Source organism: Tahibacter aquaticus, assembly GCF_004363655.1.
Classification (GTDB): domain Bacteria; phylum Pseudomonadota; class Gammaproteobacteria; order Xanthomonadales; family Rhodanobacteraceae; genus Tahibacter; species Tahibacter aquaticus.
In genome coordinates this window covers 1-57671 of record NZ_SNZH01000020.1, presented here as the reverse complement: position 1 = coordinate 57671, position 57671 = coordinate 1, and the positions used below count along the sequence as shown (strand labels likewise).

General features: G+C 64.0%; 33 protein-coding genes (1 of these 33 running past the window's edge). 8 read left to right on the top strand and 25 right to left on the bottom strand.

Going from position 1 to position 57671, the window contains the following annotated elements; all coding sequences use genetic code 11:
• The 7 genes from DFR29_RS24865 to hemN all read right to left on the bottom strand — a co-directional run.
• Positions 1–551: the 5' portion of an SCO family protein gene (locus tag DFR29_RS24865; RefSeq protein ID WP_133821351.1), read on the bottom strand. Its footprint begins 43 nt before the window's first position; only the first 551 of its 594 coding nucleotides appear in the window; the start codon lies at positions 549–551; its stop codon lies beyond the left edge, outside the window.
• Positions 548–1327 (bottom strand): formylglycine-generating enzyme family protein, encoded by a 780-nt coding sequence (locus tag DFR29_RS24860; RefSeq protein WP_133821350.1) that lies wholly within the window; start codon positions 1325–1327, stop codon positions 548–550. The genes DFR29_RS24865 and DFR29_RS24860 overlap by 4 nt, the downstream gene beginning before the upstream one ends.
• Before the next feature lie 4 nt (positions 1328–1331).
• Positions 1332–2867: a copper-containing nitrite reductase gene (gene nirK / locus DFR29_RS24855; protein WP_243746173.1), complete on the bottom strand. Its 1536-nt coding sequence runs from the start codon at positions 2865–2867 to the stop codon at positions 1332–1334.
• 241 nt (positions 2868–3108) lie between these two features.
• Positions 3109–4335 (bottom strand): NnrS family protein, encoded by a 1227-nt coding sequence (locus DFR29_RS24850; RefSeq protein WP_341829867.1) that lies wholly within the window; start codon positions 4333–4335, stop codon positions 3109–3111.
• A gap of 69 nt (positions 4336–4404) precedes the next feature.
• Positions 4405–4809 (bottom strand): SirB2 family protein, encoded by a 405-nt coding sequence (locus tag DFR29_RS24845; RefSeq protein WP_133821349.1) that lies wholly within the window; start codon positions 4807–4809, stop codon positions 4405–4407.
• A gap of 26 nt (positions 4810–4835) precedes the next feature.
• Positions 4836–7157: a nitric-oxide reductase large subunit gene (locus tag DFR29_RS24840; protein ID WP_133821348.1), complete on the bottom strand. Its 2322-nt coding sequence runs from the start codon at positions 7155–7157 to the stop codon at positions 4836–4838.
• A 428-nt stretch (positions 7158–7585) separates the two neighbouring features.
• Positions 7586–8980, bottom strand: a complete 1395-nt coding sequence (gene hemN / locus DFR29_RS24835; RefSeq protein ID WP_133821347.1) for an oxygen-independent coproporphyrinogen III oxidase — start codon at positions 8978–8980, stop codon at positions 7586–7588.
• Positions 8981–9120: 140 nt separating this feature from the next.
• Between hemN and azu the strand changes: the two genes are divergently transcribed.
• The gene (gene azu / locus DFR29_RS24830) at positions 9121–9558 is read left to right on the top strand and encodes an azurin (protein WP_133821346.1); all 438 of its coding nucleotides are present in this window, start codon (positions 9121–9123) and stop codon (positions 9556–9558) included.
• Between the two features lie 603 nt (positions 9559–10161).
• The gene (locus DFR29_RS24825) at positions 10162–10854 is read left to right on the top strand and encodes a hypothetical protein (RefSeq protein WP_133821345.1); all 693 of its coding nucleotides are present in this window, start codon (positions 10162–10164) and stop codon (positions 10852–10854) included.
• Positions 10855–11221: 367 nt separating this feature from the next.
• On the opposite strand, the gene DFR29_RS24820 is transcribed toward DFR29_RS24825, so the two are convergent.
• From DFR29_RS24820 to DFR29_RS24810, 3 genes are all read right to left on the bottom strand, one after another.
• The gene (locus DFR29_RS24820) at positions 11222–12640 is read right to left on the bottom strand and encodes an argonaute/piwi family protein (protein ID WP_208113712.1); all 1419 of its coding nucleotides are present in this window, start codon (positions 12638–12640) and stop codon (positions 11222–11224) included.
• A complete protein-coding gene (locus tag DFR29_RS24815) occupies positions 12627–14042 on the bottom strand; it encodes an SMEK domain-containing protein (protein ID WP_133821344.1) in 1416 nt (471 codons plus the stop codon). Before DFR29_RS24815 ends, DFR29_RS24820 begins: the two co-directional genes overlap by 14 nt.
• A gap of 238 nt (positions 14043–14280) precedes the next feature.
• Positions 14281–15363, bottom strand: coding sequence for a site-specific integrase (locus tag DFR29_RS24810; RefSeq protein ID WP_133821343.1), 1083 nt, complete (start codon positions 15361–15363; stop codon positions 14281–14283).
• A gap of 103 nt (positions 15364–15466) precedes the next feature.
• Here DFR29_RS24810 and DFR29_RS24805 point away from each other — a divergent pair, with 103 nt between their 5' ends.
• Positions 15467–16378: a DNA-binding protein gene (locus DFR29_RS24805; protein ID WP_133821342.1), complete on the top strand. Its 912-nt coding sequence runs from the start codon at positions 15467–15469 to the stop codon at positions 16376–16378.
• Between the two features lie 995 nt (positions 16379–17373).
• On the top strand, positions 17374–18192 hold the full coding sequence (locus DFR29_RS24800) for a hypothetical protein (RefSeq protein WP_133821341.1): 819 nt from the start codon (positions 17374–17376) through the stop codon (positions 18190–18192).
• Positions 18193–18261: 69 nt separating this feature from the next.
• On the opposite strand, the gene DFR29_RS24795 is transcribed toward DFR29_RS24800, so the two are convergent.
• The gene (locus DFR29_RS24795; protein WP_133821340.1) at positions 18262–18702 is read right to left on the bottom strand and encodes a hypothetical protein; all 441 of its coding nucleotides are present in this window, start codon (positions 18700–18702) and stop codon (positions 18262–18264) included.
• A gap of 491 nt (positions 18703–19193) precedes the next feature.
• On the opposite strand from DFR29_RS24795, the gene DFR29_RS24790 reads away from it, so the two are divergent.
• Complete coding sequence (locus DFR29_RS24790; protein ID WP_133821339.1) at positions 19194–20126, top strand: diacylglycerol/lipid kinase family protein; 933 nt, start codon at positions 19194–19196, stop codon at positions 20124–20126.
• On the top strand, positions 20123–20953 hold the full coding sequence (locus tag DFR29_RS24785) for a metallophosphoesterase family protein (protein ID WP_133821338.1): 831 nt from the start codon (positions 20123–20125) through the stop codon (positions 20951–20953). Before DFR29_RS24790 ends, DFR29_RS24785 begins: the two co-directional genes overlap by 4 nt.
• Before the next feature lie 42 nt (positions 20954–20995).
• Here DFR29_RS24785 and DFR29_RS24780 read toward each other — a convergent pair whose 3' ends face one another.
• Positions 20996–22393: a hypothetical protein gene (locus DFR29_RS24780; RefSeq protein WP_243746172.1), complete on the bottom strand. Its 1398-nt coding sequence runs from the start codon at positions 22391–22393 to the stop codon at positions 20996–20998.
• Positions 22394–22868: 475 nt separating this feature from the next.
• On the bottom strand, positions 22869–23714 hold the full coding sequence (locus DFR29_RS24770; protein ID WP_133821336.1) for a class I SAM-dependent methyltransferase: 846 nt from the start codon (positions 23712–23714) through the stop codon (positions 22869–22871).
• 181 nt (positions 23715–23895) lie between these two features.
• On the opposite strand from DFR29_RS24770, the gene DFR29_RS24765 reads away from it, so the two are divergent.
• A complete protein-coding gene (locus DFR29_RS24765; protein ID WP_133821335.1) occupies positions 23896–24837 on the top strand; it encodes a M14 family metallopeptidase in 942 nt (313 codons plus the stop codon).
• Positions 24838–24939: 102 nt separating this feature from the next.
• Here the strand turns inward: DFR29_RS24765 and DFR29_RS24760 are convergent, their stop codons facing one another.
• From DFR29_RS24760 to DFR29_RS24740, 5 genes are all read right to left on the bottom strand, one after another.
• Positions 24940–29778 carry a non-ribosomal peptide synthetase gene (locus DFR29_RS24760; protein ID WP_133821334.1) on the bottom strand — a complete coding sequence of 1613 codons (4839 nt, stop codon included), beginning with the start codon at positions 29776–29778 and terminating at the stop codon, positions 24940–24942.
• Between the two features lie 97 nt (positions 29779–29875).
• Positions 29876–30598 (bottom strand): ABC transporter ATP-binding protein, encoded by a 723-nt coding sequence (locus DFR29_RS24755; protein WP_133821333.1) that lies wholly within the window; start codon positions 30596–30598, stop codon positions 29876–29878.
• Positions 30599–30719: 121 nt separating this feature from the next.
• Positions 30720–33149, bottom strand: coding sequence for an ABC transporter permease (locus DFR29_RS24750; protein WP_133821332.1), 2430 nt, complete (start codon positions 33147–33149; stop codon positions 30720–30722).
• A gap of 106 nt (positions 33150–33255) precedes the next feature.
• The gene (locus tag DFR29_RS24745) at positions 33256–34506 is read right to left on the bottom strand and encodes an efflux RND transporter periplasmic adaptor subunit (RefSeq protein ID WP_133821331.1); all 1251 of its coding nucleotides are present in this window, start codon (positions 34504–34506) and stop codon (positions 33256–33258) included.
• Positions 34507–34717: 211 nt separating this feature from the next.
• Positions 34718–38932, bottom strand: a complete 4215-nt coding sequence (locus DFR29_RS24740; protein ID WP_166654320.1) for a non-ribosomal peptide synthetase — start codon at positions 38930–38932, stop codon at positions 34718–34720.
• Positions 38933–39775: 843 nt separating this feature from the next.
• Between DFR29_RS24740 and DFR29_RS24735 the strand changes: the two genes are divergently transcribed.
• Positions 39776–40996: an ATP-grasp domain-containing protein gene (locus DFR29_RS24735; protein ID WP_166654319.1), complete on the top strand. Its 1221-nt coding sequence runs from the start codon at positions 39776–39778 to the stop codon at positions 40994–40996.
• Positions 40997–41099: 103 nt separating this feature from the next.
• Here the strand turns inward: DFR29_RS24735 and DFR29_RS24730 are convergent, their stop codons facing one another.
• The 7 genes from DFR29_RS24730 to DFR29_RS24700 form a co-directional block, all read right to left on the bottom strand.
• Positions 41100–41837, bottom strand: coding sequence for an SRPBCC family protein (locus tag DFR29_RS24730; RefSeq protein WP_133821328.1), 738 nt, complete (start codon positions 41835–41837; stop codon positions 41100–41102).
• Between the two features lie 97 nt (positions 41838–41934).
• Positions 41935–43077: an ACP S-malonyltransferase gene (fabD, locus tag DFR29_RS24725; protein WP_133821327.1), complete on the bottom strand. Its 1143-nt coding sequence runs from the start codon at positions 43075–43077 to the stop codon at positions 41935–41937.
• A 119-nt stretch (positions 43078–43196) separates the two neighbouring features.
• Complete coding sequence (locus DFR29_RS24720; protein ID WP_133821326.1) at positions 43197–43451, bottom strand: acyl carrier protein; 255 nt, start codon at positions 43449–43451, stop codon at positions 43197–43199.
• Positions 43452–43519: 68 nt separating this feature from the next.
• Positions 43520–44779: a hydroxymethylglutaryl-CoA synthase family protein gene (locus DFR29_RS24715; protein WP_133821325.1), complete on the bottom strand. Its 1260-nt coding sequence runs from the start codon at positions 44777–44779 to the stop codon at positions 43520–43522.
• Positions 44780–44852: 73 nt separating this feature from the next.
• A complete protein-coding gene (locus DFR29_RS24710; RefSeq protein WP_133821324.1) occupies positions 44853–45560 on the bottom strand; it encodes an MBL fold metallo-hydrolase in 708 nt (235 codons plus the stop codon).
• Between the two features lie 243 nt (positions 45561–45803).
• Positions 45804–47651, bottom strand: a complete 1848-nt coding sequence (gene asnB / locus DFR29_RS24705; protein ID WP_133821323.1) for an asparagine synthase (glutamine-hydrolyzing) — start codon at positions 47649–47651, stop codon at positions 45804–45806.
• Positions 47652–47703: 52 nt separating this feature from the next.
• Positions 47704–57648, bottom strand: a complete 9945-nt coding sequence (locus DFR29_RS24700) for an SDR family NAD(P)-dependent oxidoreductase (protein WP_208113711.1) — start codon at positions 57646–57648, stop codon at positions 47704–47706.
• Positions 57649–57671 lie beyond the last annotated feature (23 nt).

Sequence of the window (57671 nt, the reverse complement as noted above, 5' to 3'; positions counted from 1 at the left end):
AATTTGGGATCCGGTGTCGCCCCCAGTGCCTCGCTGCTGGCTATCCGGCGACCTTCGCGGTCGAGCAGGACGAGTGCGCTGGTGTGGTTGAATTCGCCGTCCGCCAAGGCGCGATAACGCACGCCCAACAGGGCCGCGAGCGTGCGCACGTTACTTTCGCTGGTGCGTGCCAGGGTCCAGTGGGCGGCATCGAGTTTGCGTTTGTCGAACACGGACTTCAGCGCCGCCGTGTCGTCGCGGGCAGGGTCCAGACTGATAAGCAGAAATCTCAGATGGGCAGGTTCGGTTTCGTTCAGCGCATGCTCCACGCCTTTAACGCTGTCGATGATCAAGGGGCACACGTAGCGGCATGAGGTATAGAACATGGCGACCAGGAGCGGTCGGCCGCGGCGCTCGCCAAGATGAAACTCGGTTCCCGACTGGTCGGACAAGGTGGCGTCGAATCGATACACCGAATCGCCGGGAATGGCGCGCAGGTCGGCGGCAGTCAGTGTTCCGGTGCATGCGCAGGCCAGCGCGACAAAAATGAGAAAAAGCGTTCGTCTTTTCATTGCACGTCTCCCGAAGCACCACGGGCGCAGCGAAAGCCGAGACTGCCCGTGGTGTTGTGTGCTTCCAGCGCCGACAGCATCGCGATACGCATCAGCACGGCGTAGTTTTCCCGGTCGTCGGTAGCGAGTGCGCCGGCGCCACAGAACGTGAGCACGTCGGGATCAGCCTGGTTGCGGTTGTCGGCCGAAACCAGCATGGCGGCGTAGTCGTCCACCCATTCCCAGACCAGGCCATGCAGATCGTGCACGCCGTGCAGATCCGGCGAGCCCTGCCCAACGCGGGCCAGCGGGACGTTGGCCGGTTTCGCGTACCAGCCGAGGATGCGATCGCGCCAGGCTGGGTCCTTGCGCGCGTCGGCGCGGGTCGCGTCGGCCGCGGCGGCGTACTCCCATTCCGACCAGGTGGGCAAGCGCGCATTGTTGGCTTCGCAATAGGCGCGCGCGGCAAACCAGCTCACGTGCGTCACCGGTTGCGCAGCCTCCGCCGCAGCGCCCAGCGACAACGGGCCACCCCAATGCGACAGGTAGCGGGCTTCAGCGAAAACGCTCGGGGCCGTGCCGCGGCGCCATTCAGGATGCGTGACAACGAAGGCGAGGAACTGCGCGTTGGTGACCGGCGTGGTCATCAGTTCGAACGGCGCAATGGGTACTTTTCCGTCGCTGTCGGTGTATTTGAGAATCGACGTGAACGCGGCTTGCCCCGGCAAACGCACAAAGTCACCCGCAGCCGCGCTGGGAAGAAGTACCGTCATGAGCAAGGCAGCGAGTCGCATCATCGTCTCAATGCGCCGCGCCTTCGGCGCGTGGCGTGGCAGCGCGGACGGCGGTGACGTCTTCCTTGCGGACGCGCTCGCCGCTGTTTCCCCAGCTTGTCTGTACGAAGCTAAGGATGTTGGCGATTTCGTCGTCCCTGAGCTGACTCATGGGCGGCATCACGGAGTTGTAGTCCTGCCCGTTGACCTTGACGGCGCCGCTCAGGCCGTTGAGCACGACGCGCACGATCTGCTCCTTCGGCTGCGTCGCGAGATAGTCGGATTTCGCCAGCGGCGGGAATACGCCCGGAAGCCCGGCGCCGTTGTCCTGGTGACAGACCGAGCAGGTCCCCGAATACAGCGACTTGCCGGCGGCGACCTGTTCCTCGAGCGACAGCGTTCCTGCTGCGTTGGAGGTCGCGGCGGTACTCACCGACGCCAGGCTGGCTGCCTTGTCGCCGAGATACACGGAATCGACTTCCTTGCCGGAATAGATGCTGAGGTTCTCGGGTCCGTCGATCTTGAGTATGCCCAGCGCACCCTTGTTGAAGGCGCGGAAAATCGAATGGTCGACCAACACGTAGCTTCCGGGAACTTCGAGATGAAAGTCGGCGATTATCGCGCCACCCGCGGGTACCAGCGTTGTCTGCACGTTCTCCTGGTAGCGTGTGCCGCCCTCGTACCAGACCTTGTCGAAGATCTCGCCGATCACATGGAAGCTCGACACCAGGTTCGGGCCGCCGTTGCCAACATACAGACGCACATTCTGTCCCACGGACGCCTTCAGCGCGTTATCGCCGGTGAGCGCCGTCTCCGAGCCGTTGAACAGCACATAGGTGGCGTTCTCGTCGATCGCCTTCTGCATGTCGAACGCCTGGAATCCCTTCTCGCGGAATTTGCCCACGGTATAGAAATCGCCCTGCATCACGTAGAACTCCTTGTCCACCGGCGGCAGGCCCTGTGGTGGTTCGACCAGGATGAGTCCGTACATGCCGTTGGCTACGTGCATGCCCACCGGTGCGGTCGCGCAGTGATAGACGAACAATCCCTGATTCAGTGCCTTGAACGTGAACTGCGAGCTATGGCCCGGTGCGGTGAAACTCGACGCTGCGCCGCCGCCGGGTCCGGTAACTCCGTGCAGGTCGATGTTGTGCGGCATCTTGGAATCAGGATGATTGTTCAGATGGAACTCGACCGTGTCACCCTGGCGCACGCGGATGAAACTGCCGGGAACGGTGCCGCCGAATGTCCAGAATGTATACGTGGTTCCCTCGGCGATCGGCAGTTCCTTTTCGATGACTTCCAGTTCCACGATGACCTTGGCCGGCGCGGAGCGGCCCGTCGGCGGCGGTACGTTGGGCGGGGAAGTCAGGACGGCTTTGATCGGCTCTCCTTGCGGTGGGCCGAAATCACCTTTGCGGGACCCGCCGGTATCCGCAGCGGCACCCGCCACAGCGGATGCGTTGCCCGGCGTGGGCGGCTCAGCAGAGGTTCCGCGGGAACATCCGGCCAGCGTGAACATTCCGCACAGCAGGAGCGTGAAGACGGGAAAGATCGCGTTCATGACATTTTCCTCTATCTGCAACAGATGACGTTTGGTACAGCTTCGGCACAGGTGCGGAAATCTGCCTTGATCCAGCTCAAGCGGTGCGCAGTTGCTGCGGAAGAAAAATTTGGGCCGAGGTCGGCGCGGAGCACAGGTCGCTGCGCCGTATTGTCGAATTCGAACCGATCGGCAGTGCGCATGGATAGAACGGCCCACGCCGGTCGCGCAGGTCGCTGGCGGGGTTGCTGGATTGGCGTGCTCAACCGGCCCGCCCGTCGGAGCGCGGTGTCAGGTAGATCCAGGCGGAGCGTAACACCCATGGCAGGAACGCGATCACCCAACCGGCGGCCGCGAGTGCCTGCCATAAGGGCGCATCGGGTAGGACTTCGGCGGCGACGCGCACCGCAGCAACCACCTGGATGAGGACGAAAGCGAACGCGGCCACACGCCCCAGCTCGAGAGGTCGTCCTGAATGCCCTTGCGTGACGCGGGTCACCATGGCGACGAGCAGGCTGCCGAAGAAGCCGATGAACAGCGCGTGCGCGGGTCCGCGGCCCAGGATGAAATGGCCGTCCAGCAGGTATCCGATGCTCTGCAACGCGTAGAGCGCCAGCGCCAGCGGCAGCCACGCGTAGCCCAGGAACAATACGCGCAAGAGTGGAGGAATATTGCCGCGTGGCCATGTGCGCCACAGCCACAGGCTGCACAGCGCCAGCAAGGGAACATCGGCGAGCCACAGCCAGGCATACGCATGACGCAGTTCCAGCGCCAGATGCGCCAAGGCCAGTGCCCAGAACGCGCCCAAAAACCACAACGGACGCCAGGCCACGTATCCCACGCACAGGTTGCCGGCGAAGAACGGAAACATGCGGTGCGCGACAGTGACGTAGATCGGCAGCAGCAGGCCGAAGCTGCCGATCTTGATCGAAGCGAACAGCAGGCGTGCATCACCGCTGTGCAGGAAGGCGAAGAACAGGGTGAGACCCACCAGGCCCAGTACCAATGCGGCGGCACACGATACAGCGTGCCAAGTCATTCCAGCGTCCTGCCACAGCAGGCGTAGCAAGATCACCAGCGCCGCAATCCATCCAGCTAGCGTGTTGATGACGCCTACATGGATGAGCACAGGAATCCCAGCCAAGCCGACGAGAAACAGCACCTGCCCGCTAAGCAGCGCCAATCCCACCGGCAGATAGTGCCATCGTGTGAGCTCGGCCTGTCCCATCCAGCGCGGAAACACGGTCAACAGGAAACCGAAGATGAAAGGCGGCAGTACTTGGTACTGCATGACGAAGGCATGCGCCCACCCAGCAGGGACGGGAGGCGCTGCGATGCCGAACACGTGCCAGCGCGCATCGATCAGACAGGCGGTCCACCACGCCATAGCGGCGAGGACGTTCAGCGCGCCGATGAAGAACATCAGTCGGTGAGGGGCTGCGGCAAGTTGCGCTGCGGAGGGCAGATAGGCGTTGGATGTGCGTGCCATGTCCATCCCGGTAGCATCGCGCAGACGCGCTCGTAACACCCTGATCCAGGTCAGGCGCGCGTGCATCGATCATGTGAACCACGGTGCAAACAGGCCCAGCGGATGATGGGTTCTCGCGATAGACACGATCAGGCCAAAGACGACGAGCGCGGAGGCGAAGCACAGCGCACGACGGCGGGGTGACCCGCCGTCGCGCAATGCCACGACTCCGAGAGCGATGTACACGACCAATAGCGCGAGCTTCACACCCAACCAGCCATTACTGAATAGCGCCGACGGCAACATTGTGGCGAGCATCAGCGCTGCGGTAAGCAGCACACTGTCGATGGTGTAACTCAGATAGCGGACGGTAGTGCGGCGCACCCACGCGCCGCGTCCGCCCAGCATCAGTAATCCGCGAACTAGGAACAACATCCCACTGCATACCACCGCGGAGACATGCACCCATTTGATCTGCGAATAGAACTCGATCATGAGAACACGTCAGCGATTGATACGGCTCACGCCTGGTCGGTCTCGGCGTCCGGGAGTGCTACTTGACGCGGCGCCACCCAAAGCCGGAACACGAACCACGCGAGCGCGACGGCACCGATGCTGAAGATCGTGTCCCCCGGCACCCGCATCCACACCAGCAGATCGATGATAGGACGCTGCATGAACTCAGCCGAACGCGCGTACGCGTAGCCGTGCTCAATGGCAGCCAGCAGCTGCATCGTACCGATGGGCAAGAGCGTCAGCAGTGCCATCAGCGCCAAGCCGATGTTGAGAGCCCAGAACGCGAGTTTCAACGCACGCGTATCCCATCGCATCTGCCCGCGCAGTCCGCGCATGCAGAACAGCACCAGGGCGATGCCCAGCATGCCGTAGACACCGAAGAGTGCGGTGTGGCCATGCAGCGGTGTGAGGTTCAGACCCTGCATGTAGTACAGCGACAGCGGCGGATTGATCAGGAAACCAAACAATCCCGCACCCACCAGATTCCAAAACGATACCGAGATGAAGAACAGGATCGGCCAGCGATAGCGTTGCATCCACGGAGTGGCGCGGCCGAGCTTCCACGTGTGATACGCCTCGAAGCCGATATAGGCCAGCGGCACGACCTCCAGCGCACTGAAACTCGCACCCAGGGCGACGACAGCCGTGGGCGTGCCGACGAAATACAAGTGGTGCAGCGTGCCCAGTACGCCGCCGGACATGAATATGATCGTCGCGAACAACACCGCCACGGTCGCACTCGATGCCTTGACCAAGCCTAGACGTGTGAATATCAACGCCATCACCGCGGTCGCGAATACCTCGAAGAAGCCCTCCACCCACAGGTGAACGAGCCACCAACGCCAGTACTCAACCTCTGAGATATGCGTGTGCTCGCCCCACATTAACGCGGACGCGAAGAACAGGCCGATGCAGACGGTCGACAGGAACATCAAGCCGACGATCGACTTGGTATCGGTAGTGGGGCCACGCAGGACGGGCCACAGAGCACGGCCGACTAGGCTCAGCCACAGCAACAAACCGATGAAGAGGTATATCTGCCAGAAGCGCCCCATATCGGCGTACTCCCAGCCCTGATGGCCGAACCAGAAATTGTGCTTGAGCCCTAGCTTTTGCATGACCGCAAACCATTGGCCGGTGAACGAACCGACCACGATGATCAGCAGGCTCACGAACAGGAAGTTGACGCCGAAGCGCTGAAACTTCGGCTCATGTCCCGACAGGGCTGGTGCAATGTATAGGCCCGTGCCGAGCCACGCGACGGCGATCCACAGGACAGAAAGCTGCGTATGCCAGGTTCGCGAGAGTGAGTAGGGCAGATATTCGGAGAGTGCAAAGCCGTAGGCTTGCTGCCCTTCAACCTGGTAATGCGCGGTGATGGCGCCGAGCCCGATCTGCACCAGGAACAAGACGAGGACCAACCAAAAAAACTTAGCGGTCGCACGCATCGAGGGCGTCAATCGCAGTGCCGCGAACGGATCGGTCGCCGGGAGGACGTGGGCTTCCTCGCCGCGTGCATGTGTCACGGCATGATGCCAGCCCAAAGCGGCGATGCCGGCCAGTAGGAACAGCACGCTAAAGGCCGACCAGACCCACAGCGCTGGTGGCGGTGTGTTATCGATCAGCGGTTCGGCCGGCCAGTTGTTCGTGTATGTCACCAACTTCGGCGTGACGCCCCCGCGCTCGGGTGCGAAGGTGTGGCCTTCGGTACCGGGACGTTCTGTGCCCGCGGCCCACGCAGTCCACCAGAAGAAGCCGGTAAGCGCACGTCGGTGCTCAAGGGTGTCGACCGTGTTGTTGCGCATCGCGTAGGCTTCGCGCAGTTCGGCGGTCGCTGGGTCATTGCCGAACAGGCTGACGTAATGTGCGGCGACGTTGGCCATCGCCTCGGCGCGTTCCGTCGAGACCGTGATCGTCTTCGAGGTGGGGTCGTACGTGTTAGTGCGCATCTGCTTGCGCAAACGGCCTTTCAAGGTAGCCTGCTTTTCCTCGCCCAGCTCCGCGTACGTTGCCGCTCCTTCATCGCGCGCCCAGCGATCGAGCAGCGTCATCGCTTCCCGGTGCAACCAGTCCGCACTCCAATCGGGCGCGACATACCCGCCATGGCCCCAGATGGAACCGAGCTGCATGCCGCCGATCGACTGCCAGACTTGGCGTCCGGTCTCGATGTCCTGCCGGCTATATATGACTCGGCCGTCACTGGACACCACTTGCTCGGGCATCGGGGGAGCCGCGCGAAAAATTTCGCCGCCAGCCCATAGCAATACGGCGAACGAGGCGATCAGGAGTGTGGCCAGCCCCAACCACAGCTTGCGGGTGTTGCTCATGAGGGTCTCCAGTTTTGTCGTAGCCACTTTCTACGGTCGGGTGAAAGTCCGCCATGACCTAGGTCAAGGGCACCAGGACCCTCAGCAAAAGGCTCGGAAACGACGCCGCATTGTGACATTGGGGCGGGCCAACTCTAGCTGCGCGGCATACCGCTAGCAAGCTGATAGCAGGCTGATCGAGGCGCTCGCGACTCCCGCGACCGACTTCGCGAAACAGCTGCGCGCCCGGCGCGAACGAACCGACATGCTTGACCACCACGTGCAGATCGGGCGCTTGGACTTGGTCGAGCCCTTTAGCCATGCACGCGCTCGATAATGCGCAGATGCTGCAGAAGGTCAGAGCATCGCCATTATCGGAGATACAGGACGACAGAGACGGCTCCCGAGCCGACGTCAGGCCACACCGGTCCAGCGCAGCTGCGGCGACATCAGATCACGCGCGAATAGCGTGGGGGCTCGCTTGCAGCGGCAGGGCGGTGGAGGAAAGCATCGAAGCACATGGCGATGATGCGCAACACCAGTCGACCTCGGGAGGTGGCCTGGATGGCCTTTGGGGACACCTCGACCAGTCCATCGGCTTGCAAAGGAGCCAAGCGCGCGAGATCGGCCTCGAAATAGTGAGAAAAGTGGATCTTGTGCCGCGTTTCGGTTTGCGCGACATCGACCTCGCCGTGGCACATCAGCTGCTGGATGACGTCTTCGCGCAGAAGATCGTCTGTGCTGAGCGTCAGTCCTCGCCAGACTGGCAGATGGCCCGCGTCGACGGCGGCGTCCCAGCCCACGATGTCGCGATAGTTTTGCCAGTAGCTGTCGCCGACGCGACTGATCGCGCTCACGCCCATACCGACCAGATCGGTATGCGCGTGCGTGGTGTAGCCCATGAAGTTGCGGTGCAGGGTGCCCTGCGCTTGCGCTCGAGCCAGCTCATCTTCGGGGCGCGCGAAGTGATCCATGCCGATGTAGAGATAGCCAGCCGCGCCCAGCTTCGCGGTAGCAAGCTGCAGCAAAGCGAGCTTGTCCTCGGACGTGGGAAGATCGGCCGTTTCGATCTGACGCTGCGCGCGGAACAACTCGGGCAAGTGCGCGTACCCGTAGATCGCCAAGCGCTCCGGCGCGACCGCGATTACGGTATCGAGCGTCTTGCCAAAGCCCTTGAGCGTCTGCTTGGGCAGGCCGTAGATCAGATCGACATTCACTGATCGCATGCCCTGGTCGCGGCAGGCGTCGATGATCGTCAGCGTCTGCTCGATACTCTGGATGCGGTTGACGGCCTGCTGTACGGCGGGGTCGAAATCCTGCACGCCGAGGCTCGCGCGATTGAATCCGAGCTCCGCGAGGTCGGCGATCTCCTGCGGCGTCACGAAGCGCGGGTCGAGTTCGATCGAAAAGTCCCGGACGCGACGCGATGCGAAATGAAACTGGCGGCCCAGGCTATCCATCAACGTGCCGAGCTGGGCAGGTGTCAGGAAATTCGGTGTACCTCCACCCAGGTGAAGTTGCACCACCTCGCGGCCGCGATCGAGCAGGGGCGCGGTGAGGTCGATCTCGCGCAGCAGGCGCGACAGGTACGCTTCGCCCTTGCCCTTATCGCGCGTGATAATGCGATTACAGCCGCAGTAGAAGCAGGGGCTCGCGCAGTAGGGAATATGTAGATACAGCGAGAGATCCCGCGGAATGGGATCCTCATTGCTGCGCCCGATCTGCGCTCGCATCTCCGCGGCCTTGAAGGAACTGCCGAACTGGGGCGCCGTCGGATACGACGTATAGCGCGGGCCGGGCCGATCGTAGCGGCGGAGGAGATCGGGGTCGAAGGGAATGGTCATGGGACATCACCTTGCCATCACAAATCCCGGCTCACATTGACGCGGATCAAGCCATTGATTCAAACCTCGCCTTGATTTACGTCAAGGCATCGCAGTCGTTACTACCGTCTACTTTTGATAATCACAACGGGAGAAAGCTAATGCGCATTTTACTTTTGGCGGGATTGCTGTTGACCGGAACCGTTCACGCGGAGAACTGCGTCATCGACCTCAAGGGCGACGACGCGATGAAGTTCGACAAAGCTGAGGTGACGGTCTCGGCCTCGTGCAAGACCATCACCATCAACCTGACACACATTGGCAAGCTGCCGGCCGCCTCCATGGGCCACAACGTGGTAATTGCGGCCACCGGCGACGTGCAAGCGATAGGCACAGCTGGGACAACGGCGGGTGCCGCCGCAAACTATGTGCCGGCCGGCGACGCGCGCGTGCTGGGGCATACCTCGGTGGTCGGCGGCGGTGCTTCGACCGCGGCCACATTCCCCGGTTCGGCGTTAAAGGTCGGCGGAGACTATTCGTTCTTCTGCTCGTTCCCGGGCCACTGGGCGATCATGAAGGGCAAGCTCATCGTAAAGTAAGGCAATCTCTTCGCGCGCTTGGTTCTGCACCAAGCGCCGCGGCCTGGCAGCGGGGCGTTCCACTGGCGACTGACATATTGGCGCGGTCCTCACGCAAGCCCGCTTCGGGCGCAATGCTGCCATCGTGGTTCGAGGAGCATGTGAGTCCAACGTTCCGGAGCATGTGAGTCCACTCGCCATCGCCGCTGTTCTGATCCATGGTCCCCGTGCGGACGCTCGGTTGGCGCTTGGTCACCTAGTGGTTTTGCCGCGAGGTTCCCATGGCTCAAGCGAGGCTTCCGTGCGACAGATTCGTGAGTTGTTGCGGTTACATCTTGAGGAAGGGCTCAGCCAGCGCGCGCGTTGGGCGTTGTACGTTCGACAGTGGTGCGCGTGCTCCAGCGTTTCGCGGCCTCTAGCCGACCTGGCCGCCAGATCCGGCGCTCACTGACGCGGAACTGGAGCGGCAGACCTACCTGCGCGCGCCAGAACCCGTGGCCGCCGCTTTCATCCTGGTCGGTGCTGCGCAGGGACCGGCGGTCGTTCGCCCCCATTGGCGTCCTGACGCATTCGGGTGCGTCCGCGGCGAAGATTTCTGCGGCGCTGAACACTGAACCCAAGCCTGTGCGTCACAAGCTCGCGTTCGACGAAGCCGAGGCGATGCTGACGGCGCGATTCGCGGCGTTTCTGCTGGAGCCGAAGTCAGAGGCCACGCGCAAAGAAGACATCGCGCTTGGACTTGAACTCCTCGCCGCAACTTCGAAGGCGGCGGCCGGCCTTGCGGCAGCCGCTCAGTGGCGGCTGTGGGCCGCGCGCGCTCGGGAAGGGCGTGAACCTCGCGCCGGATTCGTTCAGGCGGTGGCGGGCGTAATCGATGCGGTGCGAGAGTCGCCGTTAACGGGTGATCCAGCGAGGGACTGGTCCTTTGTGAAGCGCCTTCTTCGAGACTCAGGGGACCAGGAACTGCTCACTGCCGCGAAGAACTTGGATTACCTGGTCGCTTTCAATCGTGGCAGGCGGATCAATGCGGAGCTTGGGGCGATCTGGGGGCGGGATGGCTGCTACACAGACGCGCGAGAGACGCTCGACATGGCTCTGGCGCAAGACCAGATTCTCGGCGGCGTCGACGACCCGCCAGGCGTGCAGGTGATGACCATTCACAAGTCAAAGGGCAAGCAGTTCGACGGCGTGTTCGTGATCCGCGAGGGCAGGCACAACGGACAGCGTTGCGTGTCGTCATTCGTTTGGTGGGATGATGAGCCACCGTACTGGCCGGCGGAGCAGGAAGATTCTGCGCGTCGGCATCACAAGGGCTAAGGTTCACACGCTAATTCTGCAGCATGTCTTTCCGACATGTCCCAATATGGAAGGCCACAACCTGTAGTCCGCGGAATTTCGTGCTTCCCCGCATCTTGCTCAACTCGCAATGGATGAGATTCCACGACACAAGCAAGATGGCCTAGGCAATGCTCCGCCAAGACGCCGCGTGGCGTGACTGGCGAAAATGCGGCGGGAAGATGCCTACCTGCCCGACGCGAGCGCGCGGCCGGCGGTTCGGCTCGGAGCGACTGCCGACCAAGGGGCATGATGGCCGGGGTGCGCACCTCTCGACTTGCTCACGAAGCGCAATCACTGTAACCAAAATTATCCTTAGAGGTCAGAGATCCTCGCGACCAAAAGTGTGCTACATATAAAAACTAAAACTGACCTGTGGTTTTTGTGACGCGTCTACATACTTCATTATGTCGCCAACCTTATTGGCACACTCCAATGTAATTGGCAGTCGACCGTCTAGCTGAGTATTGTTCCAATTCATTTTCGTTAACCCCAGGATCTCTTTTGCTATGTCCTCCAACGAGGAGTCGCTGTCGAACATCTCTATACGCAGGGGAGAAGGGATATACATCCCTGGATACGTTTTATAGAATTCGACGATCCCTTTGGTATACAGCACGCCTTCGCGCTCTGTCAGGCTAAGGAGTGTTCCTCGAGCAGGCGGATACTCCTTAGCACTGAAGAGCCGAATATCTGTCGAGGTAATCGAAACGAAATCTCGTGTGGCGATGCCCTTTGCGTCTAGCACTTGGCTGAATCCTGCAATCTCGGTGTCTCTGAACCGACTGGACTTATGGATGACGACACGCGCAGGTTTCTGCATAAGCGCATTCTCGTACTCTGCCAAGGCGCTATGGAGCAGATCGTGAGCTTGGCCTTCCTCCATGTAGGGATGCCGGTCATTTTTGTCTATAGACACAGGGGCGCCGCGCAGGATCACGCCGTGCCCGAACTCATCGAATACCTGCGCCAAGCTCGTAGAGATCGTCTCTCCGTCACGACTTTTGTAGAAACCAATACCGATGTAGCAGGTCCTTGGCTTGAACTTATCTTCCACCAGGCGCCACGGGACCGTCCGATTTCCTTTGTAGTACAACGCGGTGCAGAAGTTCCAGGCTTTCGTGGCCAAGTCTTGCTGGTCGATCGACGGCTTAACCGACAGGATCGTCTTCTCGCGAACCAGCTGCAGCGGAATGCCCAAGTGCATGCATCGCGCTTTCAGCAAGCGGCGGAAATTGTGTTCCATATAGCGGTCCACCAGCTCAGTATCCTCGGCACCACTGGACTTGGTCAGCGAATCGAACAGGTCATTGGGAACTACACAGATGATCACATCGACCGACCGATTCTCCGAAATGAACCTGGCCTGCTCGTAATAGAGATCTACACATTTTACGACCCGGTCTTCGCGCGAGGTAATCTTGGCAATCTTGTTGATCTCGGATTTCTGCAGCGTTCGGGTGTACTGAGGCGACGAGAGCAAGCGGGTAAAAAATCCATAATGCTCGCTGATTCCGCCAAAGCCTTTGAACAAGTTGGGAAACTTGTTGTCAACCTTGGACGGGATCCCCCGCTTGCAGTGATCTAGCCATTCATCAAGAAGGTCGACGCCTTCGCCCCGACCCACGATCCCAATGCGCAGCTCGCTTCGCCGCAGCTCATCGCGCTTGTCGTACACCCCCAACGTCTCGATGCCCGTCCTGGGACAGATGTGCGTTCCGTTGCCGAACTCGAGCAGCGGCTCCTTGAGCACCTTAACCTTCATCATCGTTGCCCTCCTGGCTGTCAACGCCGAGTGCTTGACCTTCGACTAGCGCATCATCGCAGGTGAGCTCGATCAGCTCGCCGAACAATCGCCCATCCTGGCCGGGCGTGTCAGTCGAGCTGAGGAAGTAGGCGAGGAACCTGACGATGTTGCGAACGGTTTGATTGAATTCCAATCGTTTCTGCTTAGAAAGCAGCTTGTCGTGGAAGCGTGATTTACGATGACCATCGTAGGTGTAGAGCCAACTGGGCACCACCATGGCATACCAGACCCCCGCAATGGGGATATAGGAGAGCTCGAAGGCGAGGTGGACGTGGTGGGCTGTTTTAGTAGGATCCTTTTGTGAGATCAGCCGTTCGTAAACCCGTCGGGTGGACTTTTTTTTCCCACGCCATATTTCCTTGCGCTGGGTGTCATCAGGGTCATGCGGCTTGAAAAAGAAGCTTCGGTCTTCGCGATAAAAGAACACGCTATGCGACTTCAAGGCCTGTTTCACATAGGCGGCGAGCAACTGTTTGGCAAGGTTTACGTTGTCTTCTACGCCAGAGGCCAGCAGGTCCTCAAGGTTCAGTGTCTCGATCGACCCGACATCTACCACCGCGACCAGTCCGCTGCAGGTGATGTCGTCGAAGGCGAAGATCCGGTCCTCAAACCGGACCCAGGCATCGTCATCACACCCGTTCAACAGGAGGGCCAACTTCACCGAGAGCGATTTTCCGGCGCTATGTTTCTTAAAGCCTAGCCTCTGCCGCGCCTCGTGAATAACATGCTTGTCGTCCAGTGCCAACTCCGCCACGTACAGCGTTGTGGGCGGTCGTAGTTGAATCAAATTCGTGGTCAGCGCGTGGGAGGAGGGCGTGTCGCTGGAGGTAAAATCCAGATAGGCCTTCACGTCGCCCAAGATGATCTTGAAATCGTTCAGCACCCTCTCTTGGGCAGGGATGCGAAGACCGGCCACCTTAGCAAGCACATCGCCCAGATCGATGACATGCTTCTGGGCGATAAATCCAAGCCGGCCGTGTGTGATCTGATCCAGTGAGGCTTGACTGTAGGAGGACTGCTTCTTGGTCAGCGTCAACACAAACAGCTCGTCAAATGTGTTGAAGAACTGATTGTCCATGAAAGTAGTCAAGGTCTTCTTGATCTTCTCCAGGGAGGTGGTCGAGGTGACTTGGAACGCCACGCGATCATGGTCATCGCCCAGATCAATGCCGGGGAAGTTTTTCTGCCGTCGATTTAGATTCACAAGCTGTGGCAGGTTGTAGGCCGCCCGCAGGATCGGAATCAGGGCATCCTCCAGGGAAAGATTGACGTCTAGCCTGCCTTGCTTGGTCGATAGCTCCACCTGCGTGACGATGCGACTGACCACATCTCTGAGCTCGTTCTCAATTTCCAGTTGTCTCACGGCCAGGCTCTTCCTGAGTAAGCTGCGGATTAAGGTGGAACGGAGTGGGCGTCTGCACCCGCAGCTCGTGCTGGATGGTGCCCGACGAATCTAGCACCTGTTAATTTGTAAGGCGCGCGTCGGCGCGGGAGAGTGGCCCTCAGAACCGTTTACGCGCCGCCGCAATGCTGATTGCATCAGGAGTCGATCTCAGCGGCTGCGACAGCATCCATCTCTGGCACAGGCGGGTGCCGACCGGCTATTCCTCCAGCAAGCGGGCGGCCGGATTGGCTGAAGCAGTGCCTGTGTGGAAGTAGCCGAGGACGCTGCTGACAGAGCGGTGCTCGGTCATCTGCATAATCGCCGGCAGCGCCACGCCTCGGCGACTAGCTTCGGTCACGAACCCCGAGCGCAGGCTGTGCCCCCCAAAATCCCCCTCCAGCCCGGCCAAGCGCGCCCTCCGCTGCACGATCTCGCCGACCGCAGCGGGAGAGAGGGCAGGGCCGACCCGCTGTTTCCACAGCCGCCGGAAAATCGCCCCCTCCGTGATCCCAGACGCATCCAGCCACTCCTCGAGCGCCAAAGCGGCCCGATCGAGTACCGGCTTATCCGGGGTCGAAGTGGCCGTCACTCCGGCCTGTTGGGTCTTGCTGTGCTCCAGCCGGTAGATGTAGGCCTTCTCGCCAATCCGGCGCAGGTCGCGCACATCGGCTGCCGCGATCTCACTGCGCCGGCGTCCGCCGCTGGCGAAACCAAAGCAGAGCAGGGCGCGATCACGCCGCCCTTCAAGAGAGTCCTCACAGGTCGCGAGCATGGCCTCGAGTTCGGTCTTGGTGATCGCCGTCTTCTTGGCCGGACGTTCGCCGCGCTTGACAGAAGCTCGGCGGGCTCGGCCCAGCACGGTGCGCACCGCCGGTTCCTCACACGGGTTGGGCAGCCGCCTCAGCCGATGCGCCGTCGACAGGACGGCAACGCGGTGCACGACACTGGTGAGCTTCCAGGGGCCCGGCTTGGCCTTGAGGCCGGCGGCCACTAGGGCCTGGTCGACCGCCGTTGGCAGTTCCCAGGCCAGCCCGTACTTGCCGCGGCGAGCGACATGGTCGATGACGAACTGCATGACGACGGCTTCGGCGACGGGCAGGTTGAGTTCGATGCCGAAGCGTGCCCGGTGCCAGCCGGCCCAGTAGCGCAGGGCGCTGGCGTAACTGCGTGTCGTGTTGGCGGCCGCGGCTTCAGCCAGAAGTTCGCGTACGGCGTTCGCGGCCTGTTCGGCCAGCTGCGTGGGCAGCAGCAGTTGAGCGGCCGGCGAGGCGAGGGCAGGGAGGGCTTTTTTCTGCTTCATACGATGTATTATTTACTACGAATTGGACCATATAGCCACGATAATCATCACTTATCGTGGGTACACGGACAGCAGAGTAGGGCGCGGACATCGGAGGCGTCAAATGGCACGCGGCATCACCCAAGACCAGGTCAATATGGCCGCGGACTCGCTACTGCGCGCCGGTGAGCGTCCGACCATCGAGCGCGTTCGCGCGGCCCTGGGAACGGGCTCACCCAATACACTGATCCGGCTGTTAGACGTGTGGTGGGCGGCCTTGGGGGAACGGCTCGTTCAGCAGGAACGCCGACTCGCGGTGCCGGAGGCGCCCGCGGCTTTCGGCGAAGCGGCCGGGGCGTTGTGGCGTCTGGCGATCGAACATGCCGATAAAGTCGCTACAGCGGCCTATGCCAGTGCTCAGGAGGAGTTGGAGCGGTCGCGCCAGGCCAACGATATTGCCGTCCGGAACGCTCAGGCTCGAGAGCAAGGTGCGGTCGATCGAGCGCAAAGCGCGGAAATACAACGGGACGCCACACTGGCTCGCATGGACGACCTCGATCGCCTGGTCGAAGCCCAAGCGACTCAGTTGGAAGAAATTGCGGGCCAACGCCGGGACGCGCTGGCGCGCGGCGAAGTGCTCCAGACCTCGATCAGCCACTTGACGGCAGAGCTGCGCCAGCTGACGCACGATGTGGCGGCAGAACGGGAACGGCGAGACGCGCATTCCCGCGCGCAGGAAGATCGATGGCTGCAGGAGGTGGATCGTGCTCGCCAGGAGACCGCGCGCCACCTAGCTGCATTGCAGCGCCGCGAAGAGCAACTTCGCAACACGACGGGTGAGCTGGAGCGAATTCGTCGAGCCTACATGGACGCTGAGCGTCAACTGGCCGGAATGATAGCGTCGCACCAGGCCGCCGGTGCGGAGAATGCTCGTCTCCATCAGCTCCTTACGACCAATACGCGCCCACCGTCCTCTCAAGCGCCGAAAACCCGCAAGCCGGTAATCCGCGCACGTTCACCGAAGCAATCCCGGTAACCCGGCCCACCTATCGTGGTTTGCACATACCGGTGGTGCTTTCCGCCTAGGAACAAAGCCGAGTGGGGTGTCAGTTGTGCAAACTCGGCGCTATTCGGAGCACGGACACCATCCCGGCAACGCCCCTTAGACTCCACGCGACAAGGAACGATGACATCCGGCAATATGCTTCGGGCACCTCGTTCGGCCGCGAGGGAATAGTCTTGAGAGAGCTGTGAATCTTCAGCCAGACTCGACGCGAGAATTTCGTGACGCATTGCTCGTCAATGAACGGTGGTTCACAGCTGCCGAGGTCGCTGTACGGTTAGGTGGCTGCGACGAAGCGCAAGGGAGCATTGAACAGCATCGACGTGAACGGACTCTTTTCGCAGTCAGGCTAGGCAACGAGTTCCTTTATCCAGCATTCCAGTTCACGTCGGTCCCTGGAGGAGTCCATCCGGCAATGTCGGATCTATTGGCTTCCTTGCCTGACGAAGAGCATGGATGGGCAGCCGCGTTCTGGTGCTTTTCACCGACGCAGAGACTTGACGGAGCGAGACCGGCTGATTTGCTGCAGTCGAAACCAGGGGAGGTCATTGCTGCAGCGCGAAAAGACTTCGGTGGAGACGATGCTGATTGGTGATGCATGATCGCAGCGCCGCGCTGAATGAGCTGACTCACGTAGCGCAAGATCTCGGCGTTCGAAGCGGACCTTCGGCACCGAAGGCGCTCTCGCGTCTTGCGGACGGGGCGCAGCTCATCCGCCAGCTGCGCCAGCAGATCGACCTGCAAATGCAACGCGACCGGGCGCAGCGCAGGCCACTGCGCTCAGCGTCGACCTGCAGGCGGCGCATGCCGCGCTGCAATCCCAGGTCGAGCTGCATGAGCGCACGCTGCGCGCCAAGGATGCCGACCTCGAGACCCTGCGGGGCCAGTCGGCGCCAGCCAATGCCCCTATCCCGTATAAAAGGGAACAAACGGAAACGTTCCGCCCCCTAAGTCCGGAGGAAAATCGCATGTTGACGTACTGGCGCTCCCGCTTACGTGAGAAACCGCTCTGGTGGCATTGCTATGTAATCGGGTTCGTGATCGTGGTGGCCGGCGCCCTGGCCAGCTACTTCGACCGCTACTCTCTGATCGCCACCAGCCTCCTCAGCCTGGGAATGGCGGTGGGGGCGGCCGGCTTCCTGGCGGCGATCGCCCCTGCACTGGTTGTGATTTGGCGCAGCCCGATCGGGTTGGCGCTGCTCGCGTTCGCTCACCTGCTCGTCGGGTTCGTCGCGGCCATCAAGGCCCGTCACCTCGTCGCCAACGCGTTGCAACTGCCGCCGCACGATTTTGACCTTACCGTCGCGATCCTTGCGCTGCTGTTCTACCCACCGCTGTGGCTGGCCTTTGCCGCCGTTATCGCCACGGTGGTAGGGTTCCTCGGCCTAGCGATGGCGTTGTTGCTGCACGTGCCGACTCAACTGCTCAAACCCTTGATCACCCCACCGAACGAATGGGAAGCCCGGGGTCTGCGCCTGCTGATGCACGGTGCTGCGGCTATGGCGCTAGGCATGGTCTGTGTCCTGCTCACCCAGTTAGTTGAGATCGACGAAGCGGACTTGCGCCCGGCAGCCCGGTTGATCGCCTATGCCGTGGACTACCATACCGTCGGCGCGTATCCCGGCGTTCCTGCGGATCAGAAAATCCGGCTGCACGAAAATGGCGTGGTATCGATCGCCCGACTCACGGGACTGACGGTGACCATTGAGGTCACGTCCGTCAAGCTGCCCGACGAACCTCGATCCGAGCCCCCGGGTGAACGCTCCAGCCCGTGGCTCGCTCGCTGAACCCGCGCGTCGCCTCAGTGAGGGCGGCACGAAAACGAGGGCGGGATCCCGCGCACCAGACTCCCTTACTTACTGATCGCCTTCCCTGTACCGTTTTTCTCGTTGTGTCGCTTCGGGTAGAAACGAGTCGCGGGCAGGCAGTGCCACGCGCAGGGCCGCGATCTCGGCCTGCAGCTGCTCCACGCGGAGGACCAGCTGCCCAAGCACGTCCACGACCGCCGCGCCCAGATCGCCGTCCTGAGCCAACGTCTGCCGCAAATCGCGTATGGTTCTCCCACGCACAGCGGCGACCATTCGCGAAATGTCGCGCAACGAGCCGCCCCCCAGTGAACTGCGGATTTCCCGTAGGCTTGCGGAAGGGTTCTTGGCCAGAACACCCGTAACAGAATGGGCGGTGACGTATGGGATCTTCCTGCGGATTGACGCCGTTAGCATCGCCGCGACTACCTGGAAAAACTGTGTTGCACGGATGGCTATCGGCGCTACGAGGGATTTGCCATCGTGCTGCATACTTTTCTCGGCCAAATCCACGCTGCTGCATAGTTATCTCGGCGAATGCAGCACGATTTCCCGCCGAATGCAGCAAACCTCAGTCAGGACGACAGACAGAGTTACCGCGCTAGTGCCAACCTTAACGAGCAACGACACACTTGGATCGAAAGCCCAGGATAGATGTGATCGCATATATATATTATGTCAAATATATCAACTGAATAACTGCATCAGGCTTGCAAGCATGTCGGTTCTCGCTGAATCTGTCCGATTCTCGGTAAAGCTGACCGATTCGCTAAATGTGTCCGAACCTGCCATCCCTGTCGGCATAACAACAGCAAAAACAGGCGCATAGCGAAAGCCTGGAATCTGTTTGTCGACACCAGGAACACGCTCGCCATTTCCGAAACAACCGGAACCATCGAGACGCTTCTTCCGGCGCCTGTAGTAGCGCGGTAGTAACCCTCTGAGTGCGTTGTTGGTGAAGCACCGATGCCAAGGAACTAGCAATGTCGGAGTCAGGAACAGTGTTCGTGGTGCTCAACGCAGGTTCCGGCCACGGCGACAAGAACCAGGCCGAGGCCGATATCCGCCGCGTGCTTTCGGAAGCAGGCCGCCCGTATCACGTATTTCGCGTCGAAAAGCCCGACGACTTACCGCGAGTCGCCGCAGCCGCCGTTGCGCAGGCGCAATCGTCCGACGGAATTGTCGTCGCTGCAGGTGGCGACGGTACGCTGAATGCAGTAGCACAGCAGGTATTGCCCAGCGGTCTGCGTTTCGGTGTCGTGCCGCAAGGCACCTTCAACTATTTCGGCCGCGCCCACGGTATTCCCGCCGATGCCGAGGCGGCCACGCGGGCTCTGCTAGAGGCAGTACCCCAACCGGCTCAGGTCGGGCTGGTCAACGATCGCGTTTTCCTGGTCAACGCCAGCTTCGGTCTCTATCCGAAAGTGCTCGAGGAGCGTGAAGCGTACAAGCAACAGTTCGGCCGCAATCGTTTGGTGGCTCTGTGGTCAAGCGCCATGGCATTGCTGCGTGATCATCGCCGCTGGGTCGTGCAGATCGAGCATGACGGCCAGACGCGGGTGTTGCGCACGCCGACCTTGTTCATCGGCAACAATCCGCTGCAGTTGGATCAGGTGGGGATTGCGGAGGCGGAAGACGTCCGCCACGGACAGCTCGCCGCGATCGCGTTGCGGCCAATGAGCCGTACGGCAATGTTCGGTTTGCTGCTGCGCGGTGCCGTTGGACGCCTTGGTGAAGCAGAGAATGTCGTGACGTTTCCGTTCCAGCGCATGACCGTGTCCATGCGCCTGCCGCGCGGGCGCCGCGTCAAGGTCGCGATGGATGGCGAGGTTACGCAGTTGCGGCTGCCACTGGAATTTCGCATCGCACCGCAACGGTTGCGCCTGCTGATTCCACGCCAGACGTCTGCACCGTGAGTCTGCTGGTGCACGTGTCGGACCCGCATTTCGGTACGGAACGTCCCGCCTGCGTTGCCGCCGTCCATGCGCTCATTGCGGAATGCAGGCCCGATGCCGTAGTGCTCTCGGGCGATATCACCCAGCGCGCGCGCCGCGACCAGTTCGACGCAGCCCGCGTGTTCGTCGAAACCTGGCGTCCGCTGCCGGTTCTGGTTGTACCCGGTAATCACGATATTCCGCTGTTCAATCTCGTGGCACGACTGTTTTACCCGTACGGCAATTATCGCGCCGCCTTCGGTGAAGAGCTGGAGCCGGTATTGGATGTCGGCTCCCTGCTGTTGATCGGAGTCAACACGACGCGCCCTACGCGGCACAAGAACGGTGTCGTCGGGACAGAACAGATCGCACGCGTCGCCGCAAGGCTGCGACAGGCACGACCGGATCAGCTTCGTGTTGTAGTCACGCACCAGCCAGCATGGGTGATCCTGCCGGAGGATGAAGAAAACCGTCTGCATAACGCCGATGCTGCGCTGTCGCAGTGGACTGACGCGGGCATGGATCTGATCCTCGGCGGTCATATCCACCTGCCCTATGTGCAGGCCTTGAGTGATCGCGGTGCAGAATCGAGCAGGAATGCCTGGGCCGTCCAGGCGGGCACCGCCGTGTCCACGCGCATACGTCGCGGCGCCCCGAATTCCGTCAACCTGATCCGTTACGACGCCGCTGCCCGACCACGCGCCTGCCAGGTGGAGCGCTGGGACTACGATGAGCAGCTGGCACGGTTTCAGATAGCGAAGGTCACGCCGGCGGGACTCGACCGGCACGCGCCCCACCACGCTGTATAGCAGAGCTTGTTTTGAGCCGGTGCCGAGAGGGCTGTTGCCAGATCAGCGTTGAGTACGAAAAGGATTCCGGTCCAGCGCAGCAAGGGCTGCCCACGCGGTGGCGCCAAGATGTGGCCGGCGATAGTAATAGGCGTCCGCCGATGTGCTGGTTGGGCCAATTGCCAGCCCGGTGGTGATCCTTGGCTCGCGCGTCGCAAACACATACCCGCCAGCGCTGAACTGAGTGGCTATTTCGACGAGGCAGCGACGCGCTGCAGCCTCCTGGCCGACGACGCGATACGCAAGCGCCGCCTGAGCCGTGCCTTCAAGCCATTCGCCGTCGCGATCGTCGTTGAAATCGAATCCCGCGCCGACCGCGTGTACGCGCTCGGCATAGAGAATCGCATGACGCCAGCGGCTCGGCGCGTCCGGCAGCAGTTGCGACCACCACTGCACGTCGAGTGCAGAGGTCGCGCGGTTCGGCGTGCGTCCGTCAGGCAAGGTTCCGATCAGGAAATGCCCGCTGCTGTCGTCCCATTGGCTATCGAGAAAGCGACGCGCATGTGCCGCCTGTTCGCGCCAGTCGCCCGCCGCTTTCGAATCGGCAAGCCGTCCGAACAAGGCAATGAGGTCAATGGCATGTTCGCTGGATTTCCAGCCGAGCTTTACCGGCGCGGCGTCGAAACCATCGACGCCTCCACTGAAACCACTTTCAACGCCCGGAGCACGTGTATTGACGACCACCCAGGTTGCGAGCTTAACGGCTGCATCCTGCCAGCGGGCGTCGGCGGTCGCATCGTGTAACGCCAGCATGGCAAGCGCAGTCCAGGCGACGTTGCCTGTGGCTGTGCCGGACTGGTACGCATCTTCGACCCAGCGGTTCTGCGCTGTATCCCACCAGCCATTGGCCAGCACCTTCTCGCCTATGGCTCCCGCGCGATAGGTGTTGCGCAGACGGGTGTCGTGCAGCGCTGCGCGCTCCAGTGCCGCACCAATGCGCAAGGCTTCAGCGCGATGTCCGCAGGCCAGCAATGCCATGACGGCAAGCGCATTGTCATAGGTGAACGCCGCGGTGCGCAGCGCCGGCATGTCGATCTCTCCCCTGCCCTCCGCGCCATCGTAGCTGCGCAGGAACACAGGGGCATTGCCGGGAAAGGCACTAACCCGATTTTTCATTGCCTTGCAGGCCGGCGATGCCACTTCACGCGCGATTGCGTCGAGCGGCGCGCCCGGCTTGGCCGGCGCAGCGGCTACCGCGGTCGAAACTGCACTCAGACACAGCAACGCGAGCAATGCAGTGAACCTCAAGCGGAAACCGTCGCGCTCATTGCATTGATGTTCCCGCGCCACTGACGGGCTACGGCAGGCTCTGCGCGTGGGAGTCATCCTGCCGAGCCGCTCTCGCCAGGTTTCCGCGTGAGCAACGCGCTGCCTGATCCGGCTGGTCGAAGGGTCATCCATGGTGCGCTCCGAAGTCGGGCCGGTATCACACCGTAGTCGCTGTCGAAGCACAAGCCTCAGCCGTGCAAGCAGATCAGGGTGCATCTGTTTCGTTTCGTCAGGACGCGAGCGATGCGCACATATCCGCTCGTGCCACTGGTGACACCAGGGCGGCGATACGCCGCCCCGCTCCGCCGAGTTTCCACAAAAATTCTTGTGGAAATATTTCTGGCGAACCCGAAGGTCTCGCAGACATTCGCCCGCAGACCCCATCAGCACGGTTACTGCGGTGCAAACGCCTTCGCCGCCTTCTTGCCCTTCTTTTCGTCTTTCTTTTCCTTCATTGTCTTGGCCGGCTTCTTTTTCAGCGATTTTTTCTGGTCCATGCCCTTGCTCATGTCTGCTCCTCAGTGCGTGTCGTGGTCGTCTGCTGCAGTCGCAGCAAGCCGCTCGCAGTATGCGCCAGCCGGGGCGGTATAGGGCGCGAGGACGGAATTCAGCGCCGTGTCGCCAGCACGCCGTCCAGGGCGAGCTGTGCCTTGAAGCCGGCCTTCTCCAGCCGTTTCTCCACCTCGCGCGGCACATCGCGGCCGCTGGTGAGCTTGTTCGGACTGCCGGTGTAGTGGAACAGGCGGCCTCCCCGGCGCAGCACGCGCGCCAGCTGGCCGTAGAACGCCTGCGAATACAGCTCGCCGGCAATACCGAAGCGCGGCGGATCGTGCAGCAAGGCATCCACCGAGGCATCGGCAATCTGTGCAATCGCCTGCGACACGTCGGCATGCACAAGCTGCAGCCGGCTGCCGATGGCGGGCACTGCGGGATCGGGCGACCACGGGTTAAGCGTGCGCAGCCAGAGTACGTCGGCGTTTTTCTCGAACGAATGAACGCGTGCAACACCCGCTTCGACACAACAGGCGGCGAAGTAGCCCAGGCCGCCGCAGGTATCGAGTACTACCTTGCCGTGTGGCTCGATCAGCGCCACCTTGCGACGCGCATCCTCGAAGGGCGATTCCTTGGCGGTGGGAAGCATCTTGATGCCGTCGATCTCGAACGTCGGCGCGCCCCATTCGCTGGGCACCAGCTTGATCAGCGAGGCGGAGAAGCGCGACACCGACGCAAAGCCGGTGCCGTCCCAGTAATAGATGGTGCGGTCTTTCAGGCGCTGCGGATAGGGATAGTGCTGGCCGCGCCATTGCCAGGCGTCGGTCTCCAGTACGGCGTCGCCGTGCGAGCGCTGCAAGTCCAGCGAGCCGGTCCAGCTGCCTGCCCGTGCATCGCGAGCGGCCAGGAGTGCCTCGGCCGCTGCCAGGGTAAGCAAAGGACCGGAATAGTGCGGCTCGATAGGAAATCTCCTGGGGCGCCATCAGAGACGGCGGCGAAAAGGGCAAAGAGGCATTGTCCCAGCAACCCGGCAGAAGCGATTGCTCTGTCCGGCCCGGCATCTCATTGGGCAAGCCGCTGGCATTTCGCCCCGATGCTACAGTGTGCGGCCCTGCCGCAACACGGCTCCAGCGAGCAACGCGATGACTGACCAAGCTCCCTACCCCATCGGCACGCCCGGCCAGGCCTGGGGCGACGCGGAGAAAGCCGAATGGCTGTCGCGGCAGACCCGCCAGCGCAGTTACGCGGCGGATGTACTGAGTACGATCGAACGGCTGCGCTCGCACTTCGACGTAGTGGAATATGGCCGCCTCGACTACGCACCCGACACCTTTCCGCTTTTTGCCATCAAGAGTCGCGACTGGCGCGACGACTTGCCCTGGGTGCTGGTGACCGGCGGCGTGCACGGCTACGAAACCAGCGGCGTACACGGCGCTCTGCAGTTCGTCGAGCAGCACGCGGCAGACTATGCGGGTCGGCTCAATCTGCTCGTTGCCCCCTGTATCAGTCCCTGGGCTTACGAGCGGATTCACCGCTGGAATCGCGATGCCATCGACCCCAACCGCTCGTTCCGCGACGGCAGTCCGGCAGAGGAAGCCGCGGCGCTGATGCGCCTGGTCGCGCCGATTCGCGATCGCGTGCTGGTCCATATCGATCTGCATGAAACCACGGACACGGACGAGTCCGAGTTCCGGCCGGCGAAGGCCGCCCGTGATGGCGAAGAGTCCAGCCCTGGCGAAATCCCCGATGGCTTCTACCTGGTCGGCGACAGCGAGAACCCGCAGGCCGAGTTCCAGCAGGCGATCATTGCTGCCGTAGCACGCGTCACCCATATCGCACCGGCCGATCGAAACGGCGAGATCATCGGTTCGCCTGTCGTCTCGCCGGGCGTCATCAACTACCCGGTGCGGCAGCTCGGCCTGTGTGCCGGCATCACCGCGGCGCCCTACAAGACGACGACCGAGGTCTACCCCGACAGTCCCCGGGCCACGGCCGAGCAATGCAATACCGCGCAGGCGGTGGCCGTGACTGCGGCTATTCATTTCGCGTTGGCCAACCCCCGCAGTTTCGTGCCCGCCACCTAGCTGCGCTGCCCGGCCAGCCTGCGACATGCGCCGGCGCAACTACGCGGCAGCCTGGCTGGGGCCCGGTCCACCACCTGAATTGCGCGCCATGCGCAACCCCATCTACCATCGAGCGCCATGCCCTTTTACCGCGTGCCGCCAGCAATGATTCGCCCGCAGCGCCATGCGCTGGCGGGACGGCTGGTGTTCTGGTCGCTGCTGCTGGGTTTCCTGCTGCTGGGAACCGCAGCCCAGGCACATGATCACAGTCACCGGCATGCGGCACCGGCTCGCGCGGAAGCGATGCCAAGCCCGCCTGACGATGCAACGGCGTCGGGCCAGCACACGCCGGCCGACGACGAACACGGGCATCAGCACAGCGGCGATGCGCTCAAGGATCTGCTGACGCTGGGTCATAACCACGTTGGCGGCACGTGTCCGGGCCTGCCTCCGACGCTGTGGATCCTGATCGACGCCCCGCACGTCTCGCAACCGGTCGTGCCCTGGCCCGAGCGCACTCTGGGCGACAGCCGGCCCGACACACCGTTCCGACCTCCGATCGCCTGATTCCCGGACGCTCCGGCCGCGCCTGACGCGGCCTCGTTCCTGTGCGCGTCCTGCGCACGGTCGTCTGTCGATCAGAGGATTTCCTCGTGTTCCGTTCAGGCCTTCGGTCTCGGCTTGCCGGCGATTCGCCACCGGCGTGCCAATGCACAGGTCTTCCTGCGCCGTATAGCGGTACAGCAGGGTTTTCACCAGCGCGAGCAGCAGCATGAACAGGGTGCAGTTGTGTTGCGCGGCCAGCCGTTTCAACGCCGCGGCCAGGGCCGCATCGATGACGAATTCCTGCGTCGCGCCGGCGGAACTCTGCACGGCAGGGCGCGGATAGTCCGTCGCCAGATCCAGCAGATCCGGCGCGCCGGCAAGCTGGTCGCGCCAATAGCCGAGCTGGCCCTGCAACACGCCGTCGCGCTGCAGCCACTCGCGCTGGCCAATCGCATAGTCGACGTACTGGACGGGCAACGGCGCCAATGCAGGTGCCCTGCCCGCGCGCAATGCATCGAGCATTTGGCCCAGTTCGCTGACGAGCACGCCGATGGACCAGCCGTCGCTGACGATGTGATGCAGGTTCAGCATCAGCACGTGGTCGTCGGCGGCCAGCCGGATCACCTGGCCGCGGATCAGCGGGCCGCTTGCCAGATCGAACGGCGTTGCGGCTTCGGCTTCGCACAGCGCACGTGCCCGTGCTTCCCGCGCGCCGGCCGCCTGCGCGGTCAGGTCGATGCGGCCGAGGCGGAAATCCACCGTGTCCAGCACCTGCTGGCAGGGCTGGCCCTGCTCGCTGCGGAACACCGTACGCAGGCTTTCGTGGCGCTGGACGATCAGTCCGAACGCCTGCTGCAGCTGCTCGATATCCAGCTCGCCGGCAATGCGCACGGCACCGGGAACGTTGTAGCCGCTGCCGTCGGGGTCGAGCTGATGAATGAACCAGAGCCGTTCCTGCGCATAGCTCAGCGGCAGCCGTGGCCAGGCCTGGCGGTCGACCGGCACCAGCATTCGCCGCGCACCGCCGCCCGTCGCACCGAGCCAGTCCGCGATGGCGGCAATGTCGGCACCGTCGAACAAGGTCCGCAGCGGCAGGTCCCTGCCGAACTGTTCGCGGATCCGCGCCAGCAGCTGCGTCGCGAGCAGGGAATGTCCGCCGAGGTCGAAGAAACTGTCGTGCACGCCGATGGATGCAGTGGTCAGTTTCAGCACCTGCGCCCAGATGTCCACCAGCTGCCGCTCGATCGGCGTGCGAGCAGCCACCTGCTGCCGGTTCGATTCCAGCACCACGTCCAGCCGTTCCAGAGCACGCCGGTCGACCTTGCCGGCTGGCGTATGTGGAATCATGGACAGATGCACAAAGCCCTGAGGAATCAGGTAGCCGGGCAAGGTCTGCTGCAGATAGGCGCGCAGTTCGTCCGCGGGCGGCTGGGCGCCGTCGCGGCCGCGGTAGAACGCGACCAGCTGCCGGTTCGCACCTTCGCCACGCGCGACAACGACGGCAATATCGATCTGCGCATGGGTATGCAGGCGTGCTTCGATCTCGCCGGGTTCGATGCGAAAGCCGCGCAGCTTCAGCTGCGCGTCGATGCGGCCCAGGTATTCCAGCGTACCGTCGTCGAGCCAGCGCGCCAGGTCGCCGCTGCGGTACAGGCGCGTGCCGCGCACGAAGGGATTGGCGACGAAGCGCTCGCGGGTAAGCTCGGGCTTGCCCCAGTAGCCGCGCGAGACGCCGTCGCCGGCGATGCACAACTCGCCCGCCACGCCGGGCGGCTGCGGATTGCCATAGCGATCGAGCAAGTAAATCTGGGTATTCGCGATAGGCCGCCCGATCGGCACGCTGTCGCGGCCCTGCAGCGAGGCCGCCGTCACTTCTATCGCCGTGCTGATGATGGTGGTTTCGGTCGGGCCGTAGGTGTTGTGCAGGGCGATGCGGGGAAAGCGCTCGACGAACTCGCACGCCTTGGCATAGTCGAGTTTCTCGCCGCCGACGATGACGCAGCGGATGCCGGCCAGGTCCATGCCTGCACCCAGCAGCTCATGCAGGAACGCCGTCGGCAGATTCAGCACGCTGACCTTCTGCGCAGCGATCAGTGCCTGCAGCCGCTGCAGCGACAGCAGATCTTCCTTCGGCGCCAGTACCAGTTTCGCGCCGCTGTTGAGAATGCAGAACACCTCTTCCAGGAACAGATCGAAGCTCAGGCTGGAAAACAGGATCTGCGTGTCGTCCGCGCCGATGACGTACTGCGCGCGCGCGAACACGTTGTGGTTGACCAGGCTGCGGTGTTCGACCAGTACGCCTTTGGGCAAGCCGGTGGAACCCGAGGTATAGATCAGGTACGCCGGATCGCCCGCTCCAGCCGTGTGCTGCAGTTCGGCACCGCTCGCCTTGAGCGCCGCGATGTCCTGCTCGCGCGCCATTGCGGCATCGTCCCAGCACAGCAGGCGCACGGTGGGCGGCAGGCCTGGCTGCAGTCGCGCCAAGAACTGGCGCTGGGTCAGCAGCAGGGCCGCACCGCTGTCCTGCAGCAGGTAGGCGAGGCGCTCCTGCGGATAGTCCGGATCCAGCGGCACCGCAACGGCGCCGGCGCGCAGGATGCCGAGCAGGCCGACCAGCAGCGGCGGCGAACGATCCAGGCACAGCCCTACCCTGCTGCCAGCACCTACGCCCTTTGCCTGCAGGTAGATGGCGAGATCGCGGCTGGTCGCTTCCAGCCCCGCATAGGTCAGCGTATCGCTGCCGTGTACCAGCGCGATGCGCTGCGGCTGCGCCAGCGCCTGCTGCACGAACAGATCGTGAATGCACGCCTGCTTCGGATACGCGGCATGCGTATCGTTGAACACGTGCAGCACGCGCTGCTCTTCCGTCTCCGACAGGAAGGCGAAGGTACCGATCTCGCTCAGGGGATCGGCACGGATCGACTGCAGCAGGCGGCAGTAGTGCGCCAGCAGCCGGACCACGCTGGCGCGCGCGTAGCGCTGCACACCGTACTTCAGCTGCAGCACCAGCGACGTGCCCGCATCGAATACTTCCAGGGCGAGATCGGAATCGCCTTCCTGCACGATGCTGCCGAGGTATTCGATATCGGGCCCCGGCTCGTCCGCTGCACGGGCGAATTCGGCCGGATGCAGGAAATCCTGCAGCGCGTAGGAGACCTGGAAGATGCCGTTCTCGCCGGCAACGCGATGGCGCGGACCGTCGCGCATCAGCGCGAACGGATACGTGCTGTGGTACAGCGCTTCCAGCATCGTCGCCTGCGTGTCGTGCAGGAAATCCACAAAGCGGCGCGGACCGCTGCAGCGGATACGCAACGGCACCATGTTGACGAAGTAGCCGATATCGGTGGCGTAGTGCTGCTTGCTGCGGGCCGACACCGGCATGCCGATGACGATATCGTCCTCGCCGCTGTAGCGATGCAGCAGTACCGCAAAGGCCGACAGCAGGATGGCCGAAGGCGTTGCGCCGTAGTCGCGCGCGGCCTGGCGCAGCCAGGCCGACAGATCCTGCGGCAGGGTTTCGGTCAGCGTGGAACCCTGCTCGCCGCCGCCGGCAGCCGGTAGCGGCAGCTGCGGCACCAGTTCGAAACCCGAGGGAATTCCGTCGAGCTGCCGCTGCCAGTAGCTGGCCTGCTTGGCACCGTCGGGCGAGGCCAGCAGGGCAGCTTCGGCCGCGACGAAGTCGGCATTGCCCGACGGCGCGGCAACGCCAGACAACGGCTTTCCCTGCAGCAGACAGCGGTAGTTGGCCAGCAGGGCTTTCAGCAGCAGCACGGCGGAACTGCCGTCGAAGATCAGGTGGTGCACGGTGATCAGCAGCACCGAACGCATCGCGTCCTGGCGCAACAGCGCGATGCGCACCAGCGGACCGTTCTGCAGATCGAATGGCAGGCTGGCACGCCGGCGCAGGAACGGCAGCAACTGGGCGTCGTCCGCGGGCGCGGGTTCGTGGCTATCGACACTGCTGCGGCAGCGCGGGTGTGCCAGCAGACGAGCAACGCCGTTTTCGTCGATGACGTGCGTCGTGAGTATCGGATAGCGATCGAGCACGGCGCTCCAGGCCTGCTGCAGCACCGCCAGGTCGACCGCACCGTGTAATTTAATGCAAAGGGGAATATTGTACGCACTGGAGGCGGGGTCGAGCCGCTGCAGCAGGTATAGCGCGCGTGCGCCCACTGACAGGGCAAAGCCCCGCTCGCCGTCGCCGTCGCCGCCGGCCTGGGGCGTGGGCACGGGCGCTTCCGCCTGGCGGCGCGCCTGCAGCAGCGCCACCAGCTCGGTCTTGTGCTGCGCGATCGCAGCCTTCAGCGGCGGCGTCAGCGCACCCTTGTGGGCGTAGCAGTTCAGCTGGCCGTCTTCCAGCGACAGCCGTATCCGCTGGCCAGCGAGAGCACGCAATAGTTCGATTACCGTCGCCACGCAGCTCCCCGTCTGCTGATTCGCTCGCCGCCCCCTCGGCGAGTGGCGTGCCCGCCAGGCCGCGGCCGGCAAACGCCGGCGCGGCCGCGTCAGGACACTAGCCGTGTGCCGCCATGCGCACGCCCTGCGACATCGTGCGATCGTCGACGAGCTTGCCGTCGAACAGCGATACCTGGCGCTGCGCCTGCTCGGCGGAACGCGGATCGTGCGTGACCATCACGATGGTGCTGCCCTTGCGATGCAGGGCGGCGAGCTGGTCCATCACGATCTGCGCATTCTTCGAATCGAGATTGCCGGTCGGTTCGTCGGCCAGCAGCACCTTGGGCTTGCCAACCAGCGCGCGCGCAATGGCGACGCGCTGCTGCTGGCCGCCCGACAGTTCTGCTGGATAGTGCTTCTGGCGATGACCGATCTCCACCTGCTCCAGTGCCTCGACCACCATTTCGTGACGCTGCTTGCGCGAGAGGTCGTTGCGGAAGGTCAGCGGCAGTTCGACATTCTCGAACACGCTCATGTCGCCGATCAGGTTGAAGGCCTGGAAGATGAAGCCGATTTCCTGGTTGCGCACGCGCGCCTGCTCGGCCTCGCCGAGACTCGACACTTCCGCGCCGTTGAGCAGGTACTTGCCTTCGGTGAAGGAGCTGAGCAGCCCCATCACCGACAGCAGCGTGGATTTGCCGCAGCCCGACGGGCCGCTGATCGACACGTATTCACCCGCGTCGATGGTGAGATGAATATTGTTGAGCGCCCAGGTCTCCAGGTCGTCCGTGTAGAAGATCTTCTTGACGGCCTGCAATTCGATCAGGTGTTGCTTGCTCATGACGATCTCCTGTGCACCGGCATGTCTGGGCGGTGCGTTGTGTATCACGCTGGATGGCGGCGACGGTGCCGCCAATGTGCCTGTGCCGCCGCGGCCTGGCCGCGGCGGCGTCCGATTTGCGTTACTCGTAGCGCAATGCCTCGCCCGGCTCCAGCCGCACTGCCCTGCGCGTCGGGAAATACGAGGCCGAGAAGATCACCACGAACATGACCACCAGCACGCCGACGATCACCACGGCGACGCGGTCCAGCGCGTTGGGTATTACCGACGCGAGCATGTTCGTCATCACCACGCCGAGGAAGCCGCCGATCAGCGCAATGGCGAGATAGATCGCGCCCTGGCGCACGAAGATCGCGGTGATCCGCGCGGTAGTGCTGCCGAGGGCGCGGCGAACGCCGATTTCCTGGGTGCGCTGGGCGACCGAACGGCTGATCAGTCCGAACAGACCGCTCGCCGCCAGCAGCACGGTGATGCCGACGATCACGCTGAACACCGGAATGATCGACGCGAAGCCGATATCCAGCGCGGCCAGCAGGTCGTCGAGTTTCTGCAGGTTGTGCAGCGGCAGATCGCGGTCGACCGTAAAGGCTGCTTCGCGGATCGCGGCAGCGGCGTTGGCCGTGGCCGCGGGCGCCTTGACGATGACGTGGAACGCCGCCGGCGCGGCCTGGCGCGTGGACCGGTAGATCACACCGGCATCGCCGCTGTACGGCTGCCCGGCGACGTGCGAAACGACGCCGACGATGGTCAGCCAGGGACCGTTGCCCGCTGGGTCGATCTGGATGCGCTTGCCCAGCGGATCCTGGTCGGGCCAGTAGCGCTTGGCGGTGTGCTCGTCGATCACGGCGACGTTCAGCGCGGTTGCCGAGTCGGTGCTGTCGAACAGACGGCCGGCGCGCAGGCTGATGCCGAGCACCTCGAAGTAATTGTCCGCCACGGCAGTGACCGGCAATGTCAGCGCGCCTTCGCTCGCCGCGACCTCGCGGTTCTCGATCGCCACTGCTTCCTCGATCGGACGCGTCGGCACGGCTGTCGCGAACGTCGCGCTGGAACCGGGCAGGCGCCGGCCGATGGCGCCGGACAATTCGTTCCAGTAGTTGGTGCGCGCTGCCGCGTCGGCGTACTGGCTGCCGAACACGGTAGGTTCGGTCGACACATGCACGCCAGCCGTAGCCACGCCCTTGGCCTTGCCTGCCTCGTCGCCGACTGCCACCACCAGGCTCGCGCAGATCACCAGCAGCATGCAGGAAATGATCACCTGCACGCCGACCAGGATCATCGCGCTCTTGGAACTGCCGCGGCCGGACGAAACACCCTTGCCGCCGCTGGCGATCACCTTGGCCGCATCCTGCCGCGAGATACGCCAGGCGGGAATCAGCGTGCTGGCCAGCCAGATCACCGCGGCAGCGAGAATCGCCGCGAACAGATCGACCACGCGCATCTCCGGATAGTCCGGTGGGAAACCCGAGGCCAGTACCTGCGACGGGAAATCGCGGATGCTCTGGCCCCACTGGATGCCGATCATCGCCAGCCCTATGCCGACGACCAGCCCCAGCGCAATGATGACGACCGACTCCAGCAGGCACTGGCGCAGCAGGCGTGCGCGCGAGGAGCCCAGCGCCGAGCGCAGTGCCAGCTCGCGGCTGCGTTCCAGCAGGCGCGCATAGAAGATCATGCTGATATTGACCGATCCCAGCAGCAGCACTGCGATCGCGATGAAGCCGGACACGATGATCACCGGCATGTTGGCATGGCTGTAGATGCGATAGGCCGGAAACAGGGCGACCTGCCGCGTCGCATCGAAATTGGCGCTGTAGCGCTTGTTGACCTCGTCCACGACCGGCTGCAGCTCGTTCATGACGGTGTCGGCGTCCTGGCCCGGCTCCAGCCGCACGAACGCCGACAGGACCGGCGCCGAATCCAGCGGCGCGGCCAGCGGCTGCGGCGACAGGGGAAACCAGACCTCGAAGTCCTGGAACGCGTAGAAGCCTTTCGGCATCACTGCCACGACCTGCATCGGCTGCGCGTCGATGCGCACCTGCTTGCCGACGATGGACGCGTCCGCAGCGAAGTATTTCTGCCAGGCCTCGTGGCTCAGGATGACGACCGGGGCCGAACCGTTCTGCCCGTCGGTGGCAGTGAACAGCCGGCCCAGCTGGGGCTGCACCGCCATGGCCGTGAACAGGCCAGGGCTGATCAGCGCGGCGCGCAGGGTATTGCTCTCCTCGCCCTCGCTGAGCACCGCCTCGCGTCCGGCGAATGCGCCGATATGGTTGACTGCGCGGCGCCGGTTGAGCAGTTCCTGGTAGGTATACGAATCCAGGCGCGGACGCGCGCGCTCGGTCGCCTTCGGCGAGATCTGTACGCTGAGCCAGTTGCCCGAGTCGCTGAACGGCAGCGGCCTGAATGCGATCGCATAGTCCATCACGAAGACGAACAGCGCCAGGCCGACGCTGAGGGCGACCACCAGCGCGGACAGCAGCGAATGCGTCATCGTCTTGCGCAACAGGCGCAGAGCGTATCTCAGGTCGAACCACAGGTTCGTCAGCATTGACTAGCTCACTTTTGGATTGAATTGAAAAAAGTCAGGAAAATTCAAAAACAGCTGCGTTGCTGCGCAAGCGGCCCTGCCGGCACCGTTGCGCACGGACTGCCGCTCAGTTGAGCAGGATTCGTTCCTTGCTCTGCCACTCGCCCGTTTCGGAGGTGATGATGCGATCGCCTGCTTCCAGACCGGCCAGCACCTGCAGGAAATCGAGCGAAACCTTGCCGGCCTGGATCGGCACGCGCGTCGCATAGGCGCCGCCGGACTCCAGCTTGTATACGGCGATCGCCGCGTTGGATTTCACATAGGCGGGCCGGCCTACGTACAAGGTATCGGGCAGCTGGCTCAGATACACCACGCCCTCCACCGGCAGCTGCGGCCGCGCACCGGCGGGAATGCCGCCCTTCAGGTCGACATCGACGATCACGGTGCCGTCGGTGACGGCCGGGTCGACACGCGTCACCGTACCGTCGACCGTGCCATTGCGCGTATCGACGACGACGTTCTGGCCAATCTGCACCTCGGTCGCCTCGCGCGCCGGCACACGCAGTTCCGCATACAGCTGGTCGGGCTGGGCGATGCGGCCTATCGGCGCGCCGGGCTGCAGCTGCTGGCCGACATCGACCGAGATCTCCTGCACGACGCCGTCGATGCCCGCGACGATGCGCAGATTGCCGACCTGGTCGCGGGCGCGGTCCAGCGCCTTGGCCAGCTCGTCGACACGCGACTGCTTGACGTCGAGCTGCACCTTGACGTTGTCGCGTATCGCCTTGAAGCGGTTCTGCTCAAGCGCGAACTGCTCGGTGGTCTGGGCCACGGTGAGCTTGCTGTTGTCGTAGTCGATCTCCGACACGATACCGCGGCCGAACAGCTTCGTTTCCGCCGTCAGGCGGCCCTGCGCCCGCTGCATGGCGAACTTGGCCTGGGTCAGCACGGCCTCCTGGTTCAGCAGGTTGGCGCGCTGTTCCGCCTCGGCGGCCTTGGCTTCGTTGACGGCACCTTCCCAGGCAGACTTGGCCTCGTCCGCGCTGGCAACCAGCTGGGGATTGCCCAGTTCGACCAGCACGTCGCCGGTCTTGACGACATCGCCCGGCTTGACCAGCGCCTTGGCGACGCGGCCGGTCACCTGCGAGGCGATGTACTCGACATTGCGCGGCAGGAGCTGGCCGTTCGCATGCACCTTCACTTCGAGGGTGCCGCGCTTGACCGTGTCGATGGTGACCTTGCGGCGTTCCACGCGCTGGGTGCTGAAGTCGATTCGCGCCAGCGTGATGCCGCCGCCCAGCAGTGCGCAGACGGCAACGGCCACGATGACGGCACGCTTGCTGAGGAAGCTTTTTGATTTGGGGCGGGCGTAGTCCATGCGCTGCTGAGAGCAATCCTTGTGCCAATGGATACTTGTCCGGAAAACAGCGACTTATAAAGTTACTTGCGACACCCGTCCCGATAGCGGGACGGGCCAGTCCTGAAACTGAGGCAGCTGCTGTCACCCAGGCAAAAAAGGAACGGCGCGCGACACCTCGATCGGCGCAGCCGGCGCGCGGCAATCGACGGCGGCGCGCCGGTGCTTGCGCTCAGAGCGCGGGTGTCGCGGCGGCGCCGGCCGGTACCAGTACCTGGGCCAGCGCCTGCACCGCTGTACCCCGCAGCAGCGAATAATGATCGGCGTCGAGATCGTGTACGTGTACGGCGTGCCCGAGCACGGCGTTCCAGCCATAGTCGTGCGGCAATGCCGCCGCGCTGGCCTGCACCTGGGTGGCACGGAACAGCAGCACGTCGATCTGCCGCGGCAAGGCACGCGGCTGGTAGGCCTGATAGCAGCGCCGGCTGGCCTGGAATACGCGGTACAGCGTCTCGTATTGCGCGCGGTCCAGCGCGATGCCGTGCTCGCCGAGGACGGCGATCAGCTGCTCCACAGGCATCGCCCGCAGCTCGGCCGCGCTGACGGCAAACGCCCTGCCCGACTGCTCGGCCATTTCCCCGCAGAGCTGGCGCATATCCTCGAACTCGTCCGCTGCGCGCTGGGCGTACAGCACGGCCGGCGTGGCCGCGTCGAGCAGGGCCAGGTAGTCCACCGTCTCGCCCTGCTCCAGCAGCTGCCGCGCCATCTCATAGGCGACGACGCCGCCGTAGGAATGACCGGCCAGGCGATACGGCCCGCGTGGCTGCAGCGCACGAATCGCGGCGATGTTCGCCGCCGCCGTGGTTTCCACGCTGTCCGGCGGCGCCGCCGTGCCGTCGAGCCCGATCGCCTGCACGGCATGGAACGGTTGCTCCGGGCCGAGCGCGCGGCTCAGTTCGCGCAGGCTCAGCACGTTGCCGCCGACGCCGGGCAGCGCAAATAGCGGCGTGCTGTCGCCGCCGGCCTGTATTGTCACGACGAGGTCCGCGGGCGCGGCCGGTGCGGCTTCCTTGCGCAGGCTCTCGACCAGTTCGGCGAGCTGGCCGATGGTCACCTGGTCGAACAGTGCACGCACGGGCAGCTCCACGCCGAGCTGCGCACGGATGCGGTACAGCAGCTGGGTGGCGAGCAGCGAATTGCCGCCAAGCTCGAAGAAATTGTCGTTGACGCCGATCTGCGCCTGTTCCAGCACGAACCCTTTTTCCTTGAACACATGCGCCCAGATCTCGGCCAGTGCACGTTCGGTGTCGCTGCGCGGCGCGATGTATTCCTGGCTCGATTCCAGGCCGACGTCGATACGTTCCAGCGCGCGCCGGTCGGCCTTGCCATTGGACGTCACCGGAATCGACGCGACGCTGACGAAGGCCGCGGGAATCATGTATTCGGGCAAGGTTTCCAACAGGTGGGCGCGCAGATCCTTGTGCGCCAGCTTGACCATGTCGTCGCGGGTCGAGTCGTGGGTGCGGTAGAACGCGATCAGCTGCTTGTAGCCGTCCGGTCCACGCGCGATCACCACGCTTTCGCTGATCGCCGCATGCCGGTTCAGGTGCGACTCGATCTCGCCGGTCTCGATGCGCACGCCGCCGATCTTGACCTGCGCGTCGATGCGGCCGAGATACTGGATATTGCCGTCGTCCAGCCAGCGCGCGAGATCGCCCGTCTTGTACATGCGCGTGCCGGGATCGAACGGATTGGCGATGAAGCGTTCCTGCGTCAGCTCTGCGCGGTTCAGATAGCCGCGCGCGAGGTTCACGCCGGCGATATGCAGCTCGCCAGGCACGCCGACGGGCTGCTGATTGTTCGCCTCGTCGACGATATGGATCTGCGTGTTGTCGATCGGCGCGCCGATCGGCACGAACGGATAGGCGATGCGCGTGCAGTCGTAGAAGGTGACGTCGATCGCCGCCTCGGTGGGGCCGTACAGATTGTGCAAGGCGGCATTCGGGAATACCGCGCGATAGCGGTCGACCGAGGTGCGGTCCAGCGCTTCGCCGCTGCAGAAGATCAGCCGCACGCCGGGGCACTGGCCCTTGGCGTTGTCGAGGAACGCGTGCAGCATCGACGGCACGTAGTGCAGGGTCGTGACGCCGCTGCGGTTGATCAGCCCTTCCAGGTACTGCACGTCGGAATGGCCGTTCGGCACGGCGAATACCAGCGATGCACCGGTCATCGGCGGCCAGAAGAATTCCCAGACCGACACGTCGAAGCAATACGGAGTTTTCTGTACGACGACGTCGGCGCTGCCCAGGCCGTAGCTGTTCTGCATCCAGTGGATGCGGTTGACCAGGGCGCGATGCTCGACCAGCACGCCCTTGGGCTTGCCGGTTGAGCCCGAGGTATAGATCACGTAGGCGACATTGTCCGGCTGCACCTCGCGGCGCAGCTGTTCGCCGCCCTGCAGGCGCGCAGCGGCATCGCTGCGCAGGGCCGGCCATTGCTGGTCCAGCGTGACGACGCTGATACCCGCACCGGCCAGCGCGGCCAGGCGATCGCGGAACTTCGCCTCGGTCAGTATCACGCGTGTGGCCGAGTCTTCCAGCATGTAGCCGACGCGGTCGTCCGGATACTCCGGATCAATCGGCATATAGGCGCCGCCGGCACGCACGATGCCCATGATGCCGATCATCATGTCGACCGAGCGCTCCACGCACAGCGCGACGATCGCATCGGGGCCTATGCCCAGCGACTGCAGATGCAGCGCCAGCAAGCCGGTCTCCTGCTCCAGTTCGGCATAGCTCAGGCGGCGCTCGCGACAGGACGTTGCCGGCCGGTCGGGACCGGCAGCAACCTGGTCGAGAAAGAAATCGTGGATGCAGCGATCCTGCGGAAACGGCGCATCGGTGGCGTTCCAGCCGCGCACCAGTTCGCGGTCTTCGACGGTCGCGATCGGATAGTGACCGAGCAGGCGCTGCGGATCCTTGCCGATTTCCTCCAGCAGCACGCGGAAGTGTGCCAGCAGCGCGCGGATGGTCTCGTTCGGGTACAGCTCGGGATTGCTCTGCAGATGAATGCGGAACGCGTCGCCGTCGTTGAATACCTCGAAGGCGAGATCGAAGTCGCCTTCCGCCTCCTGGCGGAAACCGTTCACCGGCGCCAGGCCGAACTCGTCGCGCAGGCCGCGGAATTCGCCATCGTCCAGATTGGCGAATTCCTGGTAGGCGTAATACACCTTGAATTCGGTATTTCCCTCGACCTTCTGCCGATTCATCATCAGCGGGAACGGATAGGCGGAATGGAACACCGCATCCAGCATCGTCATCTGCGTCTTGCGCAGGAAATCCGGTAGCGTCAGCGGTTTTTCGAACTGCGCGCGGATCGGCACGATATTGAAGAAATAGCCGATCTCGTCGGCAAACTGCGCGTCGGGCCGCACGATGACCGGCATCACCACGACGATATCTTTCTGGTTCGAATATTTGTACAGCAGCAGCTGGAATACGGCCAGGAACAGCGCCGAAGGCTGCAGGGAATGTGTCCTGGCGAAATCGCGCAGCCACTGGCTGGTCGGCTCCGGCAGCACATCGACGATGATTTCCGCCTTGTAGCCCGGCGGCAGCGGCTGCGGCGCGTCGGGCAGCAGCTTGAAGCCCGGCAGTTCGCCGCGCAGCTGCTCTTTCCAGAAATCCGAATGCTGCGCGCCTTCGGCCGAGGCCAGCATCTGCGCTTCCCAGTCCACGAACGGCGCGAAGCCCGATGCGTCACGCGCCGGCGGCGGCGCGATTCCCCCGGCAACATCGCGGTAGGCAGCAAACAGCGCGCGCAGCAGGATACCGGTGGAGAAACCATCGAAGATGATGTGATGGATCAGGATGAACAGGCCGGTCTGTCCGCCGGCCCAGGTGAACAGGGTTATGCGCGACAACGGGCCCTGCTGCAGATCGAACGGTTCCAGCACCTTGGCCTGGAAATGCGCGACCAGTTCGGCATCGGTCTGCAGCGGTAGTGTTTCGTGCCGGATGGCGGAGCGGCAGCGCTCGTCCAGCTGATGCGACAGCGTGCCTTCGTGTTCGACGAAGCGCGTCTTGAGCAGCGGGAAGCGGTCGATGACGCGGTCCCAGGCCTGGGCCAGAAGGCCTGCGTCGATCGCGGCACCGATCTTGATGCAGATGGGAACGGCGTGACTGCGCTGGGGATTGAGCTGCTGCAGGATGTAATGCGAATTCTCGCCCACCGACAAAGGAAACTCGCCGACACCGCGCGCGGCGGACTGCTTGCCGTCGCCGTTTCGCAGGATGTCCATGATCGCCGGCTTGAACCGGGCAATGCCGTTCGTCAGTTCGGTAGTCAATGAACCTTTCGGCGCATAGCAGCTCAACTTGCCGTCTTCGACGGCGAGCTTGATGTCCTTGCTCGCCAGCTCGCTTAGCAACTCCCAGACCTGTTCCACATTGCCCTCCAGTGAACTACTGAATGCCTCGGACGACGATCGCGGCACGCGCCGGATCAGCTCATCGGGCGGTTCCTCGCAAAAAAAAGCCGGCAAACGCACGCCGCGGCCATGCCGAAAAAAGCGCTGGTGCGTCAGCTGAAACCCTGCCGATGCGGCGCGGCAGGCCGACGCAGCACGGTGCGGCATGTGTCATCGAACGCGACGAAGCGAGGTGTGGATGCGCAATCGGACGACGCGGTACAGCAGCGGCGAGCCAACGCACGCTGCGCTGCGGGCAGCCGTCAAAGTCCAACGCGGCACGTCCACTGCGGCATGCAGGCGCGGCGATGCAGGCCCGCCCCGACCCTGCCGCCCGTGGGCGCAGCTGTCGGATGCGGATTCGATCTCTATGCACCCGCAGCGCCCTCGTGTTCAAAAAAAATGCCCGGCCCATCGCGGGAACGCGCACGTTGCAATTCTGCTACGACGCCAACTGTGAAAACCTCGAAGCAAACACTATGCCACAAGTAAACTGCGGACAAAACAGCCGTTTGATTCAGAGGCAGGACTGTCTCGTCCCAAAAGCGGGACGGGCCAGTCCTGAAAATGGAAAAGCATGCCTATGCCGCCGATGAAAAGTAACGCCTTCCCGCTAGACGCGCGTGGACCAACCTGCACGAAATCGCATTTGCTTCGAATATACAACTTGCTTTTGGCATAAGACACTGGCAAGCGCCCGTTGCAGAGGTCACAATCGCCACTCCCATGGCCGGGCCATCGACGCTGTATGTCGCGGCTCGCTGTCCATGCGATGACCTCGGCCCACGTCGTTCCGCTAACCCGCGAATAGGAAACCGCTTCGTGAAGATACTTTTCCTGAATATTTGGGCCGATTGGCCGTCCAATCGCCTGTACCTCAATAACGAGGAACACGAAATCTGGTACGTCTGCAATCCCAGCGGCCTGAAGTACGTGAAGAACTATCTCGCCGCGGACGAGATCGCCGGCCTGACCTTGCCGACCAGCGAAGATCCCCGCGAGCTGATGCAGCTGCTGCAGGGCGTCTACCAGCAATTCCCGTTCGAGCGCGTCGTCGCTGTCGACGAGCGCACCGTGCTGCCGGCTGCCTATATCCGCCAGGCCTTCAATATTCCGGGCCCGCGTCCTGCCGAAGTCGACGCATTCCGCAGCAAGCGCACCATGAAGGAATGGCTGGCACCGCGCGGCGTGCGCGTGATCCGCGACCTCGACCAGGCAGAGCTGGAAGCCGGTCCGTTCATTCCCTGCGTGATCAAATGCCCCGACGGTACCGCCTCCGGCGGTGTCTACCTCTGCCATACCCGCGCCGAGTACGAAGCGCACCGGCACGAACTCGCCGATGGCGCCATGCTCGAGGAATTCGTCGAAGGCGAGATCTTCCATGTCGACGGCGCCTATAACTCAGAAGGCGTAGTGTCGATTCCCCACGCGTATATCAATACCTGTTTCGATCACTACGTGCTCGGCCTGCCGGTCGGTTCGGTCGGCGTCGACGATCCGGTACTCAAGCAGCGCCTGGTCGCGTTCACCCACGACATCATCGCCGCCCTGCCGCTGCGCGAAGGTGTCTATCACCTGGAAATCATTCGCACGCCGAAGGACGAACTGGTGTTCCTCGAAATCGGCGGCCGCGTCGGCGGCGGCGAGGTGTATCGCAATTTCACCGACGTCTATAACTTCGATCTGCTGGAATTCCATATCGCCTCGCAGCTCGGCCAGTCGCCGAAGCTGCGCAAGGTGCGCGAAAACACGGTCGGCGGCTGGCTCATGATCAACAGCGTCGAGCACGTACCGGGCATTTTCACCGGCATCCGCTACGAGCCGCTCAGCGACGACAACTGCGCCTATTCGTTGTGGCATCCGCGGCTCGGCCACAAGTACGAGCAGCGCGAACGCATGTCGCTGAAATATTCGTTCCGCGGCGATACCTCGGCCCAGGTGCGCGCCAGCGTGATCGAGATGATGGAAAAGGTCAGTCTCGATTCGGTGCCGCAATCCGAGCCAGCCGTGGTTCCGGCCGCGGCGGTCGAAGAAGTGGCCTGACAGGCCCGCACAGTAAAAAGCCGCGCCAGCCGATGTCGGTTGGCGCGGCCCTGGTTTTCCTGCCTTGCTGCAATAGCGCTTGCTGTCTGCGGGTTCTGCCGGATCAGCCCGCGTTCGGCTCTTCGATATAGGCAAGCCTGACCGACGGGTCGCCGTACTTTTCCTTGAACTTGTCGCTGACGACAAAGTTGCCGATGTTGCGCAGCGCGATATACGCCGTCTTTTCGTGGATGGTGCTGTATACGAAGTAGGGAATCATGCCGCCTTCGTACATGTCGACGATGTATTCCACGTCGATCTCGCCGTTCGCCGCCGGCTTGAAGGTCCACAGGTTGTTCATGTGCGGCACGCGGATGCAGCAGTCGTTCGGCGGAATGCGATCCGGATCGCCAAGGTAGTGAACCTTGACGGCCTTGGTCGCGGCATCCTGCGACACGTCGACCTTGACCACGAACTGGCGCTTGTTGAACGGCTTGTAGTTGTACACGAAGGACATGTACTGGACCTGCGGGCTGACGTTGTCGAGCACGACATAGTCCGTGCAGCCGACATCGTCGCAGGTGGTCGGGTCTTGCATGAAACGCGTGATGCTGGTCAGCGACGAGCGGAAGCGGGTCGTGCCCTTGTATTTCACGATCGTCGTGCCGGCCGGCTTCTGCCAGAACACCTTGACGCCGTCCTTTTCCGGCAGCGCGTGCCATTCGTCGGAGCCGGTATACTTGTAACCCAGATGCGCAACTACGGCCGCGGCGACGAGAACCAGCAGGCTGCGCAGCAGGAATCGTTTGATACGCCCTTTTTTACGCGCCGGTGCCGGACCGGTAGACGAAACGCCTTCCATTGTATTTCCCCGAAATTAGTCTGTAGTCGAGCCGCCAGTTCTGGTGCAACCGGCACGCGACGGCGTGCGCGCCGGTCATGTTGTGCTGTCGCGCCGGTCAGGCCGGTGCAATCTCGTCGATATCGAAGTAGCCGTTGTAGCCTTTTACATACACGGCCGGGCGGTGGCCGAACAGCACAAGCGCTTCAGTCCGCGTTTCCAGGGTCGCATCGTTCATCAGGCTTGAGCGCACCTTGGTGCCGACCGCATGACGCTGGTTCCAGGCGGCGACTTTCTGCTCCGCGGTCGATCCGCCAGCGACGGCAGATACCGTGGCTACGGCCGCGGTTGCGGCCGGTGCCGCTTTCGGTGCGGCAGTTTCCTGTGCCTTGGATGCGTTCTTGGCCAGATAGTCGCGAATCGACTTGACCAGGCGCGTCAGCACGTCGCCGTGGCCGGCTTCGTCGAACTGCATGGGATCGTCGGCGCTGCCCAGGCCAAGCAGATACTGCACGCTATCGGACCATTTCACCGGACTGGCGATCTGGCGCGCCAGGGTCTCGACCACGGCATCGCTTTCGTACGGCAGCGCGGTGACATTGGAAATCACCGGAATCTTCGGTGCGGCCAGCTCGAAGGTCTGCAGGAAGGCACGGAATTCCTGCTGGGCTTCGCTGAGAAAACGCGTGTGGAACGCGCCGCTGGTATTGAGCGGGAAAAACAGCACGCGGCCTTTCTGCAGCAGCGGCTGCGCAGCGGTGACTTCGTCCTTGAGGCCGGAGATCACGATCTGAGTCGGCGTGTTGAAATTTGCCAGCTCGACATTCGTCAGGCCATTTTCTTTCAGCACCGCCTCGATCTGATCCGGCGTGGAATTCAGCACTGCGGCCATGCCGCCGCCGGAAACCTGGCTCATGAGCTGGCCGCGCTTCTGCACCAGCTTCAGGCCGGTCTCGAAACTGAAGACCTCCGCCGCCAGCAGGGCATTGAACTCGCCCAGGCTGTGGCCGGCCAGATAGTCCGGCTTCGCATCCGTGTCTTTCAGGCGCTTGTAGTACGAAAGCGCGTTGACGACGAACAGCGCCGGCTGGGTGAAGCGCGTGTTGTCCAGTTCCTTGCGCGGATCTTCCAGGCAAAGCTGCTTGATCGAATAGCCGAGTATTGCATCGGCCTGCGCGGTCAGTTCGGGAAACTCGTCGAACAGCGCGCCGCCCATGCCGCGTACCTGCGAGCCCTGGCCCGGAAACATGCACGTCTTCATGCCCTACTCCTTCACCTGCACTGCCCGGCATCGATGGATACCGGTGACTGAAATCGATACGGAAATGGTGTTCTCGGCCGATCGTGCCCGCCACGCGAAACCGCGGCGGAACACGCGGCTCAGGCCTGCGCGCCGACGCTTTTGCTGTGCAGCAGCGCGGCCAGCTCGCCGATGTTCTCGGCGCGGATGGTCTCGGCCAGCGGAATATCCAGCTCCATCACTTCCAGCGTCATCATCACGATCTCGGAGCGGTCGATCGAGTTCGCGCCGAGTGCGCGCAGCGAGTCGGTCCACTGGAAGTCGTGCTGTTCCAGGCGCGGAATGACTTCGCCGGCATGCTTGGTGATCAATGCAAAAATCTCTTCTTTGTTCACGATGATTCCTCTGTCGATGATGCGGGGCGAGACCTGGACAGGTACCGCCGGGCGGATGAAATGCCGGTTCAGCTGACCCAGTCGTATTCCCGGTGGAATTCCTTGATCTCTTTGAGGAACAGCGTCGGCTTGCCATGGGCGGTGCGGGCCTGGGGAATGAATTCCGCGTCCAGCACTACGTTGCGCGTACCGAACTTGACCGTGTTGTTGGTCACCAGCAGTTCGTCGTATTCCTCCATCGTCAGCTCGTAGCGCCGGTCGAGGTGCTGCTTGATGTTCTGGGCGCGCAGTCGCGACTGCCCTTCCTGCCCGGCGACGCCGCTAAAGAATTCGGAGCAGCAGCCCGAGCCGTAGGAGAAGCAGCCGATGCGCTGCGACGTGCCGAAATCGCCGTGGTCGATCGCGCTGGCAATCGCCATCAGCGTGCTGGCACCCATGATGTTGCCGACGCGCTGGCAGTAGTTGAGGCTGGGCTGTACGCGCCGGTCGAAATCGGCTTCGATCTCGGCCGGCCGCGCCTTGGCGATCTTGCGCATGATGTTGCGGTGCGCGCCCTTGACCATGCCGCCGAACGGCGTGTGCATGGCGAGGTAGCCGAAGGTGGCGGAAAGATCCGCGCCCTCGACGCGTTTCTGGTATTCGAGGAAAGCCTTCTCGCAGCAGTCCAGGTACGACAGCAGCGACAGGTCGGCATCGCCGGCTTCCTTGTCCGGCGCGGGCCGGCAGGTGTCCATGACTTCGTAGCCGTAGTAGCCGCTGGCGCCGACATCGACCTGGAATACGTGGGGAATCTCGCTGATCAGCGCGGCGACTGCGCCAGCGCCGCTGCTGGGTTCGAAGAACGACCAGTCTTCGGTCAGTCCTTCGCCGCCCTCTTCCACCATGAAACGCGAGATATCGGTCGCGATCAGCAATACCTTGGCACCCGGCGACACACCCGAGAGGATGAAGTTGATCGCCGTCTGCAGGCCGGCGATACCGGAATAGCAGGCGTTTTTCAGCTCGAACAGGCGGCAGTTGCGGTTCAGGCCCAGCAGGCTGTGGAAATACGTGCTCATCGACTTGCCGAAATCGAAGGCCGACTCGGTACAGGTGATGACCACCTCGATGCGGTCCTTCTCCTCCGGGCTCAGCGCGTCGATCAGCGGCTTGGCCGCATTCACGCCGAAGGTGATCGGATCTTCGTACGGCAGCGCGACTGTCTTTTCCTTCATCAGCAGATTGGAAAAGCGCGTCATGTCCAGGCCGCGATGCATCGCCAGCTTCTCGACGTCGACACTGGCCGTGCCGGCGAACACATTCATTGACTCTATTCCTACTGCTCGCATGCACTTCCCCGACTATGGATGACATCTCGCACGAGAGCGGACCATGGCGGCGCGGCCGTGGTCCGTTTTCGCGCTAGTGGAATTCGAAAAGTTTGGCGCGGCTCTGTCCCGGCCTGAGGCGGAATGCCGCAAATCCCTGCTTGTCACGAAACTGCAAATAGATATTTTCCTGCAACACGTCCGCAAACAGCTGGCCAGGCTTCTTGCCGAAGGAATGGCCGGGATATATCCGCGTCTGCGGGCGCAGTTCGCGTTTCAGCCGCTGCAGGCTGTCGAACATCTGGTGCGCGGCATCGACGCCGGGACAGATGCCGCAGCCTTCCGCAAACAGCACGTCGCCGGTGAAAAGGTTGTCGCCGATCAGGTAGCAGACACAGCCCGGCGTGTGGCCCGGCGTGAGCAGCGGCCGTATCAGCATCTGTCCTACCCACCAGGCGCTTTCCTCGATGCCGACCAGTTCCGGCGCGCGGAAACCCGATGCGGCGATTTCCTGCCGGGACATCCACAGCGGACAGCCGTACTTCTGTGCCAGCGGCTTGGCCAGGTCGATATGGTCGGGGTGCGAATGGGTCAGCAGGATGCCATCGAGTTCGGCGCGCGCCTGCAGCAGCGCCTCTTCGATCACCTCGGTCTGCCAGGCCGGATCGACCAGTACCGCCCGGCGGGTGGCCGGGTCGATGACGAGATAGTTGTAGTTCGTCATGGAACCGCGGGCGGTGCGCAGCACCTCGACTTCGGGGGCGAACACCGTGGACCGCGCTTGCACCGGGTTCCAGCTCATTCCTTGACTCCCCCCTGGAGTCTTGCCGCGCACCGCCGCATTGCGGTTCCCCGGCGGGAACCGAAAAGGCAAAAAAATGCGCGAAGGCCCGACCGTGACGACACTCGCCACGCAGGCGAGTGCGGAAGTAGACGCGATGGCAAAGTTATCGTCAAGACTGTTTTCCAAAAAGTTCGCCGGCTGAATGATCTATTCGTACAAATAGGCAATGTCTGTACGAGTTACCTGCAACGATTTGCATTGCTACAGACTTACCGAGACGTTGTATTCCTTGATCCAGGCGCCAACCGACAGCACACGCTCCAGGTCGGCACGCTCGTAGTGCAGCGAGCGGCCCGCATTCGCCGGCCGCGCCAGCAGGCGCTCGATATAGCGCTTGTTGAACAGCGGTGCGGCCGGATGGCCAGCGTCCTGGGCCAGTTCGCTGACGCGGGCGCGCAAGGCCTGCTCGTAGCTCGGGTCTTGCGTCGACGGATACGGGCTCTTCTGCCGTTCCACGATCGAGGCCGGCAGCAGGTCGCGGGTGGCCGCGCGCAGCACGCTTTTCTCGCGGCCGTCGAAGGATTTCATCTGCCAGGGAATATTGAATACATAGTCGACCAGGTGCGGATCGCAGAACGGCACGCGCACTTCCAGGCCTACCGCCATGCTCATGCGGTCCTTGCGGTCGAGCATGAACTGCAGGAAGCGCGTCAGGTGCAGGTAGCTCAGTTCGCGCATGCGCGCATCGGTGCCGCTTTCTCCGTCCAGCCGGGGCGTTTCGGCAATCGCCTGGGCATAGCTTTCGTCGTGGAATTCGCTCAGCTTGAGTTGCTCGCGCACATCGCGGTTGAGGATCTCCGCGCCGTTGAACACCGTGCCGGTGCCGGACAGCCAGGGAAACTTCCTGCCGTCGACGACATGCGGCTCGTGAAACCAGGCATAGCCGCCGAAGATCTCGTCCGCCGATTCGCCGGACAGTGCCACGGTCGATTCGTTGCGGATGGCGCGGAACAGCTGATACAGCGACGAGCACATGTCGCCGGACAGGTTCAGCGGCATGTCGCTGGCCTGCAGCACCGCGCGGTTCAGCGCCGCGTCGTTCAGTTCGCGGCTGTCGAGCACGATTTCCGTGTGATTGCAGCCGGTATGGGCGACGAATTCGCGCACGAAAGGCGTGTCGCGCGACTTGTGCGGTCCGCTGTCGGCAAAGCCGTCGCCGTGGCTGGTGAAATCGACCGAGAACGAACGCGTCGCATTGCCGTCGCGCGAGGTGATCTGGTGCGCGAGCGCGGTGATCGCCGAGGAGTCCAGCCCGCCGGACAGCAAGGTGCACAGTGGCACGTCGCTGACGATCTGCTGGCGCACGGAATTGCCCAGCAGCTCGGCGACGCGCTCGATGGTGCGCGGCAGGTCGTCTTCGTGGGTATGCGAGGCCAGGCTCCAGAACTGGCGCTTGCGCATGCCGTGGCGGTCGAAGCGGATCACCTGCCCCGGCCTCACTTCGTGCATGCCCGCATACGGCGTGCGTTCCGGATTCTTCGCCAGCACGAAGATTTCGCGCAGGCTGTCGCCGTCGGCGCGCGCGCGCACGTCGGGATGGGCCAGTATGGCCTTGGGTTCGGAACCGAACAGCACCCCGCCGCCCAGCGGAAAGTAGTACAGCGGCTTGATACCCATGAAATCGCGCGCCAGCAGCAGGGTTTCGCTGCGTGCATCCCAGATCGCGAAGGCGAACATGCCGTTGAGGCGTTCGGTCACGCCTTCGCCCCATTGCAGATAGCCGCGCAGCACCACTTCCGTGTCGCTGCGCGTGGCGAAGCGGTGGCCCAGACGCTCCAGTTCCTCGCGCACTTCGACGAAATTGTATACTTCGCCGTTATAGCTCAGGCAGGCGATGGTGCGCTCGCCTTCGGCCTCGATCATCGGCTGCACGCCGCCGGACAGATCGATCACCGCCAGGCGGCGGTGGCCCAGGCCGATATGCCGGTCCACCCAGACGCCGCCCGCGTCGGGACCGCGCAGCGCCAGAGTCTGGGTCATGGCGGAAATCACGTCGCGCCGTTCGCGCAGATCGCTGGAGAAACTTAGCCAACCGGCAATTCCACACATTACTTGACGCCTCCTGGGCAAACCATTTCCGCGGCAGGGCTGCCGAATGTCATCAGCCGGCCTGCGCCAGCGGGTTGATTGAATCCACGTGCTGCAGTGCTTTCAGCGCCAGCCCCTTGAACGTGACCAGCACATCGCCCTGCTCGTTGAGCAGGTAGATATCGAAGCTGCGCACATCGTCGTGGCCGCGGCTGGCCGGCACTGCCTGCGCATGCGCGTAGCAGGCGCGCGCAACACGGCGCACGATGCTCAGTTCCTCCAGCGCGAACGGCACATAGGCCGTGCGCACCTGCACGCCGTCGAGCAGCGCAAGGGCAGCCTGGAATGCGCCGTCGATCAGCGCCGGATGCAGCACGAAGCGCTCCGCACGGCTCTCCGGCGCCTGCGCCAGGGCCAGCCGGGCCAGTGCGCCGCCGCCGCCGCACCAAAGCTCCTGCACACTGCGAAAAGCCGTTCCGCAGGCGATGCCGCGCGATTCCAGGCGCTGGTAGTGCGTGGCCGCATCGAGCGGCACACCCTGTGCTTTGAGGCTGGCGATCGAATGCGGCGCATCAATGCTCGCCGCATGGCGCGAACCCAGCAGCAGCCGCCCTTCCGAATGCACGGTCTTGTGGCTGCCGTCATCGAGCGAAGTAACTACGTACTCGATGCTGTCGCCGATGTCCTTGACGTAGGTGCGCACCAGCTGCACGTCCGACTGCACGCGCAGCGGCTGGCTCCAGACGATATCGCGCACGCCGCGGATGCGCCGGTCGCCGGCCAGGCTGGCGCAGGCGCAGGCCAGTTCGAGGATGGCCGCAGCGGGCAGCACGCGCGCGCCTTGCAGTGACAGCTGGAACTCCGCCAGCAGTGCACTGGAAATCCACGAGTCGAAACTGATATCGCGCAACGTGGACGAGTTGTACGAGACCAGCGGATGCAGGCGCTCGACCGTGGCCGATTCAGCCGCGGCAGGTGCGCTGCCGGCTTCGTCGACGATCCAGCAGCGCTCCTGCGCGAACGGATAGGTCGGCGCAGCAATGCGTGGCGGCGGCACGGCTCCATACAGGCGCGGCCAGGCCGGGTCTTCGCCCGCAACCCAGCGCTGGGCGCAGCCTTGCGCACGCTGCAGCGGCGATGCCGTCGCTTCGTCCGCCGCGGCGACGCGGCGCGCGCTGCGGCGTGCCTCGACCCGGCCGCGATACATTCCGTCGCCCTGCCCTTGCGCCAGCCAGTCGCGCAGGCGCGCGGCCAGTTCCGCCGGCTGCGTCGCGACCAGTGCCAGGCGTTCCTTCATCGCTTCGCGGCCGACCTGCACGGTGTGGCACAGCGCCGCAAGATCGACCTGCGGCTGCGCGTCGAGGAAATCGGCGAAGCGCTGCGCGTAGTCACGCAGCGCGTCTTCGCTGTCCGCCGACAGCGCCAGCACCTGCGGTGCGTGTGCCGCGGCGGGAACGGCGCCGGCGACGTGTTCTTCCAGCACCAGACAGGCATTCACGCCACCGGCGCCAAAGGAATTCACCAAGGCACGGCGCGGCGTGTTGCCGCTGCGCGGCCAGGCCGCCAGCGACTGCTGCAGATAGAACGGTGATGTGGCCAGGTCCAGATCGGGGTTGGGTTCGGCCGAATGCAGGCTGGGCGCAAACTCGCCGTGCTTCAACTGCAGCAGGGCCTTGGTCATGCTGGCGATGCCGGCGGCCGATTCGGCATGGCCGACGTTGGACTTGACGCTGCCGAGCGAGCAGTAGCCGGTCCTTGTCGTGCCACGGCGGAATGCCTGCGACAGGGCCAGCACTTCGAGGCTGTCGCCCAGCGGCGTGCCGGTGCCATGGCCTTCGACGCAGCCGATGGTTTCCGGGTCGACCTCGGCCGCGGCCAGCGTGCGTGCGATCAGTTCCGCCTGCGAATTCGGATTCGGCGCGGAATAGCCGTTGGAACGGCCGCTGTGATCGAACGCGCTGCCCAGGATGACGCCGTGGATGCGGTCGTTGTCGGCGATGGCCTGTTCCAGTGGCTTGAGAATGAAACAGCCCACGCCTTCGCCCGGAATGAAGCCGTCGTCACCGGCGCCGTAGCTGCGCGTCTTGCCGCCGCTGGCGAGCATGCCGCGCTGGCACAGCGACAGGTATTTCGACGGATGCAGGTAGAGATTCACGCCGCCGGCCACCGCGACCTGGCATTCGCCGCGGCGCAGGCTTTCGCAGGCCATGTGTACCGCGACCAGCGAGGACGAGCAGGCCGTATCCACCGGCAGGCTGGGGCCCTTGAAGTCGAAGAAATACGACACGCGGTTGGCGATGGACCAGGGCATGGCGCTGGGCGTCAGCATGTTGCCCTGGCGGCGAGCGTCCTCGGCAAGCTGGGCGTACGAATTGGTCGTCACGCCGACGAAGACGCCGACATCGGCACTCTTGCCCTTGGCATGCCTGGCGCGCAGATCGTCGCGGGTATAGCCGGCGTCTTCCAGTGCGGTCCAGACCGATTGCAGGAACAGCCTCTCCTGCGGGTCCATGATCTTGGCCTCCTCGCGCTGGATCCTGAACAGCGCAGGATCGAATTTATCTACATCTGCCAAAAATCCACCGCTGCGGCAGTAGATCTTGCCGTTGCCGGCGGCCGCGGGATCGGCGTCGTAGCAGGCGTCGGCGTCCCAGCGCTCGGGCGGCACGGTCTGCGTCGCGTCGCGGCCGTCGCGCAGCAGCTGCCAGAACTCGTCCAGGTCGCGCGACTGGGGATAGTGGCCGTGCACGCCGATGATGGCGATCTTCTGCGTGGCCGACTGCGCCGCGAGCAGCGCCGACAGGCTGGCCGGTTCGCCCGCAGCAACGACGCCCACGGGCCGCGCGGGTGCTTGGGCCGATGCCGCTTCGACGGCTAAGGGCTCGACGACGGCGGTCTCGATGGCCATGGACTCGACCGCTGCGGATTGAATTTGCAGCGGCGGCGCGCCCCCTATGGCCTCGATGGTTTCGACGGCAGCCACGCCCGCAGGCATCTGCGCAGCGAAGAGCACGCGCATAGGCTCGGCATACTGCCGCACCAGGAAAGCGCTGACTTCGGCCACTGTCTCGTGCTCGTACAGCAAGGTCTTGGGCAGCTCGCCCAGATCGCGTTCCAGCGCCGCATTGACCTTGCTGATCGCGACCGAGTCCATGCCGAAGGATTCCAGCCGTTCGCGCGCATCGATGTGCTCCGGCGCCAGCTTGATCTCGTCGCCGATCAGCGCCTTCACGTAGGCCAGGGTCCGGGCCAGCAGGTCCGTGCCTGCGGTGGAACGCGTTTCGGCGGCGACTGTCGCGACGGCAGCCGGCACGGCGGCGGCGGCGGCGAGATTCGCGACTGGCTTGCCCGTGCCGCGGATATACGCATCGAGGCGCGACGCGAGGCCGTACAGGGCAATGCCCTGGGCGGTATCGCAACTCAGCATTTCCTCGAACAGGCGCAGGCCCTGCCCGGTCGGCAGCGGCGCCAGGCCGGTGCGCGCCTGCAGCAGCGCCAGATGTTCGGCCGACACCTGCATGCCGCCGTCGCGCCACAGCGGCCAGTCGATGGACAGGGTGCGGCCGGCGCGCAGGCCTGCTGCATGCTGGCGTTCGCGCCGCTCGGCAAAGGCATCGAGGAACTGGTTGGCGTAGGCGTAGTCGCTCTGGCCGACATTGCCGTTCACGCCGGCGATCGACGCAAACAAAATGAACAGGTCCAGTTGTTCATTGCGTGTGGCGCGGTCGAGCTGGATCGCACCGCCGATCTTGGGATCGAACACCGCGCGCAGATCGGCGGCGGTCTTTTTCAGCACGTAGCCGTCGCGGGTGACGCCGGCCGCGTGGATGACGCCACTGAGCCTGCCGTAGCGCGCCTTGATTTCGCGCACGACGCGCTCGGCATCCTCGGCACGCGAGACGTCGGCCTGCATGTAGACGATTTCCGACGCGTGCTGGCGCAACCGCGCCAGCCGCTGTTCGTGCTGTGCGGTCGAGGCGGAACGGCCGACCAGCACCAGCCGCGCAGCGTAATGCTGCGCCAGGTATTCGCCGAACAGCAGACCCAGTCCGCCGAGGCCACCGGTGATCAGGTACACGCCGCCCTGCTTCAGCGGCACGCGGTCCAGCGCCGCCGCGGGCGCTGCGCGTTGCGCAATCTGCCGCACACAGCGCTCGATGCTGCTGCCAACCGCGCGATAGCGCACTTCTTCGACCGCGGCGCGGACATCGGCAATTTCGGCGACTGCGATCGCGACTTCGCCGGCCAGGGTCAGGCCGGCATCGCCGTCGATGCTGACGACCTTGCCGCTGAAGCGTGGCTGCTCCAGCGCGAGAGTTTTCAGGAAGGCCGCCAGGGCCTGGTGCTGCGGCGCCGCTGCGTCAGCGATAACGACGTAGCGCGTCGCCGCGGCCAGGCCCATCAGCGCCTTGGCCACGTGCAGCAGGGCAAATACCGGATCGTGCAAGCTCGACGTGCCCGGCAGGGACTGGTCCAGCGTCACGCCGTCGCTGCAGCGATGCAGGATCACATCCGGCAGCAGGCCGCGCTCATTGAGTGCGGCAAACAGCTGGCGGAAATCCTGCTCTTCGCCGGCTCGCACGTCGAATTCGGCCGGCCCCTGCTCGCGATACGCAGCGGCGAACCTGACCCGCACCAGCGGTGCGGCAGAGCCGAGCTGCGCGGCCAGCGCGCGGAATACCGTGTCGGTGCTGTCGAGAACCAGCAAGGTGCCGTGGGCAGCCGCGCCCTGCGCCGGCAAGGGCGCCGCGTGCCAGCTCACGCCGTAATGCAGGCACGTCGGCAGTTCCGCCACGACAGGCAATGCAGCCTGCGCCAGCGTGGCAGCCGGCGTCACCGCCTCGAGCGGTGCGCGCACAGCGGCCAGCGGCGTCGTATCGATCCAGTAGCGCTGGCGCTCGAACGGATACGTCGGCAGCGACACGCGCCGCGCGGTGCCGGTTGCATGCAGCAGCGACCAGTCGATTTCTGCGCCGAGCGTCCACAGGCGCGCCAGCTTGGGCAGGTCGCGGCTGTGCAGCAGTTCGTGCAGGAAGGCGCGGCCGGCGGCACCGTCGACCAGCAAGGCCGTGTCGTGGTTGCCGTCGAGGCTGTTGCCGTAGAGCAGGCCCTGGGTGTCGCCCGCATCGGGCGCGGCAACTGCGCGCTCGCCGCCGTCCTGCGCGGCAATCCAGCCCTGCAGTGCGGCGACGAAGGCGGCCAGGTCGGCGGCGACGAAGGCCAGGCGCGCATTCATCGCGCTGCGGCCGACCTGCAAGGTATAGGCAACCTGCTCGGGCGCCAGCTGCGCGTGACGCTGAAGGAATTCAGCCATGCGCCGCGCATGCCGCACCAGGCTGCGCGCACTGCGCGCCGACAGTACGAAGACATGGCTGGTAGCGGCGGCGGGGCTGGCGGCGCGCGTATCGCGGTATTCCTCCACCACCATGTGCGCGTTCGCACCGCCGGCGCCGAACGAGCTGATGCCGCTGCGCCGAGGCTGGCCATCGCGGCGCGGCCAGGGCGCCAGCGTGGTCTGCACGTAGAACGGCGACTGGCTGAAATCGATATTCGGATTGGCCGGTTCCGCATGCAGCGACGGCACGCGCTGCGCATGCTTGAGCTGCAGCAGCACCTTGGTCATCGCCGCGATGCCGGCGGCAGATTCCAGATGTCCAATATTCGACTTTACCGAACCGATGGCGCAGTACTGCTGCGCCTCGCCCGCGTCGCCGAAGGCCTTGGCCAGCGCGGTGATCTCGATCGGATCGCCCAGCGCGGTGCCGGTGCCGTGCGCTTCGATATAGCCCAGCGACTGCGGTTCGATCTGCGCCTGGTTCAAGGCATCGCGGATCAGCTCAGCCTGGGCGTTCGGGTTCGGCACGGTATAGCCGTTGGTCTTGCCGCCGTGGTTGATGCTGCTGGCGCGCACCACGCCGTAGATATGGTCGCCGTCGCGCAGCGCATGCTCCAGCGGCTTGAGCAGCACCGCGCCGACGCCTTCGCCGGGCACGTAGCCATCGCCGCCCGCGCCGAAGCTGCGGCAGCGGCCGTCGCTGGCGGCGAACTTGCCCTGGCTCAGGGTCAGGTATTTGTGCGGATGCACCGACACATTCACGCCGCCGGCAATCGCTGCGTCGATGGTGCCGCGGCGGATTTCCTCGCAGGCCAGGTGGATCGCCGTCAGCGACGACGAGCACATGGTGTCGATCGCGATGCTCGGCCCGTGCAGGTTGAAGAAATACGACACGCGATTGGCGATCGAAGCCTGCGACGAACTCGGCACGCCGACATGGCCCGCAGCCAGCGAATTGACGCCGTACAGCTCGTACTGGCCCCACATCACGCCGACGTAGACGCCGGTACGCGTACCGGCCAGGCTCTGCTTGCTGTAGCCGGCGTCCTCGACGGTCTGCCAGGCGGTTTCCAGGAACAGGCGTTCCTGCGGGTCCAGCAGTTCCGCTTCTTTCGGCGCAATGTTGAAGAACAGCGGATCGAATTTGTCGATATCCGAGATGAAGCCGCCCCACTTGCTGTAGCTCTTGCCGGGCTTGTTGCGGTCCGCATCGAAGTACAGCGCGTGATCCCAGCGTTCGGCGGGAATCTCGCTGATGCAGTCGCGGCCTTCGCGCAGCACGTCCCAGAAGCTGTCGACGTCGTCGGCCAGCGGGTACTTGCCGGCCAGGCCGACGATGGCGACGGCACGTCCGCGCGATTCGGTTGCCGTGCCGAAGGCGCGGCGCGGCGCGAATTTCGGCGCGGTGGGCGGTGCTGCAACGGCGTGTGCAACGGCCGGCCCGGCGAGCGCTGGCGCGCTCGCGGTAACGCGCGCTATGACCTGCGGAAACGCCTTGGCCAGGTATTTCGCCAGCGCGGCGATGCTCTGGTATTCGAAGAACAAGGTCTTGGACAGCGAGCCGAAAGTCTGCTCCAGCAAGGTGGTCAGGCGCATCGCGAGGATGGAATCGATACCGTAGTTTTCCAGCGGCAGCTGCACATCGATGCGCTGCGGCGGCAGTTTCAGCGAGGCGGCGAACTGCTGGCGCAGATATTCCTCGGTGAGTTGCAGCAGGTCCGGGCTGGCGCTTGTGGCGATGGCGGGCGCGCTCGCCCGCGACACGGCCGGCAGGCGTGCAGCTGGCGTGGCCAGCGCCGTCTCGCCCTGGCCGAACACCGTGCGGCGCATCGCCGCCAGATCGCCTTGCATCACCAGGCCACGGCCCATGCCCTGTGCCAGCAGATGGGCGAAGGCGCGCAATCCGTTGACGCTGGACAGCGTGCGCATGCCGGTGGCCTGGGCGATCTGCTCCTGCAGCGGCGCCGGCAACTGCATGCCGCCGTCCTGCCACAGCGGCCAGTTGACCGACAGGCTCAGGCCGCGCCGCTCGCCCGCAGCGACACGCTGGTTGCGGTACTGCGCGAAGCCGTCGAGGAAGGCGTTGGCTGTGGCGTAGTCGGCCTGGCCGACATTGCCGAAGGCGCCGGCGAGCGAGGAAAACAGCGCGAAGAACTGCAGGTCGTTATTGCGCGTGGCGTGATCGAGATTGACCGTTCCGGCCACTTTCGGCGCCAGCACGGCGCGGAAGTCCGCCGTGGATTTGTGCCGCAGGAAACCGTCGGCGAGCATGCCGGCGCTATGCAGCACGCCGTCGAGCGCACCGAACTCGCGCACGACCTCGGCAACCAGTGCGACGACCTGTGGCGCATCGAGCAGATCCAGCGCGCGATAGTGCACGCCTGCCCCGCCTGCCGAATTCAGTTCGGCCAGGCGCTGGCGGCGCACTTCATCCAGCTCGCCACGGCCGGTCAGCACGATGCGTGCGGCCGGCGCCTGCGCAGCAATAGCGCGCGCGAACAGCATGCCCAGGCCACCCATGCCGCCGGTGATCAGATAGACGCCGTCGGGCTTGAAAGCCGCACTGGTTTCCGCAGGGATGGACAGCTCCTCCCAGTGCAGGCCCTGCATAGAGCCATCCGGGGCAAAGCGCAGCAGCGCTTCGCGCGGATGCGCCTGGGCCCGCTGCAGCTGCTGCGCCAGCGCTGCCGCGGTTACGCCCTGGCCGGTCACCACGACCTGTCCGTGGAACAGTGGATTTTCCAGCGCGGCGGATTTCAGCAGCGCCGCCACGCCGGCAGATAGCGCGTGTTCTGCGCTGTCCGCAATGACCCACTGCAGCAACAGCGGACCGCTCGGCCTGGCCGCGAGCAAGTCGCGGATCCGTTCGAAGCCGGCGATGGCGTGCGCGCTGTAGCGCTGCGCCAGGTCGCCTTCGGCACCGGCCGACACGGCGCTGCATTCGCTGCCGGGCAGCAAGGCTTGCAGCTCGGCCGTGGCGAGATGCGGCATCTCGCACAGCACGACCAGGTGTTGCGGCCAGTCTGTCGCCGTCGTTCCTGCGGCGATCGCGCGCCACTGCGGCACCGCGGCCAACAGGCCCTGCCCCGTCGTCTGCGCGGGCGCTGCCGTCAAGCTACGCGTCGAAAAACCGCGCAGCTGCACCGCAATCAGGCCGCGCTCGTCGCACAGGTCGATATCGAGCCGGGCTACGGCATCGTCGTTGCTGCTGCCGGCGGCATAGCGCAGCCAGGCCCACATCGTCGCCGACGCCTTGCCGAATATGCGCAAGGTGTCGAGTGCAAACGGCAGCCGTGCCGACACCGTGTCGCCGGACAGCGCCAGCGCCGATTGCAGCGCGGCATCGAGCAGGCTGGGATGCAATACATAGGCGTCGGCATCGGCGCGCACGCAGTCCGGCAGTTCCAGCCGTGCCAGCACTTCGCCATCGCCGCGCAGCACCTCGCGCACAGCTTTGTGCGCCGGCCCATAGCGCAGGCCCAAGCCTTCCAGCGCCGCATACAGTTCCGCAGCAGGCCAGCCGTTGCGATCCATGCGCTGCTGCAATTGCGCGATGTCCACGATTTCCGGAATGGTTTCCTGTACGTAGATGGCCTGGCCGGCGCTGTGTTCGAGCGGGTTGTCGCCGCCGTCGCCGCTGACGATGCTGTAGTCGATGCGGCCGTCGTCCGCGGCATTCAGCACGATGCTCACGCTGGTGGCGTCCTGCACGCTGAGCGGCTGCGCCCAGGCGCAGTGGCGCAGTTCCAGCACGCCGCTGCGCCAGGCGGCCGGCACGGCCTGTTCGATGGCGGCGCGGGCCATTTCCAGGTAGGCCACGGCCGGCAGCACGCGCTGTTCGACGCCGCCCAGCAGTACGCGATGATCCGCCAGCCAGGGCTCGCCGCCGCCAAATACGCTGCGATAGCACTGCCGGCTCAGGTCCGACACATTGGCATGCAGCAGCGGGTGCAGCATGCTGCCGGCCGCCGCTGCCGTAGCCGCTGCACCGCCTGCTGCCGCGTCGATCCAATAGCGCTCACGCGCGAACGGATAGGTCGGCAGGCTGATGCGCGCCGGCGCCGGCGCGCCGTACAGCGCGGCCCAACGCACGTCCAGGCCCTTGCTCCACAGCTCGACGACCTTGCCGAGCTTGCCGCCCGTCAGCCAGCGCTCGACGGTCTGCTGCAGGTCGGCGTCGCTGCTGAACAAGGCCAGGGTGTCGCGGTGGCGCTGGATCTGGCCCTGGTGCACCGTGTCGATATCGGCGTCGCCGGCCAGCCACAATTGCAATTTTTCCAGCAGTTCCGCCGTGCTGGCGACGACCAGGCCGAGGCGTTCGTCCATGGCCTCGCGGCCGATCTGCAGCGTATGCGCCATTGCCACCAGATCGGTCTGCGGTGCGGCGGCAACAAATTCCAGCAGGCTTTGCACCTGTTCGCGCAGCTGCTGCAGCGTGCGCGCCGACAGCAGTATCGCCACCTCGGCGTGCGGCGGCGACGCCAGCGCGGCGGCGACATATTCCTCGACGATGACATGCGCGTTCGACCCGCCGGCACCGAACGAGGAAATGCCCGCGATGCGCGGCAGGCTGCGGCCGTCGATCACCGGGGCGGCCCAGTCGGTCAGGTGCTGGTTGACGGTGAACGGACTACCGGCGAAATCGATATGCGGATTGAGCGTGCGCGAATGCAGCGACGGCACGATCTGGCGGTGCTGCATCTGCA

Excerpts from the sequence above, each read along its gene's own strand:
- DFR29_RS24810 (WP_133821343.1), bottom strand. The coding sequence starts at position 15,363 with ATGAAGCAGAAAAAAGCCCTCCCTGCCCTCGCCTCGCCGGCCGCTCAA.
- DFR29_RS24715 (WP_133821325.1), bottom strand. The coding sequence starts at position 44,779 with ATGCGAGCAGTAGGAATAGAGTCAATGAATGTGTTCGCCGGCACGGCC.
- DFR29_RS24790 (WP_133821339.1), top strand. The coding sequence starts at position 19,194 with ATGTCGGAGTCAGGAACAGTGTTCGTGGTGCTCAACGCAGGTTCCGGC.
- fabD (WP_133821327.1), bottom strand. The coding sequence starts at position 43,077 with ATGAAGACGTGCATGTTTCCGGGCCAGGGCTCGCAGGTACGCGGCATG.
- DFR29_RS24750 (WP_133821332.1), bottom strand. The coding sequence starts at position 33,149 with ATGCTGACGAACCTGTGGTTCGACCTGAGATACGCTCTGCGCCTGTTG.
- DFR29_RS24820 (WP_208113712.1), bottom strand. The coding sequence starts at position 12,640 with ATGATGAAGGTTAAGGTGCTCAAGGAGCCGCTGCTCGAGTTCGGCAAC.
- DFR29_RS24805 (WP_133821342.1), top strand. The coding sequence starts at position 15,467 with ATGGCACGCGGCATCACCCAAGACCAGGTCAATATGGCCGCGGACTCG.
- DFR29_RS24800 (WP_133821341.1), top strand. The coding sequence starts at position 17,374 with ATGTTGACGTACTGGCGCTCCCGCTTACGTGAGAAACCGCTCTGGTGG.
- DFR29_RS24795 (WP_133821340.1), bottom strand. The coding sequence starts at position 18,702 with ATGCAGCACGATGGCAAATCCCTCGTAGCGCCGATAGCCATCCGTGCA.
- DFR29_RS24730 (WP_133821328.1), bottom strand. The coding sequence starts at position 41,837 with ATGGAAGGCGTTTCGTCTACCGGTCCGGCACCGGCGCGTAAAAAAGGG.
- azu (WP_133821346.1), top strand. The coding sequence starts at position 9,121 with ATGCGCATTTTACTTTTGGCGGGATTGCTGTTGACCGGAACCGTTCAC.
- DFR29_RS24840 (WP_133821348.1), bottom strand. The coding sequence starts at position 7,157 with ATGAGCAACACCCGCAAGCTGTGGTTGGGGCTGGCCACACTCCTGATC.
- hemN (WP_133821347.1), bottom strand. The coding sequence starts at position 8,980 with ATGACCATTCCCTTCGACCCCGATCTCCTCCGCCGCTACGATCGGCCC.
- DFR29_RS24845 (WP_133821349.1), bottom strand. The coding sequence starts at position 4,809 with ATGATCGAGTTCTATTCGCAGATCAAATGGGTGCATGTCTCCGCGGTG.
- DFR29_RS24780 (WP_243746172.1), bottom strand. The coding sequence starts at position 22,393 with ATGGATGACCCTTCGACCAGCCGGATCAGGCAGCGCGTTGCTCACGCG.
- asnB (WP_133821323.1), bottom strand. The coding sequence starts at position 47,651 with ATGTGTGGAATTGCCGGTTGGCTAAGTTTCTCCAGCGATCTGCGCGAA.
- DFR29_RS24745 (WP_133821331.1), bottom strand. The coding sequence starts at position 34,506 with ATGGACTACGCCCGCCCCAAATCAAAAAGCTTCCTCAGCAAGCGTGCC.
- DFR29_RS24850 (WP_341829867.1), bottom strand. The coding sequence starts at position 4,335 with ATGGCACGCACATCCAACGCCTATCTGCCCTCCGCAGCGCAACTTGCC.
- nirK (WP_243746173.1), bottom strand. The coding sequence starts at position 2,867 with ATGAACGCGATCTTTCCCGTCTTCACGCTCCTGCTGTGCGGAATGTTC.
- DFR29_RS24860 (WP_133821350.1), bottom strand. The coding sequence starts at position 1,327 with ATGATGCGACTCGCTGCCTTGCTCATGACGGTACTTCTTCCCAGCGCG.
- DFR29_RS24755 (WP_133821333.1), bottom strand. The coding sequence starts at position 30,598 with ATGAGCAAGCAACACCTGATCGAATTGCAGGCCGTCAAGAAGATCTTC.
- DFR29_RS24710 (WP_133821324.1), bottom strand. The coding sequence starts at position 45,560 with ATGAGCTGGAACCCGGTGCAAGCGCGGTCCACGGTGTTCGCCCCCGAA.
- DFR29_RS24765 (WP_133821335.1), top strand. The coding sequence starts at position 23,896 with ATGACTGACCAAGCTCCCTACCCCATCGGCACGCCCGGCCAGGCCTGG.